Annotated in this window: 35 protein-coding genes and 1 pseudogene (1 of these 36 running past the window's edge); 24 read left to right on the top strand and 12 right to left on the bottom strand. The window is 55.6% G+C overall.

The window, feature by feature from the left end; all coding sequences use genetic code 11:
* Positions 1–222: 222 nt before the first annotated feature.
* Positions 223–1,059 (top strand): tRNA cyclic N6-threonylcarbamoyladenosine(37) synthase TcdA, encoded by an 837-nt coding sequence (gene tcdA, locus G5149_RS18245; RefSeq protein WP_337073675.1) that lies wholly within the window; start codon positions 223–225, stop codon positions 1,057–1,059.
* Positions 1,060–1,080: 21 nt separating this feature from the next.
* Here tcdA and G5149_RS18240 read toward each other — a convergent pair whose 3' ends face one another.
* Together G5149_RS18240 and G5149_RS18235 are read right to left on the bottom strand one after the other, a co-directional pair.
* Positions 1,081–1,515 carry a SufE family protein gene (locus G5149_RS18240; protein ID WP_179902894.1) on the bottom strand — a complete coding sequence of 145 codons (435 nt, stop codon included), beginning with the start codon at positions 1,513–1,515 and terminating at the stop codon, positions 1,081–1,083.
* A 13-nt stretch (positions 1,516–1,528) separates the two neighbouring features.
* Positions 1,529–2,749, bottom strand: coding sequence for a cysteine desulfurase (locus G5149_RS18235; RefSeq protein ID WP_337073676.1), 1,221 nt, complete (start codon positions 2,747–2,749; stop codon positions 1,529–1,531).
* Positions 2,750–2,930: 181 nt separating this feature from the next.
* Between G5149_RS18235 and rep the strand changes: the two genes are divergently transcribed.
* Entirely contained in the window at positions 2,931–4,943 is a 2,013-nt protein-coding gene (gene rep, locus G5149_RS18230) for a DNA helicase Rep (protein ID WP_421213243.1), read from the top strand.
* A gap of 2 nt (positions 4,944–4,945) precedes the next feature.
* Here rep and G5149_RS18225 read toward each other — a convergent pair whose 3' ends face one another.
* The 5 genes from G5149_RS18225 to G5149_RS18205 all read right to left on the bottom strand — a co-directional run bounded on the left by G5149_RS18225 (position 4,946) and on the right by G5149_RS18205 (position 10,995).
* On the bottom strand, positions 4,946–7,222 hold the full coding sequence (locus G5149_RS18225) for a putative bifunctional diguanylate cyclase/phosphodiesterase (RefSeq protein WP_219296743.1): 2,277 nt from the start codon (positions 7,220–7,222) through the stop codon (positions 4,946–4,948).
* Between the two features lie 85 nt (positions 7,223–7,307).
* Complete coding sequence (locus G5149_RS18220) at positions 7,308–7,763, bottom strand: c-type cytochrome (RefSeq protein ID WP_204480583.1); 456 nt, start codon at positions 7,761–7,763, stop codon at positions 7,308–7,310.
* A 197-nt stretch (positions 7,764–7,960) separates the two neighbouring features.
* Positions 7,961–8,989, bottom strand: a complete 1,029-nt coding sequence (tdh, locus tag G5149_RS18215; protein ID WP_204480586.1) for an L-threonine 3-dehydrogenase — start codon at positions 8,987–8,989, stop codon at positions 7,961–7,963.
* 55 nt (positions 8,990–9,044) lie between these two features.
* A complete protein-coding gene (locus G5149_RS18210; RefSeq protein WP_204480588.1) occupies positions 9,045–10,235 on the bottom strand; it encodes a glycine C-acetyltransferase in 1,191 nt (396 codons plus the stop codon).
* Between the two features lie 115 nt (positions 10,236–10,350).
* A complete protein-coding gene (locus G5149_RS18205) occupies positions 10,351–10,995 on the bottom strand; it encodes a TetR/AcrR family transcriptional regulator (RefSeq protein WP_100644767.1) in 645 nt (214 codons plus the stop codon).
* Between the two features lie 158 nt (positions 10,996–11,153).
* Between G5149_RS18205 and rfaD the strand changes: the two genes are divergently transcribed.
* From rfaD to G5149_RS18175, 6 genes are all read left to right on the top strand, one after another.
* The gene (gene rfaD / locus G5149_RS18200) at positions 11,154–12,113 is read left to right on the top strand and encodes an ADP-glyceromanno-heptose 6-epimerase (RefSeq protein WP_021230709.1); all 960 of its coding nucleotides are present in this window, start codon (positions 11,154–11,156) and stop codon (positions 12,111–12,113) included.
* 64 nt (positions 12,114–12,177) lie between these two features.
* On the top strand, positions 12,178–13,362 hold the full coding sequence (locus tag G5149_RS18195) for a glycosyltransferase (RefSeq protein ID WP_216979754.1): 1,185 nt from the start codon (positions 12,178–12,180) through the stop codon (positions 13,360–13,362).
* Positions 13,359–15,119, top strand: a complete 1,761-nt coding sequence (locus G5149_RS18190) for a polysaccharide deacetylase family protein (protein WP_337073678.1) — start codon at positions 13,359–13,361, stop codon at positions 15,117–15,119. Before G5149_RS18195 ends, G5149_RS18190 begins: the two co-directional genes overlap by 4 nt.
* Before the next feature lie 3 nt (positions 15,120–15,122).
* Positions 15,123–16,328, top strand: a complete 1,206-nt coding sequence (locus G5149_RS18185; protein ID WP_337073679.1) for an O-antigen ligase family protein — start codon at positions 15,123–15,125, stop codon at positions 16,326–16,328.
* Complete coding sequence (locus G5149_RS18180) at positions 16,325–16,993, top strand: glycosyltransferase family 25 protein (RefSeq protein WP_216979751.1); 669 nt, start codon at positions 16,325–16,327, stop codon at positions 16,991–16,993. Before G5149_RS18185 ends, G5149_RS18180 begins: the two co-directional genes overlap by 4 nt.
* An 8-nt stretch (positions 16,994–17,001) precedes the next feature.
* Positions 17,002–18,075, top strand: coding sequence for a glycosyltransferase family 9 protein (locus G5149_RS18175; protein ID WP_216979750.1), 1,074 nt, complete (start codon positions 17,002–17,004; stop codon positions 18,073–18,075).
* 27 nt (positions 18,076–18,102) lie between these two features.
* Here G5149_RS18175 and G5149_RS18170 read toward each other — a convergent pair whose 3' ends face one another.
* Positions 18,103–19,164, bottom strand: coding sequence for a glycosyltransferase (locus tag G5149_RS18170; protein WP_421213238.1), 1,062 nt, complete (start codon positions 19,162–19,164; stop codon positions 18,103–18,105).
* A 236-nt stretch (positions 19,165–19,400) separates the two neighbouring features.
* Between G5149_RS18170 and G5149_RS18165 the strand changes: the two genes are divergently transcribed.
* Positions 19,401–20,600 (top strand): 3-deoxy-D-manno-octulosonic acid transferase, encoded by a 1,200-nt coding sequence (locus G5149_RS18165; protein WP_421213250.1) that lies wholly within the window; start codon positions 19,401–19,403, stop codon positions 20,598–20,600.
* A 48-nt stretch (positions 20,601–20,648) separates the two neighbouring features.
* On the opposite strand, the gene G5149_RS18160 is transcribed toward G5149_RS18165, so the two are convergent.
* Positions 20,649–21,188 (bottom strand): hypothetical protein, encoded by a 540-nt coding sequence (locus G5149_RS18160; RefSeq protein WP_421213237.1) that lies wholly within the window; start codon positions 21,186–21,188, stop codon positions 20,649–20,651.
* A gap of 179 nt (positions 21,189–21,367) precedes the next feature.
* Between G5149_RS18160 and G5149_RS18155 the strand changes: the two genes are divergently transcribed.
* From G5149_RS18155 to G5149_RS18135, 5 genes are all read left to right on the top strand, one after another.
* A complete protein-coding gene (locus G5149_RS18155; RefSeq protein ID WP_005357044.1) occupies positions 21,368–22,189 on the top strand; it encodes a helix-turn-helix transcriptional regulator in 822 nt (273 codons plus the stop codon).
* Positions 22,190–22,229: 40 nt separating this feature from the next.
* A complete protein-coding gene (locus G5149_RS18150; protein WP_058059345.1) occupies positions 22,230–22,865 on the top strand; it encodes a LysE family translocator in 636 nt (211 codons plus the stop codon).
* Positions 22,866–22,922: 57 nt separating this feature from the next.
* Positions 22,923–24,056 carry an ABC transporter substrate-binding protein gene (locus G5149_RS18145; protein ID WP_421213235.1) on the top strand — a complete coding sequence of 378 codons (1,134 nt, stop codon included), beginning with the start codon at positions 22,923–22,925 and terminating at the stop codon, positions 24,054–24,056.
* A 386-nt stretch (positions 24,057–24,442) separates the two neighbouring features.
* Positions 24,443–25,099, top strand: coding sequence for a DUF3313 domain-containing protein (locus G5149_RS18140; protein WP_421213233.1), 657 nt, complete (start codon positions 24,443–24,445; stop codon positions 25,097–25,099).
* A 277-nt stretch (positions 25,100–25,376) separates the two neighbouring features.
* A complete protein-coding gene (locus G5149_RS18135; RefSeq protein WP_421213231.1) occupies positions 25,377–25,889 on the top strand; it encodes a cupin domain-containing protein in 513 nt (170 codons plus the stop codon).
* Between the two features lie 101 nt (positions 25,890–25,990).
* Here the strand turns inward: G5149_RS18135 and G5149_RS18130 are convergent, their stop codons facing one another.
* On the bottom strand, positions 25,991–26,491 hold the full coding sequence (locus G5149_RS18130; RefSeq protein ID WP_421213230.1) for a DUF1993 domain-containing protein: 501 nt from the start codon (positions 26,489–26,491) through the stop codon (positions 25,991–25,993).
* A 313-nt stretch (positions 26,492–26,804) separates the two neighbouring features.
* On the opposite strand from G5149_RS18130, the gene ydfZ reads away from it, so the two are divergent.
* From ydfZ to G5149_RS18105, 5 genes and pseudogenes are all read left to right on the top strand, one after another.
* A complete protein-coding gene (gene ydfZ / locus G5149_RS18125) occupies positions 26,805–27,002 on the top strand; it encodes a putative selenium delivery protein YdfZ (RefSeq protein WP_005342516.1) in 198 nt (65 codons plus the stop codon).
* Between the two features lie 202 nt (positions 27,003–27,204).
* Entirely contained in the window at positions 27,205–27,642 is a 438-nt protein-coding gene (locus G5149_RS18120) for a DUF2846 domain-containing protein (RefSeq protein WP_362785704.1), read from the top strand.
* A gap of 209 nt (positions 27,643–27,851) precedes the next feature.
* Positions 27,852–28,382: an REP-associated tyrosine transposase gene (locus G5149_RS18115; protein ID WP_421213229.1), complete on the top strand. Its 531-nt coding sequence runs from the start codon at positions 27,852–27,854 to the stop codon at positions 28,380–28,382.
* A gap of 110 nt (positions 28,383–28,492) precedes the next feature.
* Positions 28,493–28,702, top strand: a pseudogene (locus G5149_RS18110) (hypothetical protein); the annotation flags it as partial.
* 330 nt (positions 28,703–29,032) lie between these two features.
* Entirely contained in the window at positions 29,033–30,598 is a 1,566-nt protein-coding gene (locus G5149_RS18105) for a TIR domain-containing anti-phage reverse transcriptase (RefSeq protein ID WP_421213227.1), read from the top strand.
* Positions 30,599–30,717: 119 nt separating this feature from the next.
* Here the strand turns inward: G5149_RS18105 and uvrD are convergent, their stop codons facing one another.
* Complete coding sequence (gene uvrD, locus G5149_RS18100) at positions 30,718–32,889, bottom strand: DNA helicase II (protein WP_115521530.1); 2,172 nt, start codon at positions 32,887–32,889, stop codon at positions 30,718–30,720.
* A 507-nt stretch (positions 32,890–33,396) separates the two neighbouring features.
* Here uvrD and G5149_RS18095 point away from each other — a divergent pair.
* The 4 genes from G5149_RS18095 to G5149_RS18080 all read left to right on the top strand — a co-directional run bounded on the left by G5149_RS18095 (position 33,397) and on the right by G5149_RS18080 (position 38,132).
* On the top strand, positions 33,397–34,395 hold the full coding sequence (locus tag G5149_RS18095) for a BMP family lipoprotein (protein ID WP_005340803.1): 999 nt from the start codon (positions 33,397–33,399) through the stop codon (positions 34,393–34,395).
* A gap of 85 nt (positions 34,396–34,480) precedes the next feature.
* Positions 34,481–36,046, top strand: coding sequence for an ABC transporter ATP-binding protein (locus G5149_RS18090; protein WP_005342527.1), 1,566 nt, complete (start codon positions 34,481–34,483; stop codon positions 36,044–36,046).
* On the top strand, positions 36,046–37,164 hold the full coding sequence (locus tag G5149_RS18085; protein ID WP_005357011.1) for an ABC transporter permease: 1,119 nt from the start codon (positions 36,046–36,048) through the stop codon (positions 37,162–37,164). Before G5149_RS18090 ends, G5149_RS18085 begins: the two co-directional genes overlap by 1 nt.
* A gap of 2 nt (positions 37,165–37,166) precedes the next feature.
* Positions 37,167–38,132 carry an ABC transporter permease gene (locus G5149_RS18080; RefSeq protein WP_021230728.1) on the top strand — a complete coding sequence of 322 codons (966 nt, stop codon included), beginning with the start codon at positions 37,167–37,169 and terminating at the stop codon, positions 38,130–38,132.
* Positions 38,133–38,398: 266 nt separating this feature from the next.
* Here the strand turns inward: G5149_RS18080 and G5149_RS18075 are convergent, their stop codons facing one another.
* Positions 38,399–40,390, bottom strand: a complete 1,992-nt coding sequence (locus G5149_RS18075; RefSeq protein ID WP_236381679.1) for a bifunctional 2',3'-cyclic-nucleotide 2'-phosphodiesterase/3'-nucleotidase — start codon at positions 40,388–40,390, stop codon at positions 38,399–38,401.
* 348 nt (positions 40,391–40,738) lie between these two features.
* Here G5149_RS18075 and G5149_RS18070 point away from each other — a divergent pair, with 348 nt between their 5' ends.
* Positions 40,739–40,882 carry the beginning of a hypothetical protein gene (locus G5149_RS18070; protein WP_421213224.1) on the top strand. Its footprint extends 798 nt past the window's final position, so only the first 144 of its 942 coding nucleotides appear in the window; its start codon is at positions 40,739–40,741; the stop codon falls past the right edge of the window.

The following is a 40,882-nucleotide window of genomic DNA, read 5'->3' as shown; positions in this document are numbered from 1 at the left end:
CGCCATGCGAGAGTAGGACACTGCCAGGCACCCAATACAAGAAACCCCGCTCATCGAGCGGGGTTTTTTATTGCCTGCAATTCAGCAAATAGCCTGATAATTGACCGTTCATTCTCTCTTCTCCGCCGTTTCTCTGTTTTCCCTCCCCGATTTTCTCCGGTTATGCCATCGCCGCTGGCTCTGGTTGCCGTTATAATGGCCGCCCTCAAGCAAGGTGGTGGTATGAAAGCGGAATATCTACAGCGATTCGGGGGCATTGCCCGTCTTTATGGTCAGAACGCCTTGCGTTCCTTTAGCCAGGCCAAGGTCTGTGTGGTGGGGATCGGCGGCGTAGGCTCCTGGGCGGCCGAGGCGCTGGCCCGTGCCGGTATCAACCAGATCACCCTGATTGACATGGACGATATCTGCATCACCAACACCAATCGCCAGATCCACGCCATGCAGGGGACGGTTGGTCGCCTCAAAACCGAGGTGATGGCTGAGCGCATTCGCGGCATCAATCCGGATTGCGAAGTGATCGAGGTGGACGATTTCGTCACCGCCGACAACCTGGCCGAGCATATCAAGCGAGAGTTTGACTATGTGGTGGACGCCATCGATTCGGTCAAGGCCAAGGTGGCGCTGATTGCCTTCTGCAAGCGTAACAAGATCCCGGTGATTGTAGCGGGTGGTGCTGGCGGCCAGATGGATCCGACCCAGATCACCGTGGCCGATCTGGCCAAGACCATTCAGGATCCGCTCGCTGCGAAGGTTCGCTCCGACCTGCGCCGGTTGCACAACTTCAGCAAGAATCCTGCGCGCAAATTCGGGGTGGAGTGTGTCTTCTCAACCGAGCAGCTGAGTTATCCGGATGGTAATGGTGGTACCTGTCAGGCCAAGGCGGCCAGCGATGGCACCATGAAGATGGATTGCGCCTCCGGTTTTGGCGCCGTGACGCCGGTGACGGCAACCTTCGGGCTGGTTGCCGCGTCCCGGGTATTGAAGAAGATTGCCGAGCGGGGCGCCCGAGCCGAGAAAGAAGCCGAGAATGAAAACGCCGGGTCGATTGGTGAAGCCTAATCGACCTCTGCACAAGGCGGGTTAGACCGCTTGTTCCCGGATCGCCAGTACGATCGCTCTGAGCCCGTTACCTCGTGACGGGCTCAAGTGTTTCTCAAGCCCCAGTTCGCTGAAATAGCCTTCCATATCAAAAACCTGGATCGCCGCAGACGATTGGTGGTTGAGCGCCGCCAGCACGATGACGATAAGGCCCCGAACGATGCGGGCATCGGAATCACAGGCAAAGTGCCAGCAACCATCTTCGCTTTGTTCCCCCTTCAGCCAGGCCAGGCTTTCACACCCCTTGAGGCGGAACTCCTCCTGCTGCCATTCGCTGGGTAGCACCGGCAACTGCTTGCCGAGCTGGATGATGAGCCGGTACTGGTTCTCCCAGCCGTGAGCAGCGGCAAACTGCTGGCGGATGGTGTCGGCGTTGGGCTCAAGGCCAATCTGGGTATATCTTGCGAGGTCACTCATTCGGTTGTCTGCCTTAGAAGAAGTCACTGAGTTTGTGCAGGGCGGCCAGCAGGGTGTCGACATCGTCCCGATTGTTGTAGCAGGCCAGCGAGGCGCGCATGGTGCCGCCGATCCCGAGGGATTCCATCAGTGGCATGGCGCAGTGATGGCCGACTCGCAGGGCGATCCCCTGCATATCGAGCAGGGTAGCAGCATCTTGCGGGTGGATGTCGTCGAGCAAGAAAGAGACCGCACCGGCGCGTTTGCCGGGTTCGCCGATCAGACGCAGCCCCGGCACCTGTTGCAGACCAGCGGCCAGATAGTCGGTCAGTGCCTGCTCATGTTGGGCGAGCCATTCCCTATCTTGCCCCATCACAAAGTCGATGGCGGCGGCGAGGCCGATAGCGCCAGCGATATGGGGGGTGCCCGCCTCGAATTTGAAAGGCAGGGTATTGAAGGTAGTGCCGCTGAAACTGACCCGATCGATCATCTCGCCACCTGCTTGCCAAGGCGGCATCCGCTCCAATAGCTCGGTGCGGCCCCACAACACACCGATGCCGGTCGGGCCATAGAGCTTGTGGCCGGAGAAGGCGTAGAAGTCGCAACCGATGGCTTGCACATCCACCTCGAGATGAGCCACTGCCTGGGCGCCGTCGATTAGCGTCACGGCGCCAACCGTTTTGGCGGCAGCCACTATCTCTTTGACCGGATTGACTGTACCGAGGGCATTGGAGACGTGAGCTACGCTCACCAGTCGGGTGCGTGGCCCCAGCATGGCGTGATAGGCGGCCAGATCGAGATCGCCTCGCTCATCGAGCGTGATAACCCGGAGCTCCGCCCCGGTGCGCTGGGCGACCAGTTGCCACGGGACGATATTGGCGTGGTGCTCCAGCGTACTGAGGATGATTTCATCCCCCGTCTTGAGCTCGCTCATCCCCCAGCTCTGGGCAACCAAGTTGATCGCTTCCGTGGTGCCGCGGGTCCAGATCACCTCGCGAGAGTAAGGCGCATTGATAAAGCGGGCGACCGTCTCGCGGGCTGTTTCGAAGGCCCGGGTCGCGCGGCCACTCAGGGCGTGGGCGGCGCGGTGCACGTTGGCGTTGTCGGCCCCATAGTAGTGAGCGATGGCATCCAGTACCGCTTGCGGCTTCTGGGTGGTGGCGGCGTTGTCCAGATAGACCAGAGGGTGGCCGTTCACCTCCTGCGCCAAGGCCGGAAACTGGCTGCGCAGTTGGTCGTGCTGTTGCTGATTCATGCTCCCCTCATCATCCGGAAAAAGTCATCATCTCGAAAGGTCGGCCATGATCCTGAAAATAGCGCCCGAACACAAGGTGCGATAAGCCCGATGAGCGGCTGCCTGCTGTGCAGCAGGTACGGCTCATCGGGTGATTTCTGGTACAATGCCGCCCCTCATCATAAGCCAAGAGATCCGGCCCATGAAGCTCAACCCCAATCAGAACGAAGCGGTCAAGTATGTTTCCGGCCCTTGCCTGGTGCTGGCGGGGGCCGGATCGGGCAAGACCCGCGTCATCACCAACAAGATTGCCTATCTGGTGCAGCAGTGCGGCTACAACGCTCGCAACATCGCCGCAGTTACCTTTACCAACAAGGCGGCACGGGAGATGAAGGAGCGGGTTGGCCAGACTTTGGGTCGCAAGGAAGCGCGGGGGCTGATGGTCTCCACCTTCCATACACTGGGTCTCGATATCATTCGTCGGGAGCACAAGAGCCTGAATCTCAAGGCGAACTTCTCCCTGTTCGACGACACCGACCAGCTGGCGCTGCTGAAAGAATTGACTGAAGACGAGCTCGACAACGACAAGGACAAGCTCTCGGCACTGATCAGCCAAATCTCCAACTGGAAGAACGACCTTATCCTGCCAGCCCGCGCCATGCGCATCGCCCGTGGGCCGGAAGAGGTGCTGATGGCTCAGCTCTACGAGCGCTATCACCGCCAGATGGTGGCCTATAACGCGCTGGATTTTGACGACCTCATCGTGATGCCGACCCTGCTGCTCAAGAGCAATCAGGAGGTGCGTGAGCGCTGGCAGAACAAGATCCGCTATCTGCTGGTCGATGAATACCAAGACACCAACACCAGCCAGTACGAGCTGGTGAAGCAGATCGTCGGCGAGCGTGCCCGTTTTACCGTGGTAGGGGATGATGACCAGTCCATCTACTCCTGGCGCGGTGCCAAGCCGCAGAATCTGGTTCTGCTGAGTGAAGATTTCCCCAGCCTCAAGCTGATCAAGCTGGAGCAGAACTACCGCTCCAAGCGGCGGATCCTCAAGTGCGCCAACATCCTGATCGCCAACAACCCGCACGTCTATGACAAGGCGCTCTTCTCCGAGTTGGATGAAGGGGTGAAGCTCAAGGTGCTGTTCGCCAAGAACGAGGAGCACGAGGCGGAGCGGATTGCTGCCGAGATGATGGGCCACAAGTTTATGAACCGCACCCGGTTCAAGGATTACGCCATCCTCTATCGGGGCAACCATCAGTCGCGCATCTTCGAGAAGGCGTTGATGACCAACCGGATTCCTTACCGTATCTCCGGCGGCACCTCATTTTTCTCCCGCACCGAGATCAAGGACATCATGGCCTACCTCAAGCTGCTGGTGAATCCGGACGAGGACACCGCCTTCCTGCGGGTGGTCAACCTGCCGCGCCGCGAGATTGGCCCCACTACCCTCGAAAAGCTCGGCCAATACGCCAATCAGCGCGGTAAGAGCCTGTTTGCCGCCAGCTTCGAGCTGGGGCTGGAGCAGCACCTCTCCGGACGCGGCCTCGTGGCCCTGCAGGCATTTACCAACTGGTTGGTTCGCCTTGGCGATAAAGCGCTGTACGGCAATCCGGTGGAGGCGGTGCGGGACATGATCAAGGAGATCCACTACGAAGAGTGGCTCTACGAGACCTCCCCCAGCCCGAAAGCGGCCGAGATGCGGATGCAGAACGTCTCCACCCTCTATCGCTGGATCACCGAGATGCTGGAAGGGGATGAGCTGGAGGAGTCGATGACGCTGGCTCAGGTGGTCACTCGCCTCACCCTGCGCGACATGATGGAGCGCAACGAAGGGGAGGATGATGCCGATCAGGTGCAGTTAATGACCCTGCATGCCTCCAAGGGGTTGGAGTTCCCCTATGTCTACATGGTGGGGATGGAGGAGGGTTTGTTGCCTCACCAGACCAGTATCGACGAGGATAACGTGGAGGAGGAGCGGCGTCTCGCCTACGTGGGTATCACTCGTGCTCAGACCGAGCTTACCTTCACCCTCTGCAAGGAGCGACGCCAGTTTGGCGAGTCGGTACGGCCAGAGCCGAGCCGCTTCCTGCTGGAGCTGCCGCAGGACGATCTGGAGTGGGAAAACCAGAGGAAGGTGACTGCCGAGGAGCGCCAGCAGAAGGGGCAGGTCGGTGTTGCCAACCTGCGGGCGCTGTTCAAGAAGGATTAACGTTAAGGATTGGCCGGGGTAAGCAGCGGCACTATGTCTGCTCCCGGCATCGGGGGAGAGATATAGCGCCCTTGCCCCATCCGGCAGCCAATATCAATCAGCTTCTGCAACTGCTGCTGGTTCTCGATCCCCTCGACTACAAGGGTGTAATCGAGATCCTGACAGATATCCCGCATGGCGCGGATCAGAGCCAAATCTTTGGGCGATTGCAGCATCCGCTGGGTAAAGCTGTCATCCACCTTGATGTAATCTACCGGGAAGTGGAACAGGGCGTTGAGGGAGGAGAAGCCGGTACCAAAGTCGTCCAGGCTGATCTGAATGCCCTTGGCACGCAGTTCATGCAGGGAGGCTAGCGCATCGGAATCCTGGCGTGATAGCTCCCGTTCATTGAATTCAAAGATCAGATAGCCGGGGGCGACCCCCTCCTCTTCGATAATTCCCATCAGCCGCATGATGTGGTCATGGTTGACCAGATGCTTGCCCGACAGATTGATGGCGACCTTGAACTTGCTCTGCCCGGAGATTGGCAGCCAGTTCTTCAGTTGCTGACAGGTGTGGCGCAGGATCTGGTAATCCAGCTCCAGAATCAGGCCGCACTGCTCTGCCAGCGGAATAAAGTCGAACGCATCCTTCAGAATCCCCTCCTCGGTCAGCCAGCGCGCCATCACCTCCAGTCCGGTCAGGCGGCTATCCTGCAGCCGGATCACCGGTTGGAAGTAGGGGACGATACGCCCCTCCCGCAGGGCTCTGGCCAGCATCTCTTCCGGCGAATTCCAGTTCTGGTTGATGCAATCATCCGAGTAGCTGACGATGCGACTGCGACCATTGCGTTTGGCCTGATACATGGCCAGATCGGCCTGATGGAGCAGCTGGCTGATATCTGAGGTTTGCTCGGAGACGCTCGATACCCCAAGGCTGACGGTAATGCTCAACTCGTTGCCGAGTAGCCGGAACGGGTAGGAGAGACGGCTGATAATGCGGTTGAGCACCGGGCTGATGTCATCGTCGCTCTTGCTGCTGTCCAGATAGATGACAAACTCGTCGCCCCCCAATCTGGCCACCAGATCGTTTTGCCGGATGCAGGTCTGCAGGCGGCGGCTGACCTCCTTGAGCAGCTGATCGCCAGCGCTGTGGCCCAGAGTGTCATTGATCTGCTTGAAGTGATCCACATCGATAAAAATCACCGCGAATCCCGGTGACTTGTAGCGGTTGTAGTGGGTCATGGCGTGGTTGAGGTGGTTCATCAACAGTGCGCGGTTGGGCAGCTGGGTCAGCGGGTCGTGAAGCGCATCGAATTGCAGCCGCCGTTCCAGCTCCTGATGCTGCTTGAGCTGCTTTTGCAGCCTGAGGTTGGTCTGACGCAGCTGTTGCAGCCGCTGGTTGATGGAGTCTTCACTATTGATGTCGTTAAGCTGCTGGCGGATCCGCTTCAGCTCCAACAGCAGGGTGAGCTGACCACGCAGGAAGTCGAGAAAGAGCTTGTCGTCTGTCTCCAGCGGTTGCGCGGTGCTGATGATGAAGTGGGCGAAGTACTGTTGTTGCAGCCGTAGCGGCATGCTGTGCCAGTAGGTTGCCTCCCTGTTGACCTCGATATTGCTGGTGCTGTGGCACAAACCGCTGATGAATTCGTCGCTTTGACGAGGATGTGCGGGATAAATCTTCTCAAGCGTATGGCTGTGGAGCCTGACCAGCAGCATATCCTCAATGGCGAGCATCTGGCGCAGCACCGCCTCCAGCTGGGAGAAGAGCGCCTGACCGGGCAGGGTGTTGGCCAGTCGCATGATGCGGCTGATGCTCTCGATTTTCTTTTTCCAGTTCGGGTCTTTGCGGATCAGCGGCGAAGGCAGCTCGGTGAGATGGGAGCCCGCCTGGGTTTCGGTCAGCCGCTTGGATAGACACTCCAGCAGCAGGCGTAATGTGGGCAGGTCGGATGGTTCGCCGCGAGCCAGCAGCCACTGCACCTGACCATGTTCGATAGGAAAGACGCACCACCCTTCGGCCTCATCGAGCTGGGTGAGCTGATCGGTGATGCGGGACTGCTCCCGCCCCAGTTGTTGCTTGAAGGTATCGCTGATTTTGTAGGCGTAGAGCCAGTTCAGACCACTGTCGGAGAGGCCCAGCATGCCGAAATGCTGCAACGGGCAGAGCTGGTTTATCTGCTTTATCAGATCATCATAATCGCTGCTCTGCGCTGTAGGGGGAGCCGGAAAATCCATAATGGCAGAGACCAACGCCAGCAGAGGAGTTGAGTAGTGGGATTCGGTGGAATGGGGCGACATGAGCAACTCCCGACTATGCCTACCCTACAAGAGTAGTCGGAAGCCGATAGATTGAAAGGGCCGCAATTGCGGCCCTTTCAAATACTTAGAGGTTGTCAGTCATGTAGTGGATGGCGTTTTCAATCTCTTCATCACTACAGTTCGCACAGGTGCCGCGCGGAGGCATCATGCCGGACTTGCCGGTAAAGCCTTCAATGGCATGTTTCTTGAGAGTATCAATGCCTTGGGCGATGCGAGGATCCCAGGCTGCCTTGTCACCCCGTTTGGGGGCACCGGCGGCGCCGGTGTCGTGACAGGCAAAGCAGGCGCCCTTGTATACCGTTTCGCCATCGCGGGGACCGGAAGAGGCGGTCGCAGCAGGTGCAGCACCCGCGCCGGCAATACCTTCCAGATCCTTGGCGGTATAGACCTGACCGATCGGTTTGATCCGCTCGGCAATAGCCTCCGGTGACATCTCATCGGCAGCAAGCACTGCCCCAGACAAGCTGGCGGCCGTCATCCCGACAGCCAGCAAATAGCTCAGTTTTTTCAACACGCTCATATACTCCCAGCAGTCTTTTATTATCCATGTAAACGACGGGATTATAACCGAATAGTTACAGCCATTTAAACGCTTGTGTGTGAAGTGTTAAACACTCTGCGTACAAAGTTTTGGGCGATATCACGGCAATTCTGGTGGTGGAGATAAAAAGAAACCCGGCATTCGCCGGGTTTCGAGTAACCAAAGGGTGAAAAGGGTTATTTATCCCAGCTCAGGATCACCTTGCCGGAGTGGCCGGAGCGCATCGCATCGAACCCCTGCTGGAATTCGTCGATGTGGAATCTGTGGGTGATGATGGGGGAGAGATCCAGCCCGGACTGGATCAGGCTGGCCATCTTGTACCAGGTCTCGAACATCTCGCGGCCATAGATCCCTTTGATAAACAGCCCCTTGAAGATCACCTTGTTCCAGTCGATGGCCATGGTAGAGGGGGGAATGCCGAGCATGGCGATCTTGCCGCCATGGTTCATCTTGTCGAGCATCTCCTGGAAGGCGCTCGGGATGCCGGACATCTCCAGCCCCACATCGAACCCTTCGGTCATGCCCAGCTCGCTCATCACGTCGGCCAGCTTCTCCTTGGCCACGTTGACCGCGCGGGTGGCGCCCATCTTGCGGGCCAGCTCCAGCCGGTATTCGTTGACGTCGGTGATCACCACGTGGCGCGCACCCACATGGCGGCAGACGGCGGCGGCCATGATGCCGATGGGGCCCGCCCCGGTGATGAGCACATCCTCACCCACCAGATCGAAGGAGAGGGCGGTGTGCACCGCATTGCCAAACGGGTCGAAGATGGCGGCCAGCTCGTCCGGGATGTTGTCCGGCAGCTTGAAGGCGTTGAATGCGGGGATCACCAGATATTCGGCGAAGGCCCCCGGCCGGTTGACGCCCACACCTGTGGTGTTGCGACAGAGGTGGGTGCGGCCAGCGCGGCAGTTGCGGCAGTGGCCACAGGTGATGTGGCCTTCACCGGAGACGCGATCGCCGATGGCGAAGCCGCGCACCTCCTGACCGATGGCGACCACTTCGCCGACATATTCGTGGCCGACCACCATGGGTACCGGAATGGTCTTCTGGGACCACTCGTCCCAGTTGTAGATATGGATATCGGTGCCGCAGATGGCGGTTTTGCGGATCTTGATCAGTAGGTCGTTGTGGCCGAGCTCGGGGGCCGGCACATCCGTCATCCAGATGCCGACCTCTTTGTGCAGTTTGGAGAGTGCTTTCATGGCTGTTCCTTCAATATGAATGCAGAAAAAAGGGGCTGCAGCCCCTTGATTCAAATCAGATAACGCCGAGTTCACGGCCGATGCGGATAAAGGCGTCGATCGCCTTGTCCAGTTGTTCGCGGGTATGGGCGGCAGACATCTGGGTGCGAATGCGCGCCTGGTCCTTGGGCACGACCGGGAAGGAGAAGCCCACCACATAGATACCGGCTGCCAGCATGCGGCTCGCCATTTCGGAGGCCAGTTTGGCATCCCCCAGCATCACCGGAATGATGGCGTGGTCGGCGCCTGCCAGAGTGAAGCCAGCGGCGCTCATCCGCTCGCGGAAGTAACGGCTGTTCTCTTTCAGACGTGCGCGCAGGTCGTGACCTTCCGCCAGCATGTCGATCACCTTGATAGTTGCGGCAACGATGGAGGGGGCCAGCGAGTTGGAGAAGAGGTAAGGGCGGGAGCGCTGACGCAGCCAGTCGATCACCTCTTTCTTACCGGAGGTATAGCCGCCGGATGCGCCGCCGAGCGCCTTGCCCAGGGTGCCGGTGATGATGTCGACCCGATCCATCACGCCGCAATATTCGTGGGTGCCACGACCGTTTTCACCGATAAAGCCGACGGCATGGGAGTCATCCACCATCACCAGTGCATCGTATTTGTCCGCCAGATCGCAGATGGATTTGAGGTCGGCGATGACCCCATCCATGGAGAAGACACCGTCGGTGGCGATCAGCTTGAAGCGGGCGCCATCGGCGTCAGCCTGCTTGAGCTGGGCTTCCAGCTCGGCCATATCGTTATTGGCGTAGCGATAACGCTTGGCCTTGCACAGTCGCACGCCGTCGATGATGGAAGCGTGGTTGAGTGCATCGGAGATGATGGCATCTTCGGCGCCGAACAGGGTCTCGAACAGACCGCCATTGGCATCGAAACAGGAGGAGTAGAGGATGGTGTCTTCGGTGCCGAGGAAGGCAGACATCTTCTGCTCCAGCGCTTTGTGCTGATCCTGGGTGCCACAGATGAAGCGCACCGAGGCCATGCCGAAGCCGTGGCTGTCGAGCCCCTGATGGGCGGCAGCGATCAGATCCGGGTGGTTGGCCAATCCCAGATAGTTGTTGGCACAGAAGTTCAGTACCTGCTCACCGCCGACGGCGATGCTGGCCTGTTGGGCGGAGGTGATGATGCGCTCCTGCTTGTACAACCCTTCAGCTTGCACCTGGTTCAGTTGCTCGGTCAGGTGACGATAGAATCCGTTAGACATCCTCGATCCTTATTGGCTATTTCAGCTGCGTATCAACAGAGGGCGACATTTTACTGCAATCTGTTGCGGTAAATTCAAATGATTGTGCTGATATTCAACAAATGTGAAACAGATCTCACCCAGCTGGTTGGGCCAGCTGACGGTAGTGTTGTTCCAGTTGCTGGATCTGTCCGGCCACCTGGGGTTGCACATAGGGGCGCAGCAGGAACAGCACCTTTAATACGCCCTGATAGAGCAGCGGTTTGGTGATGCGGGTGTTGGGAGCCTGAGCGATCTGGAACGGGATCCAGCAGGTCACCACCATCTTGATGGTCTGGCCCAGATCCGGCAGGTCGTCATCGCTGACATCGATAATGCCCCCTTCGCGCAGGCTTCTGAGCAGGGCGACCACGGAGGAGCGCATCTGTTCCTGGGCCTTGAGGTACTTCTGTTGCAGCGGTTCGTCACGGCTCAGGATGTCCGGCAGATTGGCGTAGAAGAAGCGGAACTGCCACATCAGATAGAAGATGGCATCCAGATAGCCCATCAGATCCTGCAGGGTGATTTCACGGTTGCGGGTCGGCACGAAGCTCTCGCTCAGGTGACGGGCATACTGATCGAAGATGGAGTGGATGATGTCTTCTTTATTGCGGAAGTGGTAGTAGAGGTTGCCCGGGCTGATACCCATGTGCGCCGCAATATGGTTGGTGGTGATGTTGCGTTCACCCTGATCGTTGAACAGCTCGGTCGCGCTGTGAATGATCCTGTCTCTGGTTTTCATCACTCATTCCTCCAACAGGTTCCGCTCGGGGCAGTTTTGAACAAGGTCGAATCCCCGGACGGCCCGTGATAAACTTTTCGGCAATTTCAAATTGGCTCACTATACACAGCTTTAACAAGCAGTCACATGTAGCCATCAACGTACGAGAGGCAAACTCCATGATCGTAGTAACTGGCGGTGCTGGCTTTATCGGCAGCAATCTGGTCAAGCAGCTGAACGCTCAAGGACGGACCGATATCGTGGTCATTGATGACCTGACCGACGGCACCAAGTTCGTCAACCTGGTCGATCTGACCATCGCTGACTACATGGACAAGGACGAGTTTCAGGCTCGCATCGTCTCCGGCGACGAGTTTGAAGAGTGGGACAACGGTATCGAGGTGATCTTCCACGAAGGCGCCTGCTCTGCCACCACCGAATGGAACGGCAAGTTCATCATGGAGGTCAACTACGAGTACTCCAAGGATCTGTTCCACTACTGCATCGAGCGTGAAATTCCGTTCATTTACGCCTCTTCTGCCGCGACCTACGGTGGCCGCAACGACAACTTCATCGAAGATCCCAAGTTCGAACAGCCGCTCAACGTCTACGGCTACTCCAAGCAGTTGTTTGACCAGTACGTGCGCCGCTGGATGCCGGAGATCAACTCTCAGGTAGTCGGTTTGAAGTACTTCAACGTCTACGGCCCGCGCGAGCAGCACAAAGGCTCCATGGCCTCCGTTGCCTTCCATCTCAATACCCAGGTGAAGAAGGGCGAGAATCCCAAGCTGTTCGAAGGTTGCGATGGCTTCCCGAACGGTGGTCAGATGCGTGACTTCATCTATATTGACGACGTCTGCAAGGTAAACCTCTGGTTCTGGCAGAACCCGCAACACTCCGGCATCTTCAACTGCGGTACCGGCCGTGCCGAGCCGTTCCAGAACGTGGCCGAAGCAGTGATCAAGCATCATCAGAAGGGGGCCATCGAGTACATTCCCTTCCCGGATCACCTCAAGGGTCGCTATCAGAGCTTCACCCAGGCTGACATGACCAAGCTTCGCAGCGTGGGTTATGACGCCGAGTTTAAAACCGTTGCCGAAGGGGTAGCGGATTACATGGCCTGGCTCAACCGGGCTTAATTATTCGCTCTTGCGGAATGGCCGCCAATCAGGCGGCTTTTTCATTATTTTCTATGTGGTAAGCATGAAGAAAAAAGTTTTATTTATAATGGAAACATTGGGCGGAGGAGGCGCCGAAAAGGTCCTTATTGAAACGCTTAAGCGTTTGGATTTTAGTAAGTACGCTATAACTTTGCTTTTATTGAGGCGTGAGGGTGTATATTTATCTCAGGTCCCCAAAAATGTAACAGTAAAATTTCTGTTGCCGACCGAACCATCGGGGTGGTTTCAGCGGAAAATTTTATTTTCTATTAAAAAACGTTGGTGGAATTTTGTTGTCAATACCAAATGCTTGGCCAGTTTCATATTTAGCGAACGATATGATGTCGGTGTGGCATTTTTGGAAGGCAATAGCTCGCTGTTGTTATCCCACCTGAATGCTATTGTACGAAAAATAGCGTGGGTCCATATAGACTTGATATGTCATCAAATTCTTCCCAGGAAAGTTGAACGAAAAGTTTATAAGGAAATGGATGAGATTGTTTGTGTCTCTAAAGGTGCACAAGATGCATTATTGAATTTGTATCCTGAGGTGAAATCATATACTCATGTGGTTTATAACCCTGTTGATATCGATGGCATAATGCAGAAGAGTCATGAGCCTATTACGAGTGAAGGGAAAATAAAAGTTATTGCTATTGGACGGTTATGCAATGCCCAAAAAGGATTTGATATATTACTTTCTGCTCATAAGATAAATATTGATGCCGGAGCTAATTATCACCTTACTATTTTAGGGGAGGGTGATGATAGAGCGGGGCTCGAGTTATTTATAAAAAACAATAATATTGGTAGCAGTACAAGTTTACTTGGATTCAAAGAAAATCCATATCCATTTCTTGCTGCTAGTGATCTATTTGTCATGTCTTCATACTATGAGGGTTATCCAGTTGTACTCGTTGAGGCGATGGCGTTGGGAAAGGCCATTGTGTCAACAGATTGTACTGGACCTAATGAAGCTCTTGATGGTGGAAAATATGGTGTTCTTGTTCCTGTCGGGGATGAACATGCGCTGGCATTGGCAATACGCCAAATGGTTGAAAATAAAAAGATGCTATCAACATATAGTTCCTTATCGAAGGAGCGAGCCAAGATTTTCAATCTGCGGGAGAGTATGAGACAGATCGAGCAGTTATTGGATGGTGAGAGCAAACACTCTTCCCATTGTGTGATATGTTCGGGTATTTTTGGCGGAGGGCGCACAGGATGAATATATTGATGGCACTCTCCCAGCTCGAGGTAACGGGAGCTGAGGTCTATGCCACTACGGTCGGTAACGAACTGACTCGTCGTGGTCACAATGTTTTTTACGTTTCAGACACCCTGACCAAACCGACTCTTGGCCCCGTCTTCACGCTGAGATTCAACAAACGCAGCATTCTGCGACGCTTCTGGCACGTCTTTTACCTTATATACCTCATCAAGAAACACCATATTCAGTTGGTGCATGCTCACTCCCGCGCCTCCGGCTGGAGCAGTTATGTGGCTTGCAAGTTGACTGGCACCCCGATGATTACCACGGTGCATGGTCGCCAGCCGGTGCACGCTTCGCGTAAAGCCTTCCATGCCCTCGGCTATCGGGCGGTTGCCGTTTGTGAGGATATTGCCCATCAGATAGTCGACAATCTGGGGGTCGATCCCGCGATCGTGCAGGTGCTGCGCAACGGTATCGAAACCGACAAATTCCAGCCTGTGCCTGCGCCGGACAACCCAAAGCCGGTGATCGCCATCATTGGGCGCCTGAGCGGCCCCAAAGGGGAGCTCTGTTACCGCCTGCTCGACGAAGTGCTTGATCTGGATGCCTGTCGGGTGCGGATTGTCAGCGGTACCAAGGTGCCGGAGCGCTTTGCCCGTTTCGAAGGTCGCGCCGAGTTTGTCGGTTATGTCGATGATGTGCCCGCTCTGCTGGCGAGTTGCGATCTGGTGATTGGTGCCGGTCGGGTGGCGATGGAAGCACTGCTCTGTGGTCGGCCCGCCTTTGCCATTGGTGAAGCCAGGGCAATCGGTCTGGTGACTGAACAGAATCTGGATGAAGCGCTGGCTAGCAACTTCGGTGACATTGGACCCAAGGATCTGGCCATTGATTTTGCGGCCCTGAAGGGAGAGATCGCATCTGCCCTGGCCAGCAAGACGGTGCCGGAAGTCATTCGCCAACGCATTCAGGATGAGTATGGCTTGCAGGGGGTAGTATCTGGCCTCGAAACCATCTATCAGGATGCCGTAGTCGAAACCCTGCGCCGGGAGATGCCGATCATCATGTACCACCGCTTTATCGAGCAGGATAGCGAGAAAGGAGTGCACGGCACCTGGATGCCGATCGCCATGTTCGAGAAGCATCTGCGACTGATGAAGTGGCTAGGCTACGAAACCCTGACTTTCCGCGATTTGGCGGACAAAGGTTTTATCCACCGTCTGCAATACGGCAAGAAGTACCTGATGATCACTGCCGATGATGGCTATCAGGACAATCTGACCCGCATGCTGCCGCTGCTGGAAAAATATGGTTATAAAGCCGTGGTGTACGTGGTTACCGGTGAAGGCTATAACCGTTGGGATGTGGAGCATCCGACCAATCCAGATACCAAGGTTTCATTGATGAGTGGTGAGCAGGTCAAGGCGCTGGCTGCCAGCGGTCATGTGGAAATTGGTGGTCATACTCTGACTCACCCCCGTTTGAGCAAGCTCACCCCTGAACAACAAGCCCATGAAATTCAGGAGAATAAACGCCAACTGGAGGCCCTGCTTGGCCATCCGCTGCTCTCGTTTGCCTACCCTTACGGAGATATGAACGAGAGTGCCAAGGAGCAGGCTATCGCCGCCGGGTATCGTTTTGCCGTTGCTACCAATAGTGGCCCCAAAGCAATGCACCAGGACCCTTTTAAGATCCGCCGGATTGCCATCTTCCCACGTACTGATGTATTCGGGTTGTGGCGCAAGATCCGCGGGAATTATGTATTCAGGAAGTAATCAATGTCATCTGCCATGAGCGTCTTGTTCGAACGCCTGACCACTATATTATTTTCCACAACATTAGCATTTACTTTTTGTGGTCTTTTCCTATTGCCAAATGGAAAGAGTATCCTTGCTAATTTATTGGTAATCTCGATCGTGATCGGATTCATTAATCTTATCATATGGAGAAAATGGGATATAGGGTTAAAAGATCGTCGCATATTATGGCTATTTCTTGGATATGCCGGATTCATCTTTATTAACCGTATTATACATGGTGATCAGTATGGTGTGATGCGTAGTCTGGTGTATGTCGTTTTATTTGGTTTTTTGGTTCCTAGAAAAGAAATTGTTATAAAAATCAGCCAATACGCCATCATTATTGGTGGGATTAGTATGGGGTGTATAAGCCTATGGCAGCAATATCAAGGGGCGTCTAGGGTTGATGGATTTACCAATGCAATTCTATTTTCACAGGCATCTTTGGTTATTGCTTTATTGGCTTGGGGATTATGCAAAGAGATATATCTCCCAAGATGGGAGAAAGGGGCAGCATTATTGTCTATTTTGATGGCTCTTTACAGTCTCTATGCTTCGCAGAGCCGTGGTGTTTGGCTGGCATTTATAGCCGTTATTGGGTTGATTGTGCTTATCAAATCGATAAAAAAGCCGCTCAAATATTTCATCTTTTTGATTATGTTGTTGAGTGGCAGCACTGCGTTTTACCACCACAGCAATGTGCTGCAAGCACGGGTTCAGGCCAGTATTTCTGATCTCAAGAACGCAGAGGTAGGTTCTTATGGAACCTCTTGGGGGCTGCGTCTGGTAGCCTGGCAAGGGGCGTGGCAAGGTTTTCTCTCCGCTCCCATTTTTGGGGTGGGTACGGATGGGTTTGATGCCATAAAAAAATCATTAGTCGCATCTGGAGTTAGCTCTCCTTTATTACTACATCCGTCTTTAGCTCATTCTCACAATCAATATATGCAAAACTTGATTATTCGTGGTGCTGTTGGTGGTGTAGCAATTTTATTATTTTTGGGACTTCCCATATGGTGGGCTGCAAAGCTCTGGGGTGTAACTTCAATTGCAGTGTTACTACCAATTTCTTTAGCCATTGATGGTTTGAGTGATGTTCCTTTTGAGCATCAAAACATATTGTTTCTCTACACATTGGGGTTATTATTTATCTGGCTCCAGAATCAAGATAATAGAGGTGTTAGATGATTCCTATTTTTGTTATTAGTTTATTGCGCAGCCATGATCGGCGCTTAGCTATTGAAAAGCAAATGGCTCACTTGGGATTATCTTTTACATTTTGGGACGCTGTAGATGGAAAACAGCTAAGCGATGCGGACCTGGCTAATGTTGATATTAATTTGGCAGAGCAACTTTGTGGCCATTCACTAAGCTTGGGGGAGGTTGGTTGTGCACTAAGCCATATTAAATTATATGAGATGATGGTGAGTAAGAAAATCGAAAAAGCCATTATATTAGAAGATGACATATATCTTCATATGCATTTCAAAAGTATCATTGATGTGGCATTACAGAAAATGTCTTCGGATATAATATTTATCCATCATGGGAAGGCAAAGAAATGGCCTTGGACGCGAAAGCTACCTGAGGGATACCGCTTGGCAAGTTATTGTCGGCCTAGTAAAAAATCAAATAGAGGTATTATATCCACAGCTGGATATATTTTATCCTTAAATGGTGCTCGTAAACTTTTACAGCATGCTTACCCAGTTAGAATGCCTGCGGATTATCTTACTGGCCGCTTGCAGTGGAATAAATTGAGTGCGGCTGGCGTAGAACCTTGCTGTCTGGATGTAGGCCTATTTCAGTCTACTATTGATGACAGGAATTATGGTCAGCATATAGAAAAATAATGGAGGTGATGACTGTGATTAAATCCTTGCAGTTTTGGAGGGATATGCTTCGCCGTAAGCTAGGGATCCTGCTATTTGATCGTAGCCCATCGGCGACTTCGTCATCAAATGGTGTCACTGTTTTTGTCCGATGGGATGCAAAGCTTGGTGATGCAATCGTCTCCTCTTGGGTGGCACGGGAGATTAAAAATAAATTTCCAAATAGGAAGGTTTACGTTATCACAACCCCCACAATGGCCCCGCTGTTCAGAGATTTTTTTAATTTTGACTGTGTTTTTGAAATACCAAAGAGAGCTAGCTATATAGAGCTAAAAAATTTGGCCAAAGAGTTGGGTAACGTGGACTACCTCGTGCATTTTAGCCAAAAAATGAAGATGAAAGATCTTTATTTTGTTTCTAAAGTTGGCAGCAAACATGTAGCCGGGGTTGATGATGAGCTTGATTGTATTAATCTCAAGCTGGGTCAAAAAACGGCTGGGATGCACTTTTCAACAAAATTTAAGGTACTGTTGGAGCATATGGGTGTGGTTAACCCAGACACTAGCTATATTGTGCCTTATATCGAAGATTATGAAGATAGGGTCGAGTCTTGGTGGCCAAGTAATAAAACTTTGTGTTTCAATCCATATGGTAGCGGTACATCCCGTTGTTTCAGTATTGAGAAAACTATAGAGCTAGTCAACACAATGTTGGATTCATCAGACTATAATATTTGTCTATTATATCCACCGGGGCGTGAGAAGGACGTTAAATATATCATGTCTCGTGTTTGTGAGCCGACCAGGGTCGTTATTGACCATCATAGCCCATCCTTGGCTGCGCTTTTTGCACAGGTAAGGCATTGTGCCGGCATGGTGTCTGTAGATACAGCCACAGTGCATATAGCAACAGGTTTGAATAAACCGGTTCTTGGTATTTACAATGAAAATTTTGGGATGCCAGAAAATGTAGAGTGGCATCCAAACAATCCTCGCTCAAGTATTATCTATGCAGAAACAAAGTCTGGACAACAAGATGTGAATTATATAAATATTGCGGAATTTAGAGCGGTATTTGAAAAATGGTCTGCTGATTATCTCTAGAGAGTTGGGGAATACCCCAACTCTTGCTCATAGCGATATAAATTTCCTAGTTACACTTCCACTAGAAAAAAGTCGATAACTGTCTGGATTAACAATTGTTCTTTTATTATCAACAACTTTAATTGCCATAGCCAGTCCATTGATATCTTCTAGCGGTATTAGAAACTTATCAAGTGGTAACGTCAATATTTCAGCAGGTCCAGATGGACAATCTACGCTGATAACTGGTGTGTGGCAGATAAGTGCTTCAATAAGCACTGTTGGCAGCCCTTCAGCATCGGATGTCAGGATAAGTGCCTGCGCAGCTTTGATATAGGGATATGGATTCTTCTGAAAGTCGATTATCTTCACCTGGTTGGCAAGATTCATCTCCGCGATCATGGCTTCAATGTGAGGACGTCGCTCCCCTTTTCCCATCAGGACGAGTGGCGTAGCGACGCCGCTTAGCTGATATGCCTGCAAGAGGCGATCGTGGCGTTTTCGCTCTTCAAAGGTGCCGACATGGATAAAGTACTTGTCGAATGGCTTGCTGAAAGGCTCATCGGCCAACGCCTGAATTTTCTCGATATCAAACGGATTGTAGATAACCTGACACGATTTTGGTGTGGCTCTTACATTGTGCAAAATGTCGTCCGCGATGCCACGAGATACGCAGATCAGTTTCTTGCCATTATAGAAACGCTTGAATTTTTCATATCCTTTGGCATTGTCTTTGGCAAAGCCGGTGACATTTCCGTGGATCCAGTAATAAATATTCAGTGTATCAGGCAGGTGTCTGGTAATTTTGTCACATGAGCATGAGATAATTACGTCAGGCGAGATCTCTTTGACTTTTTTCAAGATCAGAGATGCTTGTATTTTTTCAATCGCCACATTGGATATGGCTTTAGTCAGCTTTGTGACAATGCCAAGATTAATCGGGTGAATGTTGTCAGGTAGCGTATGGTCTATTTTTTCCCGCAAGGTAAACAAGGTAACATCGATACCTGCATCTTTTAGCAAGGATGCGGTATTGAGCAGAACCTTTTCCGCACCACCACCATACAAGTCTTCAACAATGAATAAAAACTTTTTAACGGGTGGGGTCATAACTGCTCCGCGGGTCTCATAACTGACTGGTAAATCTACTAAAAATGTGAATCGTAAACGAGCAAAATCAGGTGGCAACTGTTAAAGTCGTTAGCAATTTTTTCAATAGGTGTGGATCAATGATTGGTCTTAGTGGGCGCTACCATAACGCATTATTCGCGGCCTGTATATTTGCCGGGCTGCTGCTCTCCTGGTTGTTTTCTGTTAATCAGCTCCTCACCGGCGACCAGACCCAGATGCTCTACAAGGGTTACCTTGGAGCCTATGAGGGGGTCTGGCTCAGCTATGGCAATGCGGCGAGTGCGGTGGGCAATGTGCCGGGCAGCTTGTCGGCATGGCTGATTGGTGGGCCGCTACTGCTGTGGGACTCACCTTACGCGCCTATGGTGCTGCTGTTGGCTATGCGGCTGGTCGGATTCCTGCTGTTTGATGCGGTGATCCGCCAGGTGTTTGATGACAGGGTGCGTTTGCTGTTTCTGGTTCTCTGCTGGCTCAACCCCTGGTTCCAATACGAGAGTCTGCTCTACAACCCCTCTTATCTGTTCCTCTTCTCGGCCATGCACTGCTGGTCTGCCTGGCATATGCGCGAGCGTGCCTCCTTCTGGCACACGATAGTGCACCTGCTGGCGATCGGTATGGCCATGCAACTGCACTACTCCTGGCCGCTGTTGGCTGTGATCTCCACTTACCTCTTCTGGCGCCGTATTCTCAAGGTGAGCTGGAGTGGGGTGGTGGTCGCTGCCCTGCTGATCGGTGCATCCCTGATCCCCTACGCCATGGAAGTGATGAACAACAGCCACATCACCCAGAACGTCGATCCCGAAGCGCGCCAGCGTTATATCGGCTGGGGTCTGGTGCATGTCTATCCGGTGCTGAAGTCGGTGATCTACTGGCTGCGTTACGGTTCCTGGCTGTTTGCCAGCAAGCTGGTCAACGACACCCAGTTCATCTGGCTGGCGGGTCATGAATATTTGCAGATGGCGGCCGTCTGGCTGTGGCGGGTGGTGATCTACGGGGTGGGCGCTGCGACCGTGTTGCTGGCGGCCAAGGCCAACTGGCAACTATGGCGCGATCTCAAGCCGCGCCTGTTGCGCAGCGACCGTGCGCCAGTGGACGGCACGAGCTGGCTCGGCCTCTATGCGCTGGCGGCTATATTGGCGGTGCTGGTGAGTGCGGCGCTCTCGCCCATCATCTTCAACTATTGGCACCTGATGCTGATATTCCCCTACGCCCTGTTCCCGATCCTGCTACTGCTGGTTAGCTGGAGCCGCAACCATCCCCAGTGGGTCGGCAAGGGGTTGCTGGCTGCCACCCTGTTCTGCACCGCGGTGAACCTTATTGCGGCGAGTGACAGCACCAAGTTCTCCTATCAGGCGGACTACAATCAACAGGTGCAGGAGTATCTGCAGGAGATGAAGCTGCAGCCCAAGTTGTAAGTCATCACCAGTCAGTTCCCCCTTCTCGGGGAGCTGACCCTCGCTCACTTATTCGAAACGATCCATATGGGCGAAGTTTTTGGCTTCGGCAACCCAGCCTTCACGTCCCTGCTTGCCCCTGATCTTCACCCACCACTGGCTCTTCGGCGTGGCAACATATTTGATCTGGTTGCGCTCGTAGTCATAGTCCAGGGTATAGGTCTTGCCCTTGTACCAGAACTGCATCGCCCCTTCCCCGAGACTGGCCAGCGTATACAGCTGTTCGCCTGCTTTCAGCTTGAGCAGCGGGCCTTCACTCTTGTCGTTATAACCGAGTGTGACCGGTTTAAGAACCTTGACTATCCCCGGCTGTTCGACGATGACGACACCCGTCAGTCCCTCTACATGCTGGCCGCGTGGCACCTTGAACAGGATGTTGGCGGCCAGCGAAGGCTCTGCTCTGGCGACCACCTCCTGTTTGGTTGTCCATTGCTGATAGGTACAACCTTCAAAAGGGCATCGGCCCCAGTCGTAATAGGGAACCTGTGGCTTTTCATCTGCACTCACCGCCACTGCAAAAAAAGACAACAGCGCCAATAACACTCTCATGAGTTTACCTGTGATAGGGGTTGGTGAATGGAGCCGCCAATATACTCCAGAGATAAAAACAACATCAAAGTTAAGGTTGATTAGCGGTGAGCATAATTGCGAGGTTGAGCAGAACTACTGCACGGCCGAAATACAATAATCTACAAGCCCAAAGCCTGTTTCTGGTGTATCTATAACCCATGAATACCACCGATTCCCTCATCCGCTACTGGCAATCCCCGCACCTGCCGGGGGTCGAGCTGTCACACTCCCACCACAGGGCGTTCAGTTACGGCCGCCATGTCCATCTCGACTACCATATCGGGCTGGTGCAGCGGGGTGGCCAGAAGTTTATCCACAAGGGAAACAGCCACCATCTGGTGCGCGGGGTGCTCTCTACCGTCAACCCGGATGAGGTGCACGACGGCCTCAGCCTGTTGCCGGAAGGGTATGAGGTGCGGGTCTTTGCCATCGATCCCCAGCAGCTGGCGCTCTGGCTGCCGGAGCAGCCGGAACCCTTCTTCGACAAGGGATTGCAGAGCCGCCCCGACCTCTATCAGGGCTTTGCCCAGCTGCACGGCTATCTCGACAACCCCAAGGCCGATGGCCTGCTGATCGAGAGCCAGTTGCTCGCCCTGCTGGGGGAGCTGCTGCATCTGGCCCCCGAGGTACACCAGCTTGCCGATCCCCAGTTGCGATTCCTGCGCGACTACCTGATGGCTGCCCTCGACGAGCCCCACTCGCTGGAAGAGCTGGCGGGGCTGCTCGGGCTCGACCGTTTCGCCTTCCTGCGCCAGTTCAAGAAGCGCAGCGGCATGACCCCCTACGCCTGGCTGAAACGGCTGCGGCTAGAGCAGGGCAAGCGGCTGCTGGCGAGCGGGATGGCGGTGAGCGAGGTGGCGCTGGCGGTCGGCTTCTTCGATCAGAGTCACTTCCACCACGGTTTTCGCCAGGCATTCGGTCTGACGCCCGCCGAATTTCGTGCCCAGATGCAATCTTTTACAAGCCGCGCCCCCCGCTGATCCGCCATGCTGGCTCTCCGTCGTTAAAGCGAGAGTTGTTATGCTGACCAGTCTGTTCGTTACCCTCGGCCTGATGCACCTGATTGCACTGGCCAGCCCCGGCCCCGATTTCGCCCTGATCCTGCGCACCAGCCTGCACCGGCCGACCGCCCTTGGCGCGGCGCTGGGCATCTCGCTCGCTATCATGGTGCACGCCACCCTGAGCCTGACCGGGATCAGCATGCTGATCGCCAGCCACCCGCTGCTGTTTATGGTGATCAAGTGCTGCGGTGCCCTCTATCTGGGCTGGTTGGGGTGGGGCGCCCTGATGGCGGCTCGCCAGCAGAGCAGTACCGTGATGGCCAGCGCCGCCAACGAGCTGCGCGGCTGGGGCAGGGGCGTGCGCACTGGCCTTGCCACCAACCTGCTTAACCCCAAGGCGCTGGTGTTCTTTATCGGTCTGTTGGCCGCCATGGTGACGCCAGAGGTGGATGGAATGACCCGCAGCCTGCTGGTGGGCGAGCTCTTCATCATCTCCCTCTGCTGGTTCGGGCTGCTGGCGTGGAGCCTCTCCACCGATCGTGCCCAGCGCCTGCTGCTGCGGGTGCAGCGACCGCTCAATCTGGTGACCGGCGTGCTGTTTGCGGTGGTCAGCCTCTCCATTCTGGCGAGCATGGGCGCCGAGCTGGTGGCCTGACGAGTCGGCGCATGGGCCTATACTCCAACAAGGTTTGCCTGTCAGGAGTGCCCGGCCATGCGTCTACTGCCTCTTTGCTGGTTGCTGGGGATGACCCCAGCGCTGGCGGCCCCGGTTCAGCTCAAATTGCTGGAGTGGGGCTATCTGCCAGCGGGTTATGAACAACAGTTTGCCGACTACGCCAAAGCCCATGGGGTGGAAGCGACGGTCAGCCGGATCGAGCCGCTGCTGACCGATTTCGACAGCGTCTACCGCGCCCTGCGCACCCGCAGCGCCGATGTGGTGCTGCCGACCAGCTACTTCTACAAGGCCCATCACCAGCCGCTGTTCAAGCTGCTGCTCCCCATCGATTTCAATCGCCTGCAGCACTACCCCGAGGTGAAGCCCGCCCTCAAGAACACCGAGTATGACAAGCAGGGGGAGCGCAACTACTCGGTGCCCTTCTCCTACGCCATGTTCAGCCTCGCCTATGACAGCAAGCAGGTGCCGCAAGCGCCCACCAGTTGGCAGGTGCTCGCCAACAGCTCGCCGCCGGGCCAGTTTGCCGAGTTCTGCGACCAGTTCGAGCCACTGCTCTTTTCGGTGCTGCTCTCGCTGGGCAAGTCGCCCGCCCTGTTTGCCAGCGGCGAGATGCTGGCCGACAAGACCTTGCAGCAAGAGGTGGAGCAGCAGCTCTCGCAGCGGCTGCAAGCCAGTCGTGGCTTCTGGTTCAATCAGGCCAACCGCTGCGAGGATCTGCGCCAGCAGACCTTTGCCACCACCTGGGGGCTGGAGCTGGTGGAGTGCAACAAGCAGAACGATCAGCAGTGGCGGGTCGCCATGGTGCAGGAGGGGGCCATCTATGCCCTCGATGCCCTCTCCATCGCTCGCCATGTCGGGGATGATCCTGCACGGCTCAAGGCCGCCTACCTGCTGGTGGATTTTCTGCTGAGCGCGCAGCTGCAACGCCAGATGCTGGTGGGCACGCCCACCATTTCGGCCAGCAATATTGCCTCCCGGCCACCCCTCAGCCCGCAGGAGCAGGCGGTGCTGCCGGATCGCCCGCTGCCGGAGTTTGACGAGCGACTGTTGGTGCCCGCGTTGCCCGCCCATATCAAGAATCGCTACAAACGGATGGTGCAGCAGGCGATCGTCGCCAGCGGCAAAGAGGGGCTGGTCAAGCAGTGCCCCTGGGATCTCGATAACGGATGAATGAGCCTGCTGCTTCTCCGGCGGCAGGCAAGTTTGCGCAAGATGGCTGATGATCGGTCATCGCGTGTTCCAGGGCATTCCCCCGTTCAACTCACGTCGCTCGCGGGCTCGCATCGTTTAAAAAACAGAATGCCCACCGCAGCCCCATTTAGCCGGATTAAACAACCGAACCCTCGCCAGACTGCTGCTCATACCCTGGCTGACCCTGTACAAAAGTGCCTCAATTGTGACAACTTGGATGTGAGCTGAACAATCCTGATCTGTCCCTTGTGGGAAGGTGATGAATAGGTTATTTCTCTGTGACATTGGCGGCATCCGGCACGGGTTCTCCAGCCATGTGGTGCGAAATCCACAGCAAAAACAAACAGTAAAATGCAGGAGCAAATATGAAAAAGGTCGTGATGGTTGCCGTGGCTGCGGCCCTGCTGGGTGGCTGCGCCCTCAAGAATCAGGTATCCCACAGCTTGCAGGCGATCCCGCTGACAGCCTTCCAGCAGAGTGAGAGCAACCCCAATCAGCGGGTCTACAAGGAGCCGGGCGTTGACCTGCGCCAATACAACGAGGTGCTGCTCGATCCGCTGCAGTTTATCCGTCAGGAGAATGGCCAGTGGTATCTGCTGACCGCCAACGAACAGAACCAGATTGGCCGCTACTACCACGACAAGTTCCAGAGCGAGCTGATCAAGCAGGGCGTCAAGATCGCCACCGCCCCCGGCCCGAAAGTCATGCGGATCCAGGCAGCCGTCACCAACTTCGACCTGACCCGCCCCGACCCCAAGCTGCGTGACCTGCTGCCAGCCAAGATCGCCATCAACGTCACCCGTGAAGTGATCGGCAAGGAGCCCTACCTGCTCAAGGTGGGCTGCATGGCCCAACTGCTCGACTCCCAGAGTGGCAAGCTGCTGGTGCGGGTGATGGATGCCCGCGAGAGCACGGATACCACCCACAAGGATGAGCCCATCACCGCCGAGGAGATGGAGAAGATGATCGACCAGTGGGCGGCCAGCCGCGCCAAACAGCTGGCGGACAATCTGGGGAAATAAGAGCGGGAAATAAGAGCGGAGAATCAGCCTCAGAAAACGGGTGCAGACAGATCGAGAGAGGGAGCCAGTGGCTCCCTCTTTTTGTCTCTATTTTTGCCCGCGCAACTGCCGGTCGCATGGCTGCGCAGCCCTTGCAGGATGGGAATTGACCCGCAGCCTAGTCCGTCTTTTCACCATCTGCTGCGAAGTGGGCTGCCGATTTCTGCTTTTCTCGCCCGCATTCTGGCAGTTAGGATGACCCCTCCCGTGACCACATCCTCATAGAAAAGGAACCGCTATGACCCGCCACCCCTGCATCAAACACTGGCGCGAGCTGCAAGAGCAGACGCCGCGCTACTACTCCGGCAGTCAGGAGCCCCTTTCTCGCGGCTGCGCCCTCGGCAAGCACTTCGGCTTTAGCCGCATCGGCATTCACCACGAGATTGTCGAGCCAGGCCATCGCACCAGCTGGCCCCACGCCGAGAAGACCGAGGATGAGTTCGTTCACGTGCTGGAAGGGACGCCGGATGTCTGGCTCGATGGCGTGCTCTATCGGCTGCAACCGGGGGACTCGGTGGGCTTCAAGGCCGGTGACGGGCTGGCCCACGCCTTTATCAACAACACCGAAGAGACTGTCCGGCTGCTCTGCATCGGTGATACCGATCGGGAGGACAACCGCATCCACTACGCCGTGCATCCCGAGCGCAATATCACCCTCGGCAAGCTGCACTGGGATGACGTGCCCGAGCGTGAGCTGGGGGATCACGACGGCCTGCCCGACAAGCTGCGTGAGAGCAACGGCCCCTTCTAGAGCGGAGCCTTTCTGCGCACCAGATCTGCACCACCCGATATAAAAAAGCCTGCCGCGTGACAGGCTTTTGCTATCTGTTTGCCGCCAGTGGCGTGCAGCGCTTATTGCAGGTTGAGCCCACCCAGATAGTCACGCTTGCCGAGATCGACCCCGGCGCGGCGCAGCAGGGCGTAGGTCATGGTGAGGTGGAAGTAGAAGTTGGGGATGCCGTACTCATGGACGCAGGTATGGCCATCCATCCCCTTGCCGCCCGCCCAGTGGGGCATGTAACGGGCGCTGGCATACTGGCTGTAGTCCGCGTCCAGCTTGCCCTGCAGATAGGTGATGGTCTTGCCGATATGGGCGCGCAGATCCGCCATGGTTTTGGGGTCATCCCCCAGCACCGGCAGCTCGCTGTGGCTGGCGGTGGCGACCACGGCGCGGGCCGAATCGCAGCAGATCAGCACCTGCTTGGACAGCGGCAACATATCGACGATCAGCCGCTCGCCGAAGAAGTTCTCCACGTTGAACTGCTTCGCCGCGGCGTGGGCCTCTGCCTTGGCCAGACAGTGATCCAGATTGGTCAGCATCTTGATGAACTGGGCGGTAATGTCGCGATTCATGAGCACTCTCCATCTTGTTGAAAAACAGCGGCCCGCTTGCGCGGCCACAGTGAATGAGACTGGCTAATCGGCCACCAATATACCCCAACCGCTGCCGGGTTCGAGCCCGCTACGATGAAAAGGGCAGGGCTGCGCTACTTCGCGCGACAACCGCTGGCCAAGCAGCCCTGCTCGCTTTTTGAACCTGTGAGTCCCTTATCGCCCCTTTTTTGATCTGTGACATAAATCACCTTTTTTCAGGGGCGTAGGCTGAATGCCGTTGTCCTGGACAGACGCCTGCGCATTCGCCAGGACACAAGAAAAGGAGAATGAGATGAAGATCTATGACCGTAACCGCAATGTGCTGAACCTGGGTCAGCGCGTGATGATTGCCGCCACCGGCGCAGTCGACTTTCTGAAAGAGGCCCACACCGACAATATGACCCCCTATCAGGCGGAGCATGAGAAGTGCGTGCTGCTGGCAAACTCCGGTGAGCGCTACGCCCCCATCGAGTTGATTAGACTAGGCTGATCCCTTTCCCTGTCACCCTACTCTTTACAATTCACCCGACCGCCGCGCCCCATCTGGCGGCCGGGTTTCTGATTTCCCCCTTCATCCCACCAAATGCTGAAAAATTGAACCGGGTCACACCCCGACCGATTTGAGCGATTGTCAGCCAGCGCAGGCTCATGCGAACCTTTAAATCCCGTTAACCCACTAAAAAATAACGACTATGTTCAGGCAAATAATGATGAGTGCCGCCCTGCTGTCGGCGGCGCTGCTTTCCGGTTGTGCTTCCGTACCCATGGCCGATGCCACCGCAGACGCGCAGGCCAAGCAGTTTGTAGCCCCCAAGGATGCGGCCAACCTCTATATCTATCGCAACGAGACCTTCGGTGCGGCGGTGAAAATGCCGCTGCTGGTGGATGGTGTGGCGGTCGGCGATACCGTGGCCCACACCTACATCCTCAAGCAGGTGACGCCGGGCAGCCACACCATCACCTCCAAGTCGGAGAACGATGCCACCCTGACCCTCAGTACCGAGGCGGGTAAAAACTACTATGTCTGGCAAGAGGTCAAGATGGGCCTGCTGATGGCCCGCTCCAAGCTGAGTCAGGTCAGTGAAGAGGAGGGCAAACAAGGGGTGATGGAGAGCAAGTTGGTTAAGTGACCAGAGGCTTCCACCAAAAACAAGGCGTAGCTCCACCAGTTACGCCTTTGCCCGAAAGTGGGTGTTCCAGATTTCCTGTCCATGTAGGTTCGATTAGCGAAGCGTAATCGGACGATCGCGTAATGGAACATCCGCACCATCACGCCCGCAAGCAGATCGAAGTGAGGCAAGGCTATGCTTGGCTTTTCTGTCTCAACGAGGGGAAAAGGATGGCCAATTGGCGGCGGGCATGGTGGCCCGGAGGAACCTGGTTCTTTACCGTCAACCTGCTGGAGCGGCGCAATAACCGGTTGCTGGTGGAGCAGATCGACTTGCTGCGCCATAGCGTTACCAAGGTGCAACAGGCTCACCCCTTCGCCATTCATGCATGGGTGGTGTTGCCCGACCATCTCCACTGCATGCTCTCTTTACCGGAGGGGGACACCGATTTCCCCCTGCGTTGGCGGCTGATCAAAAGCCACTTTTCCCGCGCCTTGCCGGTAAACGAGCGCCGCAGCCAGACCCGGTTACGCCACGGGGAGCGGGGCATCTGGCAGCGCCATTATTGGGAACACCTGATCCGGGATGAGCAGGATTACCGCCACCATATGGATTACGTCCATATCAACCCGCTCAAGCATGGTCATGTCACGCGGGTGGCTGATTGGCCGTATTCCACCTTCCATCGTTACGTGGCGAACGGCGTCTATCCGCCGGATTGGTGCGGGTCGGTGGATGGGGCATCGGGGGGATTGGAGTAACAAACCCTAAAGGGTTGTTCCGTTGTAAGCGTCTGATTGCGCGAACGTCTTACGCGATCGTCCGATTACTCGATCGTCCGATTACGCTTCGCTAATCGAACCTACGGCCCTATATCCTCAAGCAGGTGACGCCGGGCAGCCACACCATCACCTCCAAGTCGGAGAACGATGCCACCCTGACACTCAGCACCGAGGCGGGTAAAAACTACTACGTCTGGCAGGAGCTCAAGATGGGCCTGCTGATGGCCCGCTCCAAGCTGAGTCAGGTTAGTGAAGAGGAAGGCAAGCAAGGGGTGATGGAGAGCAAGTTGGTCAAGTGAACGAGTTGGAGCCTGCTATTTCTTTCTGCAAGGCGTAGTTGTGCCGGCTACGCCTTATTCAGGAAAATGGATTCCTTAGATTTTATGTGAACGTTGATGAATGAATTTTAATTACAAAACCAACAATAGGCTTTTTTTATTGCATGCACTGGAATAGAATCGCTTTGGGCTCAACCCTAAATGTCTGAGGTTGTTACTGCTTTGGACTAAGATATGCGAGTACATTATGCCTGCTGAGGCGTGCTCACCGGGTGAGCGCCAATTTGCACTGGTCGCTCAGGTGCGTAAGGTGATTGGGTTGAGCCCACTCTATAAATAAATTAAGAGTCGATGATGACTTTATTTCGAGATGACTTTCAGCCTAGAAAGACCAGAAATCAGTTTGGAGAGAGTTCTTGGCTCAATCCAAAATTAAATCCTTACTTGACAGCTGGCCAAGAGGAAGTAAATCAGAAATTAAAGAATTTAAATGATGTATCAGATGTTGCTAATTTGTTGGAACTGCCCGCTGGGCAGCTGACATATATTCTTTATAACAAGAAGCCTGCTTATAAAACTTTTGGTATAAAGAAGAAAAGTGGGAAGGTCAGAATAATAGATAGTCCTAACAACAGCATTCTAATTCTTCAGAATAAAATAAAGCCAGTTATAGAGTCGTACTATCGAGTTAAAAAACCTGTACATGGTTTTGTTTCTGGCAGAAGCATAATCAGTAATGCCGAACAACACAAAAAGAGTAAGTATATTCTTAATTTAGATCTTAAAGATTTTTTCCATGCAGTAAATTTTGGTCGAGTTAAAGGGATTTTCAAAAGCACTCCATTTAATTTTGGAGATAAAGCGGCAACTGTTTTAGCTCAACTCTGTACATATCAAGGAAGGCTTCCTCAGGGAGCTCCTACTTCGCCATTGTTATCAAATCTTGCCGCAACTAGTTTAGATCGAGAGTTAGTTCATTTGGCAAAGCGATTTCATATGACATATACACGCTATGCTGATGATATTACATTCTCCAGTAACAAAAAATTTGATGAACAAATTGTGACTTTTCTGATTGAAAAAGAATGTTTTGAGGTCGGAGTTTTACTGAGAAAGAAAATAGAGGAGAGTGGCTTTGAAATTAGTGAGAGTAAGACACGTGTAAGTCATCGCTCCCAAAGGCAAGAAGTTACAGGGCTAACGGTAAATGATAAAGTAAATGTCCCGCGGAAATACATCAGAGAGACGAGAGCGATGCTGCACTCTTGGGGATTGGGACTATTAGAGGCAGAAAGGAAATATCTCTCACTTAAAAAAGGTTGGACTTCTGAAAAGCTAAATTCAACAAAGCTAGATGGTTCCTATTTTAAGAGAGCCATTTATGGTCGTCTGGGATTTATAAAGTCAATCCAAGGTGAAGATAGTTCCCCATATTTATCGTTATGTAAGAAAGCTATTACTTTAGATTCAAACCCACCAAAATTTATTCAAGTGGCTAAGGAGAAGCTTGATATGTATGATGTGTTTATTTGTCATGCTAGTGAAGACAAAGAAGCTATTGTATTTCCTCTTGAAAAGGCTCTTGTAGCTAAAGGGGTGAAGGTCTTTGTTGATAGCTCAGTTATAAAATGGGGTGATTCTTTAGTTGATAAGATAAACCATGGTCTAAGGGTGTCTAAATTTGTTATTGCCGTATTATCTCCTGCGTCGGTTAATAAGGCTTGGCCTAAAAAAGAAATTAATGCCATTATGTCTATGGAAATTAAAACTGAAAAGAAAAAGCTACTTCCATTATTAGCTGGCAGTGATGATTTGATAAATGAATTCCCATTAATGTCTGACAAGCTATATAAAAAGTTCGATAATAACGTAGATGAAATTGTGGATGGATTATGTGAAATGCTTCAGGAGACTTAAAGTTTAATATTCAAAGTAAAAGTGTACTTGGACAATTACATAATCAAGACTCTTACGATAAGAGTGATGAAAACCAACCCGGCCTAAGCCGGGTTGGTTGCATCAAAAGGCAGGAAAAATCAGAGTGCTTCCAATCTGGCATACGCCGTCACCAGCCACTTGGCGCCGACGTCGTCGAACTGGATCTGCACCCGGCTCTGCTGGCCGACCCCTTCGAAGTTGAGTACCACCCCTTCCCCGAATTTCGGATGGAGCACCCGCTGGCCGAGCTTGATGCCGCTGGCGTCGAAGCTCTGCTGCACCTCGTTCTGGCTAAAGCGGCCGTACTGGGTGGGGCGGCTGACCTGAGTGCGCAGCCGGATCTCTTCCAGGCACTCGGCGGGCATTTCGCGGATAAAGCGGCTCGGCTTGTGGAACATCTCGCGGCCATAGATGCGGCGGCTCTCGGCATAACAGATGTAGAGCTTCTCCATGGCGCGGGTCATGCCGACGTAACAGAGGCGGCGCTCCTCTTCCAGCCGGCCCGACTCCTCGGTCGATTGCTGGCTGGGGAACATGCCCTCTTCGACGCCGACCAGCAGCACCAGTGGGAACTCCAAGCCCTTGGCGCTGTGCAGGGTCATCAGTTGCACCGCGTCGGCATATTCGTCCGCCTGATTCTCGCCGGATTCCAGCGCCGCGTGGGCGAGGAAGGCGGAGAGATCGCTCATATCTTCCAGCTCGTCCGGGCGCTGGTACTGGCGGCAGGCGGTGACCAGTTCGTCCAGGTTCTCTACCCGTGCCTGGGATTTCTCGCCTTTTTCCGCCAGATACATCGCCTTGAGACCGGAGTTCTGGATGGCGATATCCGCCTGCTGGTGCAGCGGCAGCAGGGAGACCTGCTCCTCCAGCGCGTCGATGAGGTCCACAAAGCCGCGCACCGCGTTGCCGGCGCGACCAGTCAGCACCTTGTCGTTGAGCAGCGCCTTGGCCGATTGCCACAGGTTGAGCCCCTGATCGCGGGCGTTGCCGCGCAGGATCTCGAGGGTGCGATCGCCGATGCCACGGGTCGGGGTGTTGACCACCCGCTCGAAGCTGGCGTCGTCGCCACGGTTGTTGATAAGCCGCAGGTAGGCCATGGCGTCTTTAATTTCCTGCCGCTCGAAGAAGCGCAGGCCGCCGTAGATGCGATAGGGCATGGCGTCCTGCATCAGCGCCTCTTCCAGCACCCGCGACTGGGCGTTGGAGCGATAGAGGATGGCGCAGTCGGCCAGGAGGCCGCCCTTTTCCTTCCAATCCTTGAGACGGCCGACCACGAAGCGCGCTTCGTCCACCTCGTTGAAGGCGGCGTAGAGGGAAATCGGCTCGCCCTCGGCCCCTTCGGTCCACAGCTCCTTGCCAAGGCGCTCGGCGTTGTTGGCGATGACGCTGTTGGCGGCCTTGAGGATATTGGCGGTGGAGCGGTAATTCTGCTCGAGGCGGATGGTCTCGGCGCCCTGATAGTCGGTCAGGAAGCGCTGGATGTTCTCGATCTTGGCGCCGCGCCAGCCGTAGATGGACTGGTCATCGTCACCGACGATCATCACCTTGCCGCTGTTGCCCGCCAGCATCCGCAGCCAGGCGTACTGGATGCCGTTGGTATCCTGAAACTCGTCCACCAGGATGTTCTGGAAGCGGTCGCGGTAGTGCTCGAGGATATGCGGTTTGTTGAGCCACAGCTCGTGGGCGCGCAGCAGCAGCTCGGCAAAGTCCACCAGACCGGAGCGATCGCAGGTCTCCTGATAGGTCTTGTAGATCTGCTGATAGGTGCGGGTGACGGGGTCACCGTAGAGGTCGATGTCGCCGGGGCGCAAGCCCTCATCCTTCTTGCCGTTGATGTAGCCCATCACGGCGCGCGGGGCCCAGTGCTTCTCGTCGAGGTTGAGTGCCTTGAGCACCCGGCGGATCAGCCGGTACTGGTCGTCGGAGTCGAGGATCTGGAAATCCTGCGGCAAGCCCGCATCCAGATGGTGGGCCCGCAGCAGGCGGTGGGCGATACCGTGGAAGGTGCCGATCCACATGCCGCGCACGCCGTCGCCGATCACCTTCTCGACCCGGCCGCGCATCTCGGCCGCCGCCTTGTTGGTAAAGGTGACCGCGATGATGGAGAAGGGTGAACAGCGTTCCACCTGCATCAGCCAGGCGATACGGTGCACCAGTACCCGGGTCTTGCCCGAACCGGCACCGGCCAGCACCAGCAGGTTGCTGCGGGGCGCCGCAACGGCATCTCTTTGCTTGTCGTTGAGCCCGTCGAGCAGGGTTGAAACGTCCATCACCACTCCTGTTTATTTATACAGGCGGGGATTATACGGCCATCCCCCCTGCCAGACCAAATCCAAACTCGGGGGAGGGGGCGAGATGGGGGCTTGCAGGGGAGTCGGTGCGGCCAATTTTGGCTGGCGCAGAGAGAACGGGACGGGGAGGTTTCCAGCTGTAGCCAATCCTTGCTCGCGCGGTTTGTGGGGATTTTGCGAGCCGGATCACGGGCTTGCCGGGGGGCTGGATGAATAACAGGGGAAAACGGTTTACAGTAACTTGCTGAACAATAAGAGAAATGTCGTTTGGGTCTTTTGGTTGTTAGCATAAAAAACTGAAAAGTAGCTAAAAAACAACTGCTTATAAGGTTATTTGCTTAGAATTCAAACCGTTAACGCAAACGTTTTTCCCTTATCATTTGCTTGACCCGCATCGGGGCTGACTTAGAGTAAGCCTGCGTGCTAGATAGCCTGCTCTGACAGGCAAGCAAGTTCCCTCACTTAATAACAATCAAGGATACGATCGTGACTAAAGTGCTCAAGCTGGCCACTGTGGCCTCCCTCACTCTCGCTGCTCTCTCTGCTCAGGCTGCTTCCGAGCCAGCCGTCATTTATGACACCGCGGGCAAGTATGACAAATCATTCAACGAAGCCGTGTTCCGTAACGGCGTCGAGCTCTACAACAAGGACAAGGGCGTCAAGGTCAAAGAGTTTGAACCCCAGAACGAAGCCCAGCGCGAGCAGGGTCTGCGTCGTCTGGCCAGCCGTGGCAACGGCCCGATCGTGGCGGTCGGTTTCAACATGGGCTCTGCCGTAGAAAAAGTGGCGACCGAGTTCCCGAAAACCCAGTTCACCATCATCGACATGGTGGTCGACAAGCCGAACGTCCAGTCCGTCATCTTCAAGGAGCATGAAGGTTCCTTCCTGGTGGGCGCGCTGGCTGCCATCGCTTCCAAGAGCGGCAAGGTCGGCTTCGTGGGCGGCATGGATATCCCGCTGATCCGCAAATTCCAGTGCGGTTACGAGCAGGGTGCCAAGTTCGTCAATCCGAAGATCGAAGTGTTCCAGAACATGGCGGGCTCTACCCCGGCCGCGTTTGCTGACCCGGCCAAAGGTGCCGAGCTGGCCAAGTCCCAGTTCGCCAAGGGCGCTGACGTGGTTTACGCCGCAGCTGGCGGTACCGGTATTGGTGTCTATCAGGCAGCCAAGGACAGCGGCAAGTTCGCCATCGGTGTGGACTCCAACCAGAACCACCTGCAACCGGGCACCATGCTGACCTCCATGGTCAAGTCTGTGGGTCTGGCCGCTTACCAGACCTGGGATGACGCTGCCAAAGGCGAGTGGAAGCCGGGTATCAAGAACCTGGGTCTGGCCGAAGGCGGTGTGGATTGGGCGCTCGACAAGGACAACGAGAAGCTGATCACCCCGGAAATGAAAGCCAAGGTGGATGCCATCAAGGCTGAAATCATCGCTGGCAAGGTCAAGGTTCATGACTACATGAGCGATAACACCTGCAAATACTAATTAGATAGTTGCTACGACTCTCAACGCACCACCGGCCCGCACGGGCCGGTTTTTAGTCTTATTTCATGAAACGCAGGGCTGCATCATGGACCAGACAGATCGCTATGCCATCGAATTAAGAGGTATCGATAAGCGGTTCGGCGAAGTGTACGCCAACAAGCTGATCGACCTTAAGGTTCGCAAAGGCAGTATCCACGGCATTGTCGGCGAAAATGGCGCCGGTAAGTCCACCCTGATGAGCATCATTTATGGTTTCTACCATGCCGACAAAGGCGAGATGCTGATCGACGGGAATCCTTTCAAACCCCATGGCTCACAAGATGCGATTGCCGCAGGGGTGGGCATGGTTCACCAGCACTTCATGCTGGTCAACAACTTCACCGTATTGGAAAACGTCATCCTCGGCGCTGAGAACGGCTGGCACCTTCAGCAGAGCGTGGCGTCAGCCGAAAAGCTGCTGGGCGAACTGGCGCGGGATTATGGCCTCGACGTGCCGCTGCACGAGAAGGTCGAAGATCTGCCGGTTGGCTTGCAACAGCGGGTCGAAATTCTCAAGGCGCTCTATCGCGGCGCCCGCATCCTGATCCTCGACGAGCCGACCGGGGTGCTGACCCCGCAAGAGGCGGATCACCTGTTCGAGGTGCTGAAAAAGCTGCGGGATCAGGGGGCAACCATCATCCTCATCACCCACAAGCTGCGGGAGATCCTGGCCATTACCGATCAGGTCTCCATCATGCGCCGTGGCGAGATGGTGGCACACGTCGCCACCAAGGATACCGACAAGGAGCAGCTGGCCGAACTGATGGTGGGCCGCAAGGTGCGCCTCAAGGTCGACAAGGGGCCAACACAACCCGGTGAAGCCAAGCTGAAGATCGAAGGGCTCAGCTACTTCGACGCCAGCAAGGTGGAGCGGGTCAAATCGGTCAGCTTCGAGGTGCGGGCCGGTGAAGTGGTCGGCATCGCCGGGGTCTCCGGCAACGGTCAGTCCGAACTGCTCAGCCTGCTTGGCGGTATTCTCAAGCCGAGCAAGGGCGGCTTTACCATCAGCAGCCGCAGCGGCGTGCACAAGGTGAGCGCGGAGCACCCGGCCGATCCCGAGCTGGTGCGCAACTACGGCCTCGGCCATGTGCCGGAAGATCGCCACAAGATGGGGCTGATCAACCGCTTCGAGGCGAAAGAGGCCTTTATTCTCGGTTATCACCGCCGCCCGCAATACAACAAGGGTTGGCTGCAGAACAAGGAGGCGATCCAGCAGGATTGTCAGGCCAAGATGGAGAAGTGGGATGTGCGCCCGCCCCATCCCGATCACAAGACCGCCAACTTCTCCGGTGGCAACCAGCAGAAGCTGGTGATCGCCCGTGAAGTAGAGCAGGACCCGGATGTGCTGTTGATCGGCCAGCCGACCCGCGGGGTCGATATCGGGGCCATCGAGTATATCCATCAGCAGATCATCGCCATGCGCGACAAGGGCAAGGCGGTGCTGCTGGTCTCGGTGGAGCTGGACGAGATCATGAGCCTCGCTGACCGGATTCTGGTCATTGCCGACGGTCGCATCGTCGGCGAGCTGGATGGTGCCAAGGCGGATGAGCGCACCATTGGTCTGATGATGGCGAACATAGTGCCGGACGAAGTTGCCAAGGAGGCCCACTGATGAGCCAAGTACGTATTCCTGCCTGGGTCTCCGTAGGCGTCTTGTCTGCGGTCAACATCCTGCTGGCCTTCCTGGTGTCGGCCATTCTGTTCTACTACCTCGACATCAACCCGGTCGATGCCGCCAAGATCATGTGGTACGGCGCGTTCGGTACAGGTGAAGGGGTTGGCTTCACCCTCTACTACGCAACCGGCTTTATCTTTACCGGTCTGTCGGTGGCGGTCGCCTTCCACGCCGGTCTGTTCAATATCGGCGGTGAAGGTCAGGCCTATATCGGCGGGCTCGGTGTCGGTCTGGTCTGTCTGATGCTCGGCGATGTGCTGCCGTTTGCCCTGCTGTTGCCGCTCTCCATCATTGCCGGTGGTCTGTTCGGTGCGGCCTGGGCCTTTATTCCGGCCTGGCTGCAAGCCAAGCGCGGCAGCCATATCGTTATCACCACCATCATGTTCAACTTCATCGCCGCCTCCCTGATGGCCTATCTGCTGGTGGAGGTGTTCAAGCCGCCCGGCTCGATGGCGACCGAGAGCAAGGTGTTTGCCGAAGCAAGCTGGCTGCCCAAGATGAGCGGGCTGGCGAACCTGTTCGGGATGGAGATCCCCAACAGCCCGCTCAATATCAGCTTCTTCTGGGCGCTGATCTGTGCGGCGCTGGTGTGGGTCTTTATCTGGCACACTCGCTGGGGTTACGAGATCCGCTCGGTCGGCGCCAGCCAAAGCGCCTCCGCCTACGCCGGTATCTCCTATCCCAAGGTGGTGATCCTGGCCATGGTCATCTCCGGCATGCTGTCGGGCTTCTTCGCCCTCAACGTGCTGCAGGGTGAACTGCACCAGATCAAGCTCAACTTCGTGGAAGGGTTCGGCTTCACCGGTATCGCGGTGGCGCTGATGGGGCGCAACCATCCGGTCGGCGTCATCATCGCCAGCCTGCTGTTCGGTTTCCTCTATCAGGGGGGCGCCGAGCTCAGCTTCGAGTTCGGTGTCGACCGCAACATCGTGGTGGTGTTACAGGGTCTGGTGATCCTGTTCTGTGGTGCCCTTGAGCACATGATGCGTCCGCGCATCGAGCAGCTCTATCTGGCGTTTGCCAACCGCTCAGCCGCGCAAGCTAAAGGAGTCTGATCATGTTTGAAATTCTGATCCTGATGCTGGATGCGACCATTCGTACTGCGCCGCCCCTCATTCTCGCAGCCATGGCGGGCATGTTTTGCGAGCGCTCCGGGGTGGTCAACATCGCGCTGGAAGGCAAACTGCTGGCGGCGGCGTTCGCCAGTGGTGCGGCGGCGGCGGTCTCCGGTTCTGCCTGGATAGGTTTGGGTGCCGGGGTGGGTGTCTCCATCCTGTTTGCCCTGATGCACGGCTTTGCCACCATCACCCACCGCGGTGATCAGGTGGTGAGCGGCATGGCCATCAACATTCTGGCGGCCGGTCTGACCGTCACCCTGGGCCGTTACTGGTTCGATCAGGGTGGCCAGACTCCGGCGCTCTCCGGTGATGCCCGTTTCGCCCCCATCGATCTGCCCTATGCCAAGGAGCTGTGGGATGTGCCGGTGATCGGCCAGCTCTACAGCGAGCTGCTGAGCGGCCACTCCCTGCTGGAGTACGTGGCATTTGCCTGCGTGCCGCTGGCCTGGTGGGTGATGTTCCGTACCCGCTTCGGTCTGCGGCTGCGGGCGGTGGGTGAGGCGCCCGCAGCGGTCGATACTGCCGGTATCTCTGTGGTGCGGATGCGCTACACCGCGCTCCTCATCGGCGGCCTGCTGGCCGGTATCGGTGGCACCTATCTGGCGGTGGCCCAGACGGCCCAGTTCATCCCCAACATGAGTGCGGGCAAGGGCTTTATGGCGCTGGCGGCGCTGGTGTTCGGCAAGTGGCGTCCCTGGAATGCCATGGCCGCCTGTCTGCTGTTCGGTTTCCTCGATGCGGTCGCCATCCGCCTGCAAGGGGTCAGCATCGGTGGCTTCGCCATTCCGGTGCAGGCCATCGAGGCGCTGCCCTACATCCTGACCGTGTTCCTGCTGGCCGGTTTTATCGGCCGCGCGGTGGCACCGAAGGCGCTCGGCACCCCCTATGTGAAGGAACGGGAGTAGCGCCCTCTATCGCGATACTCCTGATCACACAGATAACAGCAGGCCCACTTCGGTGGGCCTGTTTTTTTATGGGCGGGATAGGGCAGACCAGCCGGGATCTGGATGGTGTGATAGAGGGTGACAATGCCGTGAAGGGATAAAGGGGCTGCGCGAGTTGCCGCAGGTAGCGGCTGGCGTACAAGAGCTGACCCCTCTGCCAGCGCCATCAAAAACCCCCTCGTATCGGGAGGGGGTTGCAAAGGTTATTGCCGGATTAACCCTGAGGCTCAGGGTACCAGCACCAGCTTGTAGACACCAAAGCCGGGGTGTTTGGCATCGGTGGGCGGCAGGGTCTCCACATAGTTCAGCTTGCCACCGGTCAGGGCTTGCGCCTCGCTGCGTGGCGAGCTGTAGATACGCAGATCCAGATTGGCGGGCAGGGGGGCCAGCTGCCAGTTGTTGTCTGCTGGAGGCTCGAAACCGGCCGGATTCTTCTCTGCCAGATCCTTGAGGTATTCGGAGAGCACTTCGCGGGTTTCGAACTGATCTTCATGGACGATCACCTTGGCGTTGATGCCCGGGAAGTTGCCACCACCGCTGGCGCGGTAGTTGTTGGTCACCACGTAGAACATCTGGGCCGGGTCGATTGCCTTGCCCTGATAGGTGAGGTTGGTGATGCGATAGCTGTCGCTCACCTTGTTGCCATCCACATCGTAACGGGCGGGTTTGGTCACATCGACCTGATAGTTCACCCCGTCGATCACGTCGAAGTTGTAGGTGCGGTACTTCTCGTTGACCAGCCACTGGGTGGCGGTACTGGCGGCATCGATCTTGTTGAACTGGACGGCGCTCTTCTCCAGCCACTCCTGTACGGTCGCGCCATTGATGGCGACCACCTGCAGGGTGTTGGGGTAGACATAGAGGTCGGCCACGTTGCGCAGGGAGATATCGCCAGCCGGTACATAGGTGAAGTCGGTCGGGCCGTTGCGACCGCCACGGAATGGCGCGGCGGCGGAGAGGATGGGCCATTTCTCCTTGAGCTGACCATCCTGTTGCAGTTTCTTGGCGTGCCACAGCTGGGCGTCGCTGACGATCTGGATGGAGGGGTCATCCTGCACCAGCGCGAAGAAGCTGTGGATCGGCTTGGTGATCTTGCTGAGGGGCTCGTCCAGCCACTGGTTGGCCTGCTCGTGCTCGGCAATGACCTGATCGACTACCGCTTGGTCTTCGGTGCTGGTGGCGCTGCTGTCGATCTTGCGCAGCTGGGACTGGCTGGAGGCCACTTCCCAGCGACCCTCTTTCCAGGTCATGTGCAGGTCGATGATGCCGAGGTGGTTGCCCCAGACGCCCGGCATCACGGTCGGTACCCCCGCCAGGGTGCCTTTCTCGTTGTCCACGTCGGTCATGTTGGGGTAGTCACCCGGGAAGGTACGGTGGGCGTGGCCCAGCAGCAGGGCATCGACCCCCTTCACCTTGGCCAGCGGCAGGGCGGCGTTCTCCATCATGGGTTCGCGCGGGTCACCTATGATGCCGGTATGGGCCACGACCACGACGATGTCAGCACCCTTGGCGCGGATTTCGGGTACATAGTGCTCGGCGGTCTCGACCATATCGGCCACCACCACCTTGCCTTCCAGATTGCGCTTGTCCCACTGGGTGATCTGGGGCGGCGTCAGGCCCAGCACACCGACCTTGATGGTCTGGGTATTGCCGTTGGCATCCTTCACCTGACGATCCAGCACCACATAGGGTTTGAACTTCTGCTTGCTCCAGTCGATGGTGCCCTTGCCATCACGGCTGAAGGCATCGGCCTGGAAGACGTTGGCGTTGATGTAGGGGTAGTTGGCCCCTTTCAGGGTCTCTGAGAGGAAGTCGAGACCGAAGTTGAATTCGTGGTTGCCCAGGTTGCCGACATCATAGCTCATGGTGTTGAGCGCCTTGATGGCGGGGTGGGTCTGCTTGCTCAGCCACTGCTGTTTGACCTGCTGGTCGTGGATATAGTCGGCCAGCGGGGTGCCCTGGATCAGGTCGCCGTTGTCGATCAGCAAGTTGTTGGCGTTCTCTTCGCGGGCCTTGCGGATCAGCACAGCGGTGCGGGCGAAGCCCAGCGAGGCATCCGGCTTGTTCTGGTAGTAGTCGTAACTCAGCAGGTTGGAGTGGATATCAGAGGTTTCGATCAGCCGCAGGGTGAGATCACCGGGGGCCTGAGAGTTGTTGTCATCACAGCCGGACAGCAAAAAGATAACTGCCACCGCGCTCAGTTTGAGGGTGGTTTTCATTGTTGGATTCTCTTGTTATGGGTATGCCAGCGTGGTGCATTCTATCGACAGCAAAAGAATCCGATTGTGAGCAGGCTGGCAATTCGGGCTAATTACCCTCCTGTTAATAGAGTTATGACTCTGATTTTCATCTGTTTTTTCGGGTCGCTACCCTCGCTGCTTTTCCGCCGTTAGTCACCCTGTAGTCACCGCAGTGCGGTCGGGGCAAGCTGCGCGGCCTGCCGTTCCTGCGAGGCTGTAATGGTTGGTTACAGATCTCCATTCGACTGATAGATGACCTTTCCCTTAAATTCAGCGGCGATTGATTGCATCTAAAAATTACAAAGCGACAGCAAGGAATAAAACTTCATGAAAATGCACAACAAAGCGCTGCTGGCCATCGCCTGCGCTGCGGCCCTGTCTGCCTGTGACAGCGAAAAAGCTGCCAACAGCATTGCCAAGCGGGTGCCACTGGCCCTGCCGGAGGCGGGTCTTTACCAAGCGAATCTGATG

Origin of the sequence: Aeromonas sp. 600479, from assembly GCF_049175515.1 — a bacterium.
In the GTDB taxonomy this organism is placed as follows: Bacteria; Pseudomonadota; Gammaproteobacteria; order Enterobacterales; family Aeromonadaceae; genus Aeromonas; species Aeromonas veronii_A.
Note: the sequence above shows the minus strand (reverse complement) of the source record. Positions and strands in the feature narration are given on the sequence as shown.

Excerpts from the sequence above, each read along its gene's own strand:
- G5149_RS18185 (WP_337073679.1), top strand. The coding sequence starts at position 15,123 with ATGTCATCTGCCATGAGCGTCTTGTTCGAACGCCTGACCACTATATTA.
- uvrD (WP_115521530.1), bottom strand. The coding sequence starts at position 32,889 with ATGGACGTTTCAACCCTGCTCGACGGGCTCAACGACAAGCAAAGAGAT.
- rep (WP_421213243.1), top strand. The coding sequence starts at position 2,931 with ATGAAGCTCAACCCCAATCAGAACGAAGCGGTCAAGTATGTTTCCGGC.
- G5149_RS18160 (WP_421213237.1), bottom strand. The coding sequence starts at position 21,188 with ATGAGAGTGTTATTGGCGCTGTTGTCTTTTTTTGCAGTGGCGGTGAGT.
- G5149_RS18155 (WP_005357044.1), top strand. The coding sequence starts at position 21,368 with ATGAATACCACCGATTCCCTCATCCGCTACTGGCAATCCCCGCACCTG.
- ydfZ (WP_005342516.1), top strand. The coding sequence starts at position 26,805 with ATGAAGATCTATGACCGTAACCGCAATGTGCTGAACCTGGGTCAGCGC.
- G5149_RS18220 (WP_204480583.1), bottom strand. The coding sequence starts at position 7,763 with ATGAGCGTGTTGAAAAAACTGAGCTATTTGCTGGCTGTCGGGATGACG.
- G5149_RS18075 (WP_236381679.1), bottom strand. The coding sequence starts at position 40,390 with ATGAAAACCACCCTCAAACTGAGCGCGGTGGCAGTTATCTTTTTGCTG.
- G5149_RS18170 (WP_421213238.1), bottom strand. The coding sequence starts at position 19,164 with ATGACCCCACCCGTTAAAAAGTTTTTATTCATTGTTGAAGACTTGTAT.
- G5149_RS18180 (WP_216979751.1), top strand. The coding sequence starts at position 16,325 with ATGATTCCTATTTTTGTTATTAGTTTATTGCGCAGCCATGATCGGCGC.
- G5149_RS18165 (WP_421213250.1), top strand. The coding sequence starts at position 19,401 with ATGCTCTACAAGGGTTACCTTGGAGCCTATGAGGGGGTCTGGCTCAGC.
- G5149_RS18205 (WP_100644767.1), bottom strand. The coding sequence starts at position 10,995 with ATGAAAACCAGAGACAGGATCATTCACAGCGCGACCGAGCTGTTCAAC.
- rfaD (WP_021230709.1), top strand. The coding sequence starts at position 11,154 with ATGATCGTAGTAACTGGCGGTGCTGGCTTTATCGGCAGCAATCTGGTC.
- G5149_RS18140 (WP_421213233.1), top strand. The coding sequence starts at position 24,443 with ATGAAAAAGGTCGTGATGGTTGCCGTGGCTGCGGCCCTGCTGGGTGGC.
- G5149_RS18195 (WP_216979754.1), top strand. The coding sequence starts at position 12,178 with ATGAAGAAAAAAGTTTTATTTATAATGGAAACATTGGGCGGAGGAGGC.
- G5149_RS18235 (WP_337073676.1), bottom strand. The coding sequence starts at position 2,749 with ATGAATCAGCAACAGCACGACCAACTGCGCAGCCAGTTTCCGGCCTTG.
- G5149_RS18190 (WP_337073678.1), top strand. The coding sequence starts at position 13,359 with ATGAATATATTGATGGCACTCTCCCAGCTCGAGGTAACGGGAGCTGAG.
- G5149_RS18150 (WP_058059345.1), top strand. The coding sequence starts at position 22,230 with ATGCTGACCAGTCTGTTCGTTACCCTCGGCCTGATGCACCTGATTGCA.
- G5149_RS18085 (WP_005357011.1), top strand. The coding sequence starts at position 36,046 with ATGAGCCAAGTACGTATTCCTGCCTGGGTCTCCGTAGGCGTCTTGTCT.
- G5149_RS18130 (WP_421213230.1), bottom strand. The coding sequence starts at position 26,491 with ATGAATCGCGACATTACCGCCCAGTTCATCAAGATGCTGACCAATCTG.
- G5149_RS18120 (WP_362785704.1), top strand. The coding sequence starts at position 27,205 with ATGTTCAGGCAAATAATGATGAGTGCCGCCCTGCTGTCGGCGGCGCTG.
- tdh (WP_204480586.1), bottom strand. The coding sequence starts at position 8,989 with ATGAAAGCACTCTCCAAACTGCACAAAGAGGTCGGCATCTGGATGACG.
- G5149_RS18175 (WP_216979750.1), top strand. The coding sequence starts at position 17,002 with ATGACTGTGATTAAATCCTTGCAGTTTTGGAGGGATATGCTTCGCCGT.
- G5149_RS18135 (WP_421213231.1), top strand. The coding sequence starts at position 25,377 with ATGACCCGCCACCCCTGCATCAAACACTGGCGCGAGCTGCAAGAGCAG.
- G5149_RS18080 (WP_021230728.1), top strand. The coding sequence starts at position 37,167 with ATGTTTGAAATTCTGATCCTGATGCTGGATGCGACCATTCGTACTGCG.
- G5149_RS18210 (WP_204480588.1), bottom strand. The coding sequence starts at position 10,235 with ATGTCTAACGGATTCTATCGTCACCTGACCGAGCAACTGAACCAGGTG.
- G5149_RS18145 (WP_421213235.1), top strand. The coding sequence starts at position 22,923 with ATGCGTCTACTGCCTCTTTGCTGGTTGCTGGGGATGACCCCAGCGCTG.
- G5149_RS18225 (WP_219296743.1), bottom strand. The coding sequence starts at position 7,222 with ATGTCGCCCCATTCCACCGAATCCCACTACTCAACTCCTCTGCTGGCG.
- tcdA (WP_337073675.1), top strand. The coding sequence starts at position 223 with ATGAAAGCGGAATATCTACAGCGATTCGGGGGCATTGCCCGTCTTTAT.
- G5149_RS18240 (WP_179902894.1), bottom strand. The coding sequence starts at position 1,515 with ATGAGTGACCTCGCAAGATATACCCAGATTGGCCTTGAGCCCAACGCC.
- G5149_RS18105 (WP_421213227.1), top strand. The coding sequence starts at position 29,033 with ATGATGACTTTATTTCGAGATGACTTTCAGCCTAGAAAGACCAGAAAT.
- G5149_RS18115 (WP_421213229.1), top strand. The coding sequence starts at position 27,852 with ATGGCCAATTGGCGGCGGGCATGGTGGCCCGGAGGAACCTGGTTCTTT.
- G5149_RS18090 (WP_005342527.1), top strand. The coding sequence starts at position 34,481 with ATGGACCAGACAGATCGCTATGCCATCGAATTAAGAGGTATCGATAAG.